Raw genomic sequence first — 55493 nt, 5'->3', positions numbered from 1 at the left:
CACCACCCGGGAGCGCGTCGCCGGTTACCGGGAGGGCCTCGCCGCCGCCGGCCTGGAGTTCGACGCCCGCCTGCTGGTGCCGGGCAACTCCGAGCCGGACGGCGCAGAGCGGGCCACGACCGCCCTGCTCGGCCGCTCCGATCCGCCGACGGCACTGGTCACCGCCGACAACGCGATGACCATCGGCGCTCTGCGCGCGCTGCGCCGGCACGGCCGGTCCGTGCCGGACGACGTCGCCTTGTGCTGCTTCGACGACTTCGCCTGGGCCGACCTGTTCTCCCCGCGGCTGACCGCGATCGCCCGGCCCGGCCGCGAGCTGGGCACCCGTGCCGTCCGGCTCCTCCTGGACCGGCTGGCCGAGCCGGACCGCCCCGCCCGGACGGTCCGGCTGCCGTGCGCCTTCGTGCACCGCACGTCCTGCGGCTGCCCGGAAGATCCGGACCACGCCGGAACGGCCGGTCCCGCCGCACCGTCCACGCTGCCCGAGAAGGGAACCACCTCGTGATCATCGTCGCCGGTGAGGCACTGATCGACCTGGTACCGCAGGGCCCCGGTGCCCTCGCGGAACTGAAGCCCGCGCTCGGCGGCGGCCCCTACAACACCGCCGTGGCCCTCGGCCGGCTGGGCTCCCCCACGGCCTTCTGCTCCCGGACGTCGGACGACGCCTTCGGCGAGGCGCTGCTCGACGGGCTGCGGCGGGCCGGGGTCGACGTGTCCGGGGTGCAGCGGGGACCGGAGCCGACGACCCTCGCCGTGGCCACGGTCGACGCCGCGGGGTCGGCCGCGTACTCCTTCTACGTCGACGGGACCGCCGACCGCCTGTTCACCGCCCCCGCCGCACTTCCCGCCGGTACGCGCGCGGTGTCCTTCGGCACCTGCTCGCTCGTCCTGGAGCCGGGGGCGAGCGCCTACGAGCGGCTGATGCGCACCGCCGCCGGACAGGGGCTGTTCACCGCGCTCGATCCCAACGTCCGGGCGGGGTTGATCCCGGACGCGGCGGCCTACCGCGAGCGCTTCCGGAGCTGGCTGCCCTCGGTCACGCTGCTGAAGCTGTCCGCGGAGGACGCGGCATGGCTCGGCGGCACCCCGCGCGAATGGCTGGCCGCGGGCCCGGCCGCCGTGGTGGTCACGCACGGCGGCGACGGGCTGACCGTGTTCACCCGGGACGGCGGGGAGTGTTCCGTGCCGGGTGAGGAGGTCGACGTCGTGGACACGATCGGCGCCGGTGACACGGTGAACGCGGCACTGCTGCACGGGCTGGCCGTGCGGGACGCGCTGTCGCCGGAGGCACTCGCCGCCCTCGGGACGGAGGGCTGGACACGGCTGCTGCGCTTCGCGGCACGGGCGGCGGCGATCACCTGCTCACGGGCGGGGGCCGAACCGCCGTACGCGGCGGAGCTGGGTGAGCCGGCAGGGCCGTGAGCGGCCTGTCGCGGTTGACTTCCCTGTGCTGTTGACAAGGTGCGGCCGAGCCTGCGGTGTGCGGGGACCTGGGGCACCGCCGGACCGGGTGGACTGACATGAGAACGAGCGGCGCCCCGCGGGAGGTTCCCGCGGGGCGCCGCTTTTTTGACGGAATGTCAGCCGTTTTTCGGGCGGGTCCGACTCAGGCCTTGCGGGCCCGCGTGGCCTTCTTCGCGGGTGCCGCCTTCTTCGTGGCCGTGTCGGCCTTCTTGGCAGCGGTGCCGTCGGCCCTGACCGTCACCGCCTTCTTCGCCGGGGACTTGGCCGCGGCCGTCTTCCGGGTCGTACCGCCGCGCCGCGCCCTCACCGGCTCGGCGTCGCTGATGCGGTCGGCGCCGAGGATCTCCCTGAGGAACTTGCCGGTGTGGCTCTCCGGAACACCGGCGACCTCCTCCGGCGTGCCCTCGGCGACCACCAGGCCACCGCCGGCGCCGCCCTCCGGGCCCATGTCCACGAGCCAGTCGGCGGTCTTGATCACGTCGAGGTTGTGCTCGATGACGATGACCGTGTTGCCCTTGTCGACGAGTCCGCCGAGCACCTTGAGGAGCTTGCTGATGTCCTCGAAGTGCAGACCGGTGGTCGGCTCGTCCAGGACGTAGACCGTACGTCCGGTGGACCGCTTCTGCAGTTCGCTGGCGAGCTTGACGCGCTGCGCCTCACCGCCGGAGAGGGTGGTGGCGGACTGGCCGAGGCGGACGTAGCCGAGACCGACGTCGTTCAGCGTCCTGAGGTGACGGGAGATCGCCGGGACCGCCTCGAAGAAGTGCATGGCCTCCTCGATCGGCATGTTCAGCACCTCGGCGATGGACTTGCCCTTGTAGTGGACCTCCAGGGTCTCCCGGTTGTACCGGGCGCCGTGGCAGACCTCGCACGGGACGTAGACGTCCGGGAGGAAGTTCATCTCGATCTTGATGGTGCCGTCGCCCGCGCAGTTCTCGCAGCGACCGCCCTTGACGTTGAAGGAGAAGCGGCCGGGCAGGTAACCCCGCACCTTCGCCTCGGTCGTCTCGGCGAACAGCTTGCGGATGTGGTCGAAGACACCGGTGTACGTCGCCGGGTTGGACCGCGGGGTGCGGCCGATCGGCGACTGGTCGACGTGCACGACCTTGTCGACCAGGTCGTCTCCGTCGACGCGGGTGTGCCTGCCGGGGACGTTCCGGGCGCCGTTCAGCTCACGGGCCAGGTGCGTGTACAGGATGTCGTTGACCAGGGTCGACTTGCCGGAGCCGGAGACGCCGGTGACCGCCGTGAACACGCCCAGGGGGAAGGACACGTCGATGTCCTGGAGGTTGTTCTCACGGGCGCCGTGCACGGTGAGCTGACGGGACAGGTCGCGGGGGCGCCGCACCTCCGGCAGCGGGATCGCCTTGCGGCCCGAGAGGTACGCGCCGGTCTGCGACTCCGTGTTGTCGAGCAGCTCCTTCAGGGAGCCGCTGTGCACCACCTTGCCGCCGTGCTCGCCCGCGCCGGGGCCGATGTCCACGATCCAGTCGGCGACCTTGATGGTGTCCTCGTCGTGCTCCACGACGATGAGCGTGTTGCCCATGTCGCGCAGGCGGACCAGGGTCTCGATCAGCCGGTGGTTGTCCCGCTGGTGCAGACCGATGGACGGCTCGTCCAGGACGTACAGGACGCCGACGAGACCGGAGCCGATCTGGGTGGCCAGCCGGATGCGCTGGGCCTCACCGCCGGAGAGGGTGCCGGCCGCGCGGTTCAGCGAGAGGTAGTCGAGGCCCACGTCGACCAGGAAGCGCAGCCGCTCGTTGACCTCCTTCAGGACCCGCTCGGCGATCTTCTTGTCGCGGGCGTTGAGCCTCAGCTCGCCCAGGAAGTCCGCGCAGTCGCTGATCGACATCGCGGAGACCTCGGCGATCGACTTCTCCATGATCGTGACCGCGAGGACGATCGGCTTCAGCCGGGTGCCCTGACAGGACGGACAGGGCACCTCGCGCATGTAGCCCTCGAAGCGCTCACGGCTGGCGTCGCTCTCGGCCTCGCTGTGCCGGCGCTTGACGAACGGCACCGCGCCTTCGAAGGGCGTGGTGTACACGCGCTCGCGGCCGTACCGGTTGCGGTAGCGGACCTCGATCTGCGTCTTGTGACCGTGGAGCAGCGCCTTCCTGGCGCGCTGCGGCAGGCCTGCGAAGGGGATGTCGGCGCGGAAGCCGAGCGCGTCCGCGAGGGCGCCGATGAGGCGGCCGAAGTAGTCCTTGGTGTGGCCGTGCGACCAGGGGTGGATGGCACCCTCGTCCAGGGACTTGTCCGGGTCGGGGACGATCAGCTCCGGGTCGACCTCCATGCGGGTGCCGATGCCGGTGCACTCGGGGCAGGCGCCGAAGGGCGAGTTGAAGGAGAAGGAGCGGGGCTCCAGCTCCTCGAAGGACAGGTCGTCGTACGGGCAGTAGAGGTGCTCCGAGAACATGCGCTCGCGCTCGGGGTCGTCCTCGGGCAGGTCCACGAAGTCGAGCACGACCATGCCGCCGGAGAGGCCGAGGGCCGTCTCGACGGAGTCGGTGAGGCGGCGCTTGGCGGAGTCCTTCACCGTGAGGCGGTCCACGACCACCTCGATGGTGTGCTTCTCCTGCTTCTTCAGGACCGGCGGCTCGGACAGCTGGACGGTCTGCCCGTCCACGCGCGCGCGGGAGTAGCCCTTGGTCTGCAGGTCGGCGAAGAGGTCGACGAACTCCCCCTTGCGCTCGCGCACCAGCGGGGACAGCACCTGGAAGCGGCTGCCCTCGGGCAGCTCCAGGACCTTGTCCACGATGGCCTGCGGCGACTGGCGCGAGATCGGACGGCCGCACTCGGGGCAGTGCGGCTTGCCGATGCGCGCGAAGAGCAGCCGCAGGTAGTCGTAGACCTCGGTGATCGTGCCGACCGTCGAGCGTGGGTTGCGCGAGGTCGACTTCTGGTCGATGGAGACCGCCGGGGAGAGGCCCTCGATGAAGTCGACGTCGGGCTTGTCCATCTGGCCGAGGAACTGCCGGGCGTACGAGGAGAGCGACTCCACGTAGCGGCGCTGGCCCTCCGCGAAGATCGTGTCGAAGGCCAGGGAGGACTTGCCCGACCCGGACAGGCCCGTGAAGACGATGAGCGAGTCACGAGGCAGGTCGAGCGAGACATTCTTCAGGTTGTGCTCGCGCGCGCCACGGACGATGAGACGGTCGGCCACGCCGGTCCGCACCTTTCTTGAGAGAAGTGACAGGGGCGGGGCCCCCGTCTTCTCCAGACTAGGGGGAGCCACTGACAACGCCGGTCGGATTTCCCGGTTGCATAACAACCCCAGGCTCTCCAGCATGCCCGACGCCGCCGTCGACGATATAGCACGTGCATTCGATTCGCGGGCGAGGTCGGCCACCTTCACCCGAAGGTGTGGCCCGACTAGGGTCGGCGCCATGATTGATCACGCTCATGACCTGGTCTGTGTACGTGACGCGACGGATCGGCTCCTCACCGCGGTCTCCGGACTGGACAACGCCTCGCTCGCCGAGCCGTCACGGCTCCCGGGCTGGAGCCGCGGGCACGTCCTCGCCCACCTCGCCCGGAACGCCGACGCGCTGGTGAACGTCCTGGAGGGCCGGCCCATGTACGAGAGCGCCGAGGCGCGGGACGCCGACATCGAGCGCGATGCCCCGCGCACCCTGGAGGCCCAGCTCGCCGACGTGCGGGAGAGCGCGGCCCGCTTCCGGGCCGCCGGGGACGGTCCCGCGGACTGGACGCGCACGGTGGAACTGCGCAACGGGATCACGGACACCGCGTCCCGGGTGCCCTTCCGGCGCTGGGTGGAGGTGGAGCTGCACCACGTCGACCTCGGGATCGGGTACGAGCTGGAGGATCTCCCGGCGGAGTTCCTGGAACGGGAGACGGCGTTCCTCACGCAGCGTTTCTCCGGGCACCCCGATATCCCGGCGACCCGCGTGACGGACGGCACGCGCGCGTGGACCACCGGGCGCGCGGCCGACGCCCCCGGCACCACCGTCACCGGCCGGCCGGCGGACCTGGTGGGCTGGCTCGCCGGACGCCGTGACGGGGCGGCGCTGGAGGTGCGGGGCGGAAGCCTGCCCGCGCTGCCCCCGCTGTAGGCGTTCCGCCCGCGCCGTGGCCGGCCCGCCCCGACGCGGTCTGGACGGCCGCCCGTGCCCTCGCCCGGGCGGCCGTCCACCGGGGGCTCGTCCGCTATAGGCTGCCGCCATGACGTACTCCGGAGAGGTCAAGGTCGGCGGACCGGCGGATGTCCACGAGCTGAAAGACCTGATGATCACCAAGATCGCGGTCGGCCCGATGGACAACAACGCCTACCTGCTGCGCTGCCGGGCCACCGACGAGCAGCTCCTGATCGACGCCGCCAGCGAGGCGGAGACGCTCCTCGGCATGATCGGTGACGACGGCATCGCGTCCGTCGTCACCACGCACCGGCACGGTGACCACTGGCAGGCGCTCGCCGAGGTGGTCGCGGGCACGGCCGCGCGCACGTTCGCCGGCCGCGACGACGCCGACGGCATCCCGGTGCCCACCGACGTCCTCGTCGACGACGGCGACGTGATCAGGGTGGGCCGGGTGGAGCTCACCGCGCGCCATCTGGTCGGGCACACGCCCGGTTCGATCGCGCTGGTCTACGACGACCCGCACGGGCACCCGCACGTCTTCACCGGCGACTGCCTCTTCCCGGGCGGGGTCGGCAACACGCGCAAGGACCCGAAGGCGTTCGCCAGCCTGATCCACGACGTGGAGACGAAGATCTTCGCCGTGCTGCCGGACGAGACGTGGGTCTATCCCGGGCACGGCAACGACACGACGCTGGGCGCGGAACGGCCGCATCTGCCGGAGTGGCACGCGCGCGGGTGGTGATCCGGGACGGGGCCCGGCGCGCGTCCGGGTCCCTCCGGTCACACGGCGCGGACCGTGCGGCGCGCCGCGCCGCCGGGACACGGCGCCCGCAGTCGCGCGCGGGGCGGCTCGCACTCCGGCGCACAGGACGTACGCGCGCCCCACGCACGCCCGTCGGGTCCACGCCGGGCGCGCACTTCGCACACGCGTCCGGCGCGCGGTGCCTTCGTACGCGCCCCGTGTGAATCCTTCGCACGCATCAAGTCCCCGTGTGCACTCGCGCGGAACGCCCGTCCGCTGTCAACTGGTAGCGGCCCCGCGCAGGAATGACGGCTCCTGGGCGGCAGGGCCGCCGGTCTCAACCCCGCCCTCGGCCGGCGGCCCGGGTCAGGGCACACGCGCACCGGCCGCGTACGGCGGAGTTCACACCGCCGCAACACCCGTTCCCAGCATGCGGACAACCACCCGCGTGACATGGACAGACTCGGCGTTCGCTGCCACTCTCCCGCCATGCACCCTGCCCCTCGCGCCCCGCGTCGCGCGGTCGCCGTCGCCACCGTAGCCCTGCTCGCCACCGCTGTCGGCTGTGCGCCGCAGCCCGAGGAGAAGGCATCGGCCGCCCCCTCCGGGTCGGCCGGGGCGGACTGCGCCCCGGGCCGGCTCGCCACGAAGGCGTCCGGGAAGCTGACGATCGCCACGGACGAACCGGCGTACGCCCCCTGGTTCGAGGACGACGAGCCCGCCAACGGCAAGGGCTTCGAGTCGGCGGTCGCCTACGCCGTGGCGAAGCGGCTCGGCTACGGCGGCAACGCGGTCGTCTGGCAGAGCGTCCCGTTCAACAAGGCGTTCGCGCCGGGGGTGAAGACCTTCGACCTCGACATCAACCAGGTGTCGATCAGCGCCGAGCGCAGGAACGCCGTGGACTTCTCCTCCGGCTACTACGACGTGCGCCAGGCGGTCGTCGCGCTCAAGGACGGCAAGGCCGCCCGGGCGACGGGCATAGCGGACCTGAGGAAGCTCAAGCTGGGTGCCCAGGTCGGCACCACGAGCCTCGACTACATCACCGACGTCGTGAAGCCGACGCGGCAGGCCGCCGTCTACGCCAAGAACGACCAGGCCAAGTCCGCCCTGAGGAACGGCCAGGTTGACGCCGTCGTCACCGACCTGCCGACCGCCTTCTACATCACCGCGGCCGAGATCACGAACGCCGAGATCGTCGGCCAGTTCGAGAACCAGGGCGGCGCACCCGAGCAGTTCGGGCTCGTGCTGGACAAGGGCAGCGCGCTGACCCCGTGCGTCAGCCGCGCCGTCGACGCCCTGCGCCGGGACGGCACGCTGGCCCGGCTCGAGAAGCGGTGGCTCTCGGACGCCGTCGACGCCCCGGTGCTCAAGTGACGGTCACCAAGGGCGAGCCGGCCCGTGAGGGGGCGGACGGCGCAGCCGTGTCCGGCGACGCCGGTGACGGCTACGTGCCCTCCGAGCGACGTCTGGCGCGCGAGCGCCACAGACGCGCGCGTACCCGCCGGGCCACGGCCGTCGCGGCCATCTCGACCCTCGTCACCGCAGCCGTGCTCGGCCTGGTCGTCGTCGGCGCACCGGGCTGGCCGCGCACCCGGGAGACCTTCTTCGACGCGCACTACGCGCGCGAGGCGTTGCCGAAGGTCCTCGAAGGGCTGTGGCTGAACGTCCGGCTGCTGCTGGTCTGCGGCGCCGCCGTCCTGGTCCTCGGCATGCTCGTCGCCGTCGCGCGGACACTGCGCGGGCCGGTGTTCTTCCCGCTCCGGGCCCTGGCGGCGGCGTACACCGACTTCTTCCGCGGTCTGCCCCTGATCATCAACCTGATGATCGTCGTCCTCGGCGTGCCGGCGCTGCGGCTGCAGGGCGTGACGGTCGATCCGGTGCTGCTCGGCGGTGCGGCGCTGACGCTGACGTACTCGGCGTACGTGGCGGAGGTGTTCCGGGCCGGCATCGAGTCCGTCCATCCCTCGCAGCGCGCGGCCGCGCGCTCCCTGGGTCTCACCAACAGGCAGGCCCTGCGCCACGTCGTCCTGCCGCAGGCGGTGCGCCGGCAGGTGCCGCCCCTGCTCAACGACCTGGTGTCGCTGCAGAAGGACACCGGCCTCGTGTCCATCGGGGGTGGGGTGGACGCCGTACGCGCCGCAGACATCATCGTGGGCCGCAGTCTGAACTACACGCCGTACATCGTCTCGGGGCTGGTGTTCGTGGCGCTGACCATCCCGATGACCCGGCTCACCGACTGGGTGACGGCCCGGATGGACCGGCAGCGGGCCCAGGGCGGGTCCCTGTGAGCGCCCGGGGAGGATCCATGAACACGTCCTGCGGATCGCCGGGGGACGACGTGCCCGTACTGCGGCTGGAATCCGTCCGGAAGAGCTTCGGCGGCTCGGTCGTCCTGCGGAACGTCGATCTGGAGGTCGCGCCGCACACGGTCACCGCCCTGATCGGCGCCTCCGGCTCCGGCAAGTCCACGCTGCTGCGCTGCGCCAACCTCCTGGAGGAGGTCGACGACGGGGCGATCTGGCTGGACGGCGAGGAGATCACCGACCCTCGCGTGGACCAGGACGCGGTACGGCGCCGCATCGGCGTCGTCTTCCAGGCGTACAACCTCTTCCCGCACCTGACCGTGCTCGACAACATCACGCTCGCCCCGCGCCGGGTGCACGGCCTGTCCCGCGCGGACGCCGAGGCACGCGCCCGGGAGCTGCTGGAGCGCCTCGGGCTGGACGGCCGGGCGGACGCCTACCCGGACCGGCTCAGCGGCGGTCAGCAGCAGCGTGTGGCGATCGTGCGGGCCCTCGCGGTACGGCCCCGGCTGTTGCTGCTCGACGAGATCACGGCCGCGCTCGACCCGGAGCTGGTGGGCGAGGTCCTGGAACTGGTCCGCGGCCTGAAGGACGACGGGATGACCATGGTGCTGGCGACGCACGAGATGGGTTTCGCCCGGGACGTCGCCGACCAGGTCTGCTTCCTGGACGGTGGGGTCGTTCTGGAGCGCGGCACCCCCGAGCAGGTCTTCGGCGACCCGCGCGAGGAGCGCACGCGGCGGTTCCTGCGCCGGATCGTGGAGGCGGGCCGGTTGTAGTCCCCCCGCGGCTCACGCCCCGCTCCGCGCCGTCCCGGCCAGCGCCGCGACCCGCTCCACGGCGAACGCGTAGCCCTGCACCCCGCAGCCGGCGATCACGCCGTCGGCGCGCAGCGAGACGTACGAGTGGTGCCGGAAGGACTCGCGCCGGTGGATGTTGGAGATGTGCACCTCCAGCACGGGCATGCCGTCGCAGGTGTTGAGCGCGTCCAGGATGGCGATCGAGGTGTGCGAGTAGGCCCCGGGGTTGATGACGATCCCGCAGTGGCCGAGACGGGCCTCGTGGATCCAGTCGACCAGTTCGCCCTCGTGGTTGGACTGCCGGAAGTCCACGGTGCCGCCGTGCGCGGCCGCCGCCCCGGCGCACAGCTCCGCCACGTCGGCCAGTGTCTCCCGGCCGTAGATCTCGGGCTGGCGCTGGCCGAGCAGGTTCAGGTTGGGCCCGTTGAGGATCATGATCGGGGCGTTGGCCAGGGTGCGGGGCACGGTTCCTCCGGTCCGTTGGACGCGGCACGTCCGCGGCCGCTGTTCGCCCCGGTCTATCACGCCCGCCCGCGCCCTCGGCGGGCCGTGGGCTCCGTCGCGACGGCGTGCACTCCCGTCCCGCGATCACCTCCGTACGCCCCCGTAACCCTTGATCACTGCGGGTAGTTGACGCGACATGCGCGATGCACACGCAGCGACCTCTCCGTCCATGCCGCGGCTCGCCGCCGCGTCGCTCGCCGGGACGGCGATCGAGTTCTACGATTTCTTCGTCTACGGGACCGCCGCGGCTCTGGTCCTGGGGCCGCTGTTCTTCCCGACGTTCTCGCCGTTCGCGGGGACACTGGCGGCGTTCGGGACGTTCGGGGTGGGTTTCGTGGCGAGACCGCTGGGCTCGGTGCTGTTCGGACACCTCGGGGACCGGCGCGGACGGCGTCCGGTGCTCGTCGCCTCGCTGCTGCTCACCGGTGCCTCCACGGTGGCGGTCGGCTGTGTGCCGTCCTTCGGCTCCATCGGGGTGGCGGCGCCCGTGCTGCTGCTCGTCCTGCGCTTCCTGCAGGGGCTGGGACTCGGTGGTGAGTGGGGCGGGGCGGTGCTGCTGACCGCCGAGCACGCGCCCGCCGGCCGGCGCGCCCTGTGGTCGAGCTTCCCGCAGGTGGGTCCGGCCTTCGGGTTCGTCCTGGCCAACGGGGTGGTGCTCGCGCTGTCGGCGGCACTGAGCGAGGCGGAGTTCGCGCGCTGGGGCTGGCGCGTGCCGTTCTGGGCCGCCGGCGTGCTGGCACTGGCCGGTCTGTGGCTGCGCTCCTCGCTCACGGAGAGCCCCCGGTTCCTGGAGATCGACGACCACGCGCGCGTGCCGTTCGTCGAGGTCGTACGGCACCACGGACGGCTGGTGCTGCTGACGGCGGGGGCGCTGTCGGTGGGCTACGCGGTGTTCTACGCGGTGTCGACCTGGTCGCTGGCGTACGCGACGGAACGGCTCGGTGTGAGCCGTACGGTCATGCTGATGTGCGTCATGGGCGCGGTGCTCGTGCAGGGCGCGCTGACGCCCCTCGTGGCGCTGTGCGGTGACCGGTACGGGCGTCGGACCATGTGCCTGACGGGGTGCACCGCCTGCGTCCTGTGGATGATGCCGATGGTCGCGCTGCTGGCGACCGGTGAACCGCTGCTGATGTTCCTCGCCATCCTGGGCGCCCTGCTCGCCTTCATCACCATGTTCGCGGTGATCGCCGCCTACCTGCCGGAGCTGTACGAGCCCCGGGTGCGCTGCACGGGCGCCGCCGTCGGCTACAACCTCGGCGGGGTGATCGGCGGCGCCCTCACCCCGATCGTCGCCACGGCGCTCGCGGAACACGGCGGGCGGGTGCCGTGGGGTGTGGGCGCCTATCTGACGGGCATGGCGCTGCTCAGCCTGGGCTGCTTCGCGCTGCTGCCGGAGACGCGGCCGGCGCCGGTGCCGGCGGGCGAGCCGGTCACCGGCTGATCCGGCACCCTGGGTGGGCCTCCGGCTACGGATTGATCGCCAGTTCCAGGTAGGCCCCGAACAGCACCAGGTGGACGCCGCCCTGCAAGGGGGTCGCCCGGCCCGGCACCACCGTCAGGGAGGCGACCACCACGGTCAGCGCGAGCAGCAGCATGTGGGTCGATCCGAGGCCGAGGACCAGCGGGCCGGTCAGCCAGACGGAGGCGAGCGCCACGGCCGGGATGGTCAGTCCGATGCTGGCCATCGCGGAGCCGAGCGCCAGGTTGAGGCTGGTCTGCACCCGGTCCCGGCGGGCGGAGCGCAGCGCGGCGATCGTCTCCGGCAACAGGACGAGCAGGGCGATGATCACGCCGACCACCGCGTGCGGCAGGCCCGCGGCGGCCACGCCCGACTCGATCGTGGGTGACACGCCTTTGGCCAGGCCGACGACTCCGATCAGGGCCAGCCCGAGCAGGGCGAGGCTGGTCCAGGCAGCCCGCGCGGACGGCGGTGAGGCGTGGCCGTCGCCCGTGATGACCTCGCCCTGCCGGGTGATGGGCAGGAAGTAGTCGCGGTGGCGCACGGTCTGCGTGGTCACGAACAACCCGTACAGGATCAGTGAGGACAGCGCGGCGAAGGTCAGCTGCACGGAGGAGAACTCGGGTCCGGGCTTGCTGGTGGTGAACGTCGGCAGCACCAGGCTGAGCGTCGCCAGCGTGGCCACGGTCGCCAGCGCGGCGCCGGTCCCCTCGGGGTTGAAGACCGCCGTGCCGTGCCGCAGCGAGGCGACGAGCAGGCAGAGCCCCACGATGCCGTTGCAGGTGATCATCACGGCGGCGAACACGGTGTCCCGGGCCAGGGTGGAACCCTTGGCACCGCCGTCGGCCATGAGGGTGACGATCAGGGCCACCTCGATGATCGTGACGGCGATGGCGAGCACCAGGGAGCCGAAGGGCTCACCGACCCGGTGGGCGATCACCTCGGCGTGGTGCACCGCCGACAGGACGGCGCCGGCGAGGACGAGGGTGATCACACCGACGACGACGCCCGGCAGGCTCCGGCCCCAGGTGAGGATCAGCAGGACGACCGCGAGCACCGGCACGAGCGTCGTCCATTGACGGGTGAGCGACCGGAGCCGAGTGATCATGCCGCGATGGTCGCAGAGGCTTACAGGGTTCGCATGTCGTTCTTTCCGGATACCTCTCATCCTTTCCGCTGCGGGGCCCGGTGCCGGTGGGACCGGACCCCCGCGTCGTATCGGGGACAGCGCTCGCAGTCGCTGCGGTCATTGCGCGGTCGGGGGCTTGCGTGGCCGCGCGGTCAAAGGTCGGCCGTGTCCTTCCGGCCGCCGTCGGCGTCCGCCGCCTCGCCTGTCGCCTGCCTGCGGTTGGCGAGCAGGCTGGTGAACGTGGTGACGGCGAGGACCGCGCAGATCACGCCGAGCGAGACGGGGATGCCGATCTCGGGCACCTGCACACCGGACTCGTGCAGGGCGTGCAGCACCAGCTTGACGCCGATGAAGCCGAGGATGATCGACAGCCCGTACGAGAGGTGCACCAGCTTCCTGAGCAGCCCGCCGATGAGGAAGTACAGCTGGCGCAGACCCATCAGGGCGAAGGCGTTGGCGGTGAAGACGATGTACGGGTCCTGGGTGAGTCCGAAGATCGCGGGTATGGAGTCCAGGGCGAACAGCACGTCCGTGGTGCCGATGGCGAGCATCACGACCAGCATCGGGGTCATGACGCGCTTGCCGTTCTGCTGGATCCACAGCTTGGTGCCGTGGTAGCGGTCCGCCACGCCGAACCTGCGCTCCACGGCCTTCAGCAGCTTGTTCTCCTCGTACGCCTCGTCCTCCTCGTCGGCGCGGGCCTCCTGGATGAGCTTCCAGGCGGTCCAGATGAGGAAGGCGCCGAAGAGGTAGAACACCCAGGAGAAGCTGGCGAGGATCGCGGCCCCGGCGGCGATGAAGACGGCGCGCAGGACGAGGGCTATCAGCACGCCGACGAGCAGGACGCGCTGCTGGTACTGGGCGGGCACCGCGAACTTCGCCATGATCAGGACGAAGACGAAGAGGTTGTCGACGCTCAGGGACTTCTCGGTGATGAAGCCGGCGAAGAACTCCCCGGCGGGCTGCCCGCCTCCGAAGACGAGGAGGCCGAGACCGAACAGGCCGGCCAGGGCGACCCAGACGACCGTCCAGATGCCCGCTTCCTTGATCGACACTTCGTGCGGCTTGCGGCCGATGAAGAAATCGACGGCGATCAGGGCCGCGAGGCCCGCGATGGTGAGGCCCCACAGGGCCATGGAGACTTCCACTGCACCTCCGGCATTGCATGACGGCAAACACATCAGCGTTGTCGCTGCCGGAGGTCTCTTCCACCCGGTACGGGCCGGCGCCCCGGGACCTCGAAACGGTCCGTACTGACGGGTGCGCCGCAGTCAGGGAGTACTCCCCTCCGCACGTAAAACGGTACCCAATCGCCAAGGAAAGGTAAAGGGTTTAGTAAAAGAAACTCCAAAACCGCAGCTCAGATCAGCTTTACTCGTGCTTGGGGAGTGCTCTCGCCACCTCCGCGAGCACCTCCCGCAGGATTGGGCTGCCGACCGGGACCAGCGAGGGCTCGAAGGTCCAGGCGTGGCCGATCCACGGGTCGGCGAGATGGTCGGTGGGCACCGGAGTCAGTCGCATCAGCGAACGCCACAGCGGGTCCAGCAACGGACCGTAGGCGGCGGCGTCCTCCCGGTCGGCGACCAGCAGAAGGTGGATGCCGACGGCCGGACCCTCGTCCGCGAGGTAGCGGAGCCGGGTCACCGACCGCTCGTCGAACCCGTGCGGGAAGTCGTTGACGATCAGAAGCTGCCGCGCGGTGTCCACATCCGCCGGCAGGGACCCGGCCGCGCCGCCGCGCACCGCCATCTGCACCAGGTCGACCCGCCGGGTGAGCTGCTCCAGCAACCGCGTGATCCCCGCGGCTCCCGTGGCGGGCGGGGCCGGCAGCACCCCGGCCTGCGTCAGCGGCCGCAGCGCCTGGAAAGCGGCCCCGGCCGGATCGACGACCCGCACGGCGACCTCCCCGGGCGGATGCGTGGCGAGGAGGCGTGCGGCGAGGGCGACCGCCGCCTCGGCGGCCAGGTGCCGCAGGTCGGCGGAGGCCGTCGAGTCGTCCGAGGCCGCTGCCGTCGGGCCGCTGTCGATCCATATGCCGCGCTCCAGCGGCAGCCTGACCAGCAGCGGGATGCGCAGTGCGGGGCTCTCGGGCAGGTGCAGATCGCCGAGCCGCAGCGCCATCGGAGGCTCGGCCGGGGTGCGGTGGACGAGCCAGGCGGGGCTGTCCCAGCGGGCGTAGGCGGGCGGGAGTGCGGGCTCGACCACCTCGGCCTCCGCGGTGAGCTGGGCCAGGTCGCGGTCGAGGGCCGCCCGCGCCCGGTCCGCCAGCAGGGTGCGTCGTGCGTGCGCCGCCTCGCGGGCGGCGTCGCCCGCCGTCCCGAGCCGTTGCCGCGGATCGGCGAGGGCCCGGTCCAGCTCCTTCGCCAGACGGGAGTCGGCGTGCTCGACGGCACCGCGGTATGCCGCGGTGGCGCGGGCCAGGTCCTCGAACATGCCCCAGACCTGGTTGTACAGCCGCTCGTCCATCGACCAGCCGACGGCGTCTCCGGCGACGGGCCGGGCGTGCCGCCCGTCGTCGGCCGAGGGGGCCGGAGCCGGGGGCGGCGACGGAGTCCGGCGGGGGTGCGTGTAGTCGACCGGGCCGCCAGGGTTCGGCGAGCCCGCGCCACCGCCACCGTTCCGCGCGCCCGTGCTCCCGTCACCGTCCGGGTCGCGCGGGCCGAGCCGGTGGGCCGGTTCTTCCGGCCCGGGAACGGAGGCGGTCACGGGGGCGGAGGCGGAGGCGGACACGGCGGGCGGCGCGGAACCCTCCGGAGCCTCGGGAGCGGAGGGGGTCTGCGCGGCGGAGGAAGCGGCGGAGGTGTGCGGAGCCGTAGGCGTCGGACGCCCCGTACCGGACCGGGCCGCCGCGGCCGGGGCCGTGCCCGGGGCCGATTCGGCCGACGGCCCGGCCGCCTGCCGGGACGAATCGCTCGCGGCCGCCTCGTGCATGGCCGCCGCGAGGGCCGCGGGGTCGCACAGTCCCCGGTCGGCGAGCAGCGCGGGCAGACCGTCCGCGTAGCCCTGGCCCATCGCCCGTACTTTCCAGCCGCCCTGCCTGCGGTACAGCTCCAGCGCGACCACGGCCGACTCGGCGTCCAGGCCGGTGAGGGTGTAGCAGGCGATGTCGGTGCCGTCGGAGCCGGTCACCGTGGCGTGCGGGGCCGGGGCGGCCCCGAAGCGGAGCGGCCCCGAGCCTCGGGCCGGCAGGGCGAGGAACACGTCGACGCGGTGCACGGCCGCCGGCAGGGAGGCGAGGTCGACGCGCATACGGTGCTCGGCGGCGGCCTGCCGGGGCACCTCGACGCCGGGCAGGGCGGCGGCGCCGGGATGGACCACCCACTGGTCGCCGGGCACCGTGCCGTACTCGTCGCCCAGTGCGGCACCGGCCAGGACCGGCACTCCGGCGGAGATCCTGATCTCCAGCCGGGCCTCGGACAGCGGATGGTTCTGCCCCCGCACCAGCTCGGCCGCCATCGCCGTCGCCCCCCCTGCGTCGTTCCGTCGTGCGTACGCGCCCGCGGTGAGCGGGCGGTGCGGTCCTACAGGTGCGGGACGATCGCCGGCATCAGGTCCTGGAAGGTGCGGCCGTTGGCCGGGGAGCCGATGGCGGTCATCGTCCAGCCGGAGCCCGCCCGGTGCACCTTGGCCATGATCTGGGCGGTGTACTCGCCGCCTCCGGCCAGGGTGTAGCGGGCGAGTTCCTGGCCGTTGGTCTCGTCCACGAGCCGGCAGAACGCGTTCTGCACCTCCTGGAAGGTCTGGCCGGTGAAGGAGTTCACGGTGAAGACGATCTGGTCGATGTGGACCGGCACGCGCTGGAGGTCGACCAGGATCGCCTCGTCGTCCCCGCCCTGGCCGGCGCCGCCGACGAGGTTGTCACCGGTGTGGCGGACGGAACCGTCGTCGCTCACCAGGTGGCGGAAGAAGACGACGTCCTTGGGCTCACCGCCGGCGAAGAGGACCGCGGAGGCGTCCAGGTCGATCTCGCGGGTGCGGGAGCCGAACAGTCCGCGTCGCTTGGCCGCCTGCCAGCCCAGCCCCATGCGGACCGCGGACAGGGAGCCTCCGTCCTTCTTCTCCAGGCTGATGGCCTGACCCTTGGACAAGTTGACGGACACGGCTGGATCCCCTCTCGACGTTCCCCGGTTGCCGCGCCGAGCCGGTTGCCGTTCGCTGCGCGGTTGTCCCGAACCCTACGCAGGGCCCCCGAACCTGCCGACCCCGGCCCGCGCTTTTGTGTCGTTGTTGCAACACTTGGCGGATATGCCGCGGCCGGCAGGCGGAGGCGATGCCTCAGGCGAGGCCGGCCTCCCTCATCTGGCGCAGCTCCTTCTTCATCTCGGAGACCTCGTCGCGCAGCCGGGCCGCGATCTCGAACTGCAGCTCCGCCGCGGCGGCGCGCATCCGCTCGGTCATCTCCTCGATCTGTCCGGCGAGTTCGGCCGCCGGGCGGTCCGTCGGCACCGCCGCGTCCTTCGCGGCCTTGGCGCTCTTGCCGGCCTTCGCTCCCTTGGCCGCTTTGTCGCCGAGCGACGGTACGGGTGCCTTCGCGCCCTTGCCGTCCTTCGTCTTGCGGTAACCGGAACCGAGGAGCTGCTCGGTGTCGACCTCCTCGCGGGCGATCTGCGCGACGATGTCGTTGATCTTCTTGCGCAGCGGCTGCGGGTCGATCCCGTTCGCCTTGTTGTAGGCGATCTGCTTCTCCCGGCGGCGGTTGGTCTCGTCGATGGCCCGCTCCATCGCCGGAGTGATCTTGTCGGCGTACATGTGGACCTGGCCGGAGACGTTGCGCGCCGCGCGGCCGATCGTCTGGATCAGCGAGGTGCCGGAGCGCAGGAAGCCCTCCTTGTCGGCGTCCAGGATCGCCACCAGGGACACCTCGGGCAGGTCGAGGCCCTCGCGGAGGAGGTTGATGCCGACCAGGACGTCGTACTCGCCGGCACGCAGCTCGCGCAGCAGCTCGACGCGGCGCAGGGTGTCCACGTCGCTGTGCAGGTAGCGCACCTGGATGCCGAGTTCCAGGAAGTAGTCGGTGAGGTCCTCGGCCATCTTCTTGGTGAGGGTGGTGACGAGGACGCGCTCGTCCTTCTCGGTGCGCTTGCGGATCTCGTGCACCAGGTCGTCGATCTGGCCCTCGGTCGGCTTGACCACGACCTCCGGGTCGACCAGGCCGGTGGGACGGATGATCTGCTCGACGACGCCGTCCCCGCGGGACAGCTCGTAGGCGCCCGGGGTCGCCGACAGGTAGACCGTCTGCCCGATGCGCTCCTGGAACTCCTCCCACTTCAGGGGACGGTTGTCCAGGGCGGAGGGCAGGCGGAAGCCGTGGTCCACCAGGGTGCGCTTGCGGGAGGCGTCGCCCTCGTACATGGCGCCGATCTGCGGGACGGTGACGTGCGACTCGTCGATGACGAGCAGGAAGTCGTCCGGGAAGTAGTCCAGCAGCGTGTTGGGCGCGGAGCCGGGCGGGCGGCCGTCGAAGTGCATCGAGTAGTTCTCCACGCCCGAGCAGGTGCCGATCTGGCGGAGCATCTCGATGTCGTACGTGGTGCGCATCCGCAGCCGCTGCGCCTCCAGGAGCTTGCCCTGTTTCTCCAGCTCGGCCAGGCGCTCCCCCAGCTCCTTCTCGATGTCGTTGACGGCCCGCTCCATGCGCTCGGGACCGGCGACGTAGTGCGAGGCGGGGAAGACGTAGAGCTGCCGGTCGTCGCTGATGATCTCGCCGGTGAGCGGGTGGAGCGTGGACAGCGCCTCGATCTCGTCGCCGAACATCTCGATGCGGACGGCCAGCTCCTCGTAGACCGGGAAGATCTCGATGGTGTCGCCGCGGACCCGGAAGGTGCCGCGGGTGAAGGCCAGGTCGTTGCGCGTGTACTGGATGTCGACGAAGCGGCGCAGCAGCTCGTCCCGGTCGATCTCGTCGCCGACCCGCAGGGGGACCATGCGGTCCACGTACTCCTGTGGCGTACCGAGGCCGTAGATGCAGGACACCGAGGCGACCACGACGACGTCACGGCGGGTGAGCAGTGAGTTCGTCGCCGAGTGGCGCAGCCGCTCGACCTCCTCGTTGATCGAGGAGTCCTTCTCGATGTAGGTGTCCGACTGCGGGACGTACGCCTCGGGCTGGTAGTAGTCGTAGTACGACACGAAGTACTCGACCGCGTTGTTCGGGAGGAGCTCGCGGAACTCGTTGGCCAGCTGGGCGGCCAGCGTCTTGTTCGGCGCCATCACGAGCGTGGGGCGCTGGAGCTTCTCGATCATCCACGCGGTGGTGGCGGACTTGCCGGTGCCGGTCGCGCCCAGCAGGACGACGTCCTTCTCGCCGGCCTCGATGCGCTTGGCCAGGTCGGCGATGGCCGTCGGCTGGTCACCGCTGGGCTGGTAGGGGCTGACGACCTCGAGGGGCGCCACCGTGCGTTCGATGTGGGAAACGGGCCGCATGCCATCAACCGTACGACCCCGCACTGACAACGGGTCGCGGTCAGCGGTTCTGCGGGGTGCGCACGCCGTGGTGCTCGGGCCGCCGGGTGGGCCCGCGCCCCTGGTGAGGACCGGGGCGGCGGTCAGCGTGGGGGCCGACGGCGGCGGCCGGGACGCCCGGTTTGTGCTCGACGGGCCGCCAGTCGGGCCGGCCCGCGACCATCAGGGGGTCGAAGACCACGATGACACCGGCGAGGATCAGGAAGGCGAGCGGGCCGATCAGCATGGGAAGGAGGGTGGACGCCTCGGGTACGCCCCCGGCCGCCGGCTGGGTGGGGCCGTCGAGGTGAACCTCGAGGGCGGCCATCCCGGTGTAGTGCATGCCGCTGACCGCGAGCCCCATGACGAGGCTCGCCCCCACGCTCCACGTGAAGCCCCGGACCTGGCCGGCGGCCCACAGGGCGGTGGTGGCCGCCACGACAGCTATGACGACGGAGGTGGTGACGGTGTAGGTGTTGTAGATGAACCGTCCGTGGAAGCGGACGCCCGCCATGCCCAGGTAGTGCATCGAGGCGACGCCCAGACCGGTGATCGTTCCGCCGGTGAAGAGCGGGGCCCCGGTGGCGCCCCGGTAGCCGACGATGAAGATCCCGACGCCGACCATGACGATGGCGAGCGCGAGGCTCGCGTAGGTGATCGGCCCGTCGTAGTGGATCGGCGTCTCCGCGATGCTGAAGCCCGTCATGGCGACGAAGTGCATGGTCCAGATGCCGGACCCGATCGCCGCCGAACCGAGGGCCAGCCAGGCGGGGCGCCGGTAGTGCGTGACCAGCAGGGATCGTGTGGTGCAGCGCAGGCCGAGGGCGCCGCCCAGGCAGGCCATCAGGTAGGCCACCAACGGGGTGACGGCCCCGTAGCTGAATCCGTCGACCGTGCCTTGCATCCGCGGCTGTCCTTCCGCCGTGTCGCGTCCTGGATTAGTTGAACATGCCCCCGTCCCAGGACCGCGCGGGCGGTTCAGGGTGTCGCAGAGAGTATGACCCCCACCGGAACGGTCGAACGACTTTCCGGCAAAGAAACACGTCCTTGTCGCATATGTGAGGCACTGGTGAGCGGTCCTGGCCGACTGCGTACCGTGTGTGCCCGCCGTGCGCCCGTGTGCCGCCGCTCCCGGGCTGTCACGCTGGTGCTGTGAGAATTCTCCGGATGCGAGGAGTGCGCATGTACGTACGCGTGGTCGCCGCCGCGGTCGCCGCGGCCCCGGGGGCGGCCGCGGCCCTGCTGGGCCCCGGCACGGACGCCCGGGCCGGTGAGCACGGCGCGTACACGGTGGTCGCCCACCGGGGCGCCTCCGCCTACGCGCCCGAGAACACGCTGGCCGCCGTCGACAAGGCCGCCGAGCTGGGCTTCTCCTGGGTCGAGAACGATGTCCAGCGCACCAAGGACGGTGAGCTGGTCGTCCTGCACGACGACAGCCTGAAGCGCACCACGAACGTCGAGGACGTCTTCCCGGGCCGGGCGCCGTGGAAGGTGCGGGACTTCACGGCCGCCGAGATCGCCCGGCTGGACGCCGGGAGCTGGTTCTCCTCCGCGTACGCGGGCGCACGCGTACCGACGCTGAAGCAGTACATGCGCCGGGTCGAGCGCGACCACGAGAAGCTGCTCCTGGAGGTCAAGAACCCGGAGCTGTACCCGGGCATCGAGCGGCAGACGCTCAGGCTGCTCGGCAACGAGGGCTGGCTGGACCGCGCGCACCGGGGCCGGCTGATCGTGCAGAGCTTCAGCGTCGCCAGCGTGCGTGCCGTGCACGATCTCAAGCCGGCCGTCACCACCGCCTACCTCGGCAAGCCGCCCGTGGCGCAGCTGAACCGGTTCGCACGCTTCGCGGACCTGGTCAATCCCTCGTACGCCTCGCTCACCAAGGGCTACGTCTCGGCGGTGCACTCCGTCGCCGGGCCGCACGGCCGGCCGCTCAGGGTGTTCGCCTGGACGGTGGACGACGCGGCGACCGCCCGCAAGGTCGCCGGTTACGGGGTCGACGGGGTCATCTCCAACAAGCCGGACACGGTGCGGGCGGCGCTCGGCGCGAACTGAGCCGGGAGGGCGTTGTCAGTGGCGGGCCGTACGGTGGGCCCATGGACAGCCATGGGCGGGATGAGCAGCGGGTCGTGTGGGCCGTGGTCGGCTCGGACATCGGGCCGCTGATGCTGGCGGCGACCCGTGAGGGCCTGGTCAACGTCGTCTTCCACGCTTCGGACACGGTGCGCGACCGGTCGCTGGAACGGCTGGCCGCCCGGCTGGGCGGCCGGCCCGTGGAGGATCCCGACGCGCCGCTGCTGGCGGAGGCGATACGCCAGCTGCGGGCCTACTTCGCGGGCGAACGGCACGACTTCGACCTGCCGTTGGACTGGTCGCTGATCTCCGGCTTCAACCGGCAGGTGCTGCGTGAGCTCGCCTCGGGTGTCCCTTACGGCACCGTGGTGGGGTACGGCGCCCTGGCGGGACGGGTGGGGCAGCCGGGCGGGGCCCAGGCGGTCGGCGCGGCGATGGGCGCCAATCCGCTGCCGGTGGTCGTGCCGTGCCACCGCGTCGTGGAGAGCGACGGCGGCATCGGCGGTTTCGGCGGCGGTCTGGAGACCAAGCGCAAACTGCTCGCCCTGGAGGGCGTGCTGCCCGAGCCGTTGTTCTGACTCCCCGTACCTAGTCGTCGTAGTGCCGGGCCTCGAAGATGTTGCCGTCGGGGTCGCGGAAGTAGAAGCTGCGCGTGGCGTTGCCGCGTGCGCCCGACAGACCCGCGTCGATGCCCGACACGGGGACACCGTGTTCCTCCAGGCGGGAACGCAGGGCGTCGAAGGCGTCGGCGGGCAGCGCGAGGCAGACGTGATTGACCGGGTGGCCCGCGCTGTCGGCCGAGTCGGGCAGCATCCTCATCCGCGGGGCGAAGCTGTGCGGGGCGAGGTCGAGGATGGTCTCCTCGTTGACGCGTATGGACGGGAAGGCCACTTTCCCCTCGGCGTACTCGGCGACCCTGATCGGCTCCAGGCCGACGGCCGTCTCGTAGAAGGCGGCCGCGGCGACCGGATCGGCCACCCACAGGACGACGTGGTCGAAACGCGTGGTGTTCTTCGTCATGGGTCCCAGGCTCGTGGCCTCCTGCCGCGAGGCACAAGTGTTTATCGGCGACCGGTGTCCGCCAGGAATGTGGGAGGGCCGACGGACGGGAGGCGGGCACGTGGTGCTGACGGTGTCGGAAGAGGTCCGGGAGGCGGTCGACGCACGGCGGCCGGTGGTGGCTCTGGAGTCGACGATCATCGCGCACGGCCTGCCCCGCCCGGGCAACCTGGGGGTGGCGCGGGAGCTGGAGACCGCGGTGCGCCGGGAGGGCGCCGTACCGGCGACCGTCGCGGTGCTCGACGGACGGCCCCGGGTCGGCCTGACCGAGGCTGAGCTGGAGCGGGTGGCCGACGAGGACGGCATCCGCAAACTGGGCCACCGCGATCTGCCGCTCGCCCTGGCGGCGGGGGCGAGCGGGGCGACCACGGTGTCGGCGACGGCGCAGTTGGCCGCGCTGGCGGGGATCCGGGTGTTCGCCACCGGCGGGCTGGGCGGTGTGCACCGGGAGTGGACGGTGACCCAGGACGAGTCGGCCGATCTGGGGCTGCTGGCACGGACCCGGATCACCGTGGTGTGCTCGGGTGTGAAGTCGATCCTGGACGTGCCGGCGACGCTCCAGCGGCTGGAGACCCTGGGAGTGGCCGTCGCCGGGTACGGTACGGACCGGTTTCCCGGCTTCTACCTCGCGGACTCGGGGCATCCGGTCGACTGGACGCTGCGGACCCCGGAGCAGGTCGCCGACGTCATGCGGGCCCAGGACGCGCTGGACGCGCCGGATGCGGCACTGGTCGTCGCCCGCCCCGTCGGGGAGGCGGAGCAGCTCGATCCGGAGGTGCACGCGCGCGTGCTCGCCGACGCGCTGCGTGCCTGCGCGCGGCGGGGTGTCACCGGGCAGGCCGTGACGCCGTTCCTGCTGGACCACCTGGTCCGGCACACCGGCGGTGCCTCACTCGACGCCAACCTGGCGGCGGTGCGCGGGAACGTCCGGCTGGCGGGGCGGATCGCCACGGCGTGGGCCCGGGGGTGAGCGCGGGCCGGAACGGAGCGCTGCTGGTCGTCGGGGACGTGGTGACGGACGTGGTCGCCCGGCACCGGGGGCCGCTCGCGGCCGGCACGGACACGGCCGCGGTGATCCGGACGCTTCCGGGCGGCGCGGGCGCCAACGTGGCCTGCTGGGCTGCCCACACGGGCTGCGCGGACGTACGGCTGCTGGGGCGGGTGGGTGCGGACGCCGCCGCGTGGCACGAGCGGGAGCTGGTGGCGGGCGGGGTGCGGCCCCGGCTGGTGGTGGATCCGGAGGCGGCGACCGGGACGGTGATCTGTCTGGTGGACGGGGGCGCGGCGGCCGAACGGACGTTCCTGACGGACAGCGGGGCGTCCCTGCGGCTCGGCCCGGCCGACTGGTCCGACGCGCTGCTCGACGGGGTGGCCCGGCTGCACCTGTCGGGCTATCTGCTGTTCCGGGAGTCGAGCCGGGCGCTCGCCGGGAGGGCACTCGCGGCGGCACGCGCGCGTGGTGTGCCGGTCAGCCTGGACCCGGCCTCGGCCGGATTCCTTTCGGAGCTGGGGGTGGACCGCTTCCTGGCGTTCGCGAAGGGGCTGGACCTGCTGCTGCCGAGCCGGGACGAGGCGTGTCTGCTGACGGGTCTGGCCGATCCGGTGGACGCGGCGGCCGAGCTGAGCCGTGTCGTACCGCTGGTGGTGGCCAAGGCGGGTGCGGACGGGGCGCTGGTGGCCCGCTCCGGTGCGGCGCCGGTGAGGGTGCCGGCCCGGCGGACGGCGCCCCGGGACACCACGGGTGCGGGTGACGCGTTCACCGGTGCCCTCCTCGCCGCGCTGCTCGCGGGCGCTGACCCCCTGGAGGCGACGGCGTGGGGCTGCCGGGCGGGCGCGGAGGCGGTACGGCGGGTGGGCGCCAGGCCACCGCGGCGGGGGGAGGGGAACCGGGAACGCCGCGCGGCCGGGCGCCGTCCTCCTTCGGAGTCGTAGGCTCCCGGGCCCCCGCCGGGCGGCCGGGTGGCCGGGCGGCCGTCCACGATCGGACGGAATTGCACGGGGCGCGGGAGGGCCGGAAGGTTCGGCCCGGTCCGGGGCTAACCCTTGCGTCCCCAGGCCGAGATCAGCGGAGCGGTGGCCAGGTCCATGGCACCGGTCTGGACGTTGGCCAGGTGCTGGTCGACCTCCGCGTCGGTGGCGAGGCCGGCGGCGACGAGCCGGTCGCGGATCTGACGGACCGTGGCCGCCTCAAGGGCCGTACAGGCGGGCGAGGTCACGGGGAAGTAGGCGTCGGCCGCCACCTCGTGCAACCCCGCCTCCCGGAGCAGCCGCGGGAGTCTGCGGCCGTAGGACAGATCGGCGCCGCGCTCGGCGAGCAGCTCGCGGAAGCCCCGGCGCAGCCGGTTGGCGAGCCGCTGCTCGGGGCCGTGTTCGTCGGGGCACAGCAGGGGCTGCAGGGCGGGGTCGGCGTCCTCGATCAGCAGCCGTCCGCCGGGCCGCAGTGCGTCGATCATGTTCCGCAGGGCCCGTTCCCGGTCGGGTACGTGGACGAGGACCAGCCTCGCGTGGACGAGGTCGAAGCCCTCCCCCGGCGGTCCGTCGGCGCCCACGTCGTGCACCCGCACCTCCACCGGCGGGTGGGCCGCGGGGGCGAGCCGCGACGTCTCGATGTCGGTGGCGAGGACCTGCCCGGCCGGTCCCGTTCTCTCCGCGAGCCAGGACACGACGGAGGTGCCGCCGGCCCCGACCTCCCAGCAGCGCCACCCCTGTCCGATACCGAGGTCCTCGATGTGCCGGAAGGTCGTGGGATCGAAGAGGGCGGCGAAGGCGTCGAAGCGGCGGCCCGCCTCGTCCTGCCGGTTGTCAAGGAGGTAACCGTCGGACGACGTCATGCCCCGATCATCCCAGTCGTCCCGGGTGTCCGCCTCGGCCGGTCCTTCGTCCACAGGCGGGAACCAAGCGGAATCCCCCGTTCCCACAGGCTCGCACGCGTTTCACCCGGGGCTGGCAGACTTGCGGGGCAGGAAAGCGCGAGGAGATCCACCGAGGAGATCCAGATGTCCATGGCAGGGAATCTGCGCAGGGTCACGGAGCTGAGCGGGGTCGGCGGTCTGCGCAAGGTGGCGCGGCTGGCCCGGCGCCGACGACGCGTCGACCTGAGCCACCCCGCCAGATCTCCCCTGGGCTCGTCGGTGGTGAACTGCGTGACGTACCAGGACGGTGAGCGCGTGCCCGGGGGCGCGGACCTGGTGGACGCCGTACGGCTGGTGCGCAAGACCGGCGAGGGCTTCGTCTGGCTCGGACTGCACGAACCGACGGACCGTGAGTTCGCGGGTGTCGCCGAGCTGTTCGACCTGCATCCGCTGGCGGTGGAGGACGCGGTCGAGGCCCACCAGCGACCGAAGCTGGAGCACTACGGGGACACGCTCTTCGCGGTGTTCAAGACCGTCTGCTACGTGGAGCACGAGCAACTGACGGCGAACAGCGAGGTGGTGGACACCGGCGAGATCATGGTGTTCGCCGGCGGGGATTTCGTGATCACCGTGCGGCACGGACGGCACGGCTCGCTCGGGCCCCTGCGGGAGGAGCTGGAGACGGACCCGCAGCAGCTCGCCAAGGGGCCCGCGGCGGTCCTGCACGCGATCGCCGACCAGGTGGTCGACGAGTACCTGAACGTCACCGACGCGGTGCAGGCCGACATCGACCAGGTCGAGACGGAGGTGTTCTCGGAGAACGGCGCGCGACTCGACCCGGGTCGCATCTACCAGATGAAGCGTGAACTGCTGGAGCTGAAACGGGCGGTGGTGCCGCTCGCGCGCCCGGTGGAGCACCTGGCCACCCGTCCCCTGCGGGTCGTCGCCCCGGAGATACAGGCCTACTTCCGGGACGTGCTCGACCACCTCATCCGGGCCAAGGAACAGATCGCCGCGTTCGACGAGCTGCTCAACTCCATCCTCCAGGCGCATCTGGCGCAGGTGACCGTCGCACAGAACGAGGACATGCGGAAGATCACCGCCTGGGCCGCGGTGATCGCCGTGCCGACGATGGTGTGCGGGGTGTACGGCATGAACTTCGATCACATGCCCGAGCTGCACCGGCAGTTCGGCTATCCGCTGGTCATGACCGTGATGGCGGCGGCTTGTGCGGCGCTGTACCGAGGTTTCCGGCGCAACGGCTGGCTCTGAACGGCGGGAGGCGGCGCGCTACGGATCAGCCGTTCCAGGCGGGGTGGCGGGGGTCGTCGGCGCGGACCAGGACGTCCGCCACCGCGGCCGGGTCGGTCTCGGCCTCGTAGCGTTCGAAGGCGGGGAGCGTCCAGTGGTCGGCTTCCGGGGTGCGGCGGCGCAGGGCGCCCGTGGAGAGGAGGACGTGCACGCTCAGGTCGAAGGGGAACCAGTGGCGCAGCAGGAGGGGGCCGTGGAGCAGCAGAATTCCGCCGGGCGGGAGTGAGACGTAGGGGCTGCGGGTGGCCCGGTCCGTCACCGGGTCCCACAGGTCGGGCAGGATCCGCCCGCTGCCTCCGGGATCTAGCGGGCCGAAGACCTCGCGCCACAGGGCGCCCGTGTCGAACCAGCCGCCGTAGTACGACTCCGCGTCCCGCCGCCCGTGCTCCAGGCGCAGGGAGGCCGGCCGCAGGAAGCCCTCGGTGCCGACCACGAGCGAGGACCGGCCGCGTACGCGCAGCGCCTCGCCGACACGCGCGGCGAGGTCTCCGGGGCGGGCGGCCGGGGCACCGTCGAAGCCGACGCGCTGCCACTTCCCGCCGTCGGCCGGCTCCGCACCGGCCAGCCGGTCGGCGAGCCGCTCGGCCAGCCGGTCCCAGGTGATCGCTTCGAGTCGCACACGGCCCATGATGCCGGGTGGCCGGGGAGAGCGGCGAGGACGGGCGGAGGTCAGGCGGACGGGCAGGCGAGCGGGCGGGCCGCCTCGACAGCGTCCGTCCCGGCGGCCCCGGCCCTCCCGGCGGCCCCGGCCCTCCCGGCGGCCCCGGCCCTCCCGGTGGCAAGAAGGAAAGAGTGTTCATGCCCGTAAGGCGGCGGAGAGGAGGGGTGCGGAAGTGAGGGTTGCGGAGGGGAAGACGGTGTGGGCGGGCGAGGGAGGCGTGCGCGGCAACGGGGAAGGTACCGCGTATGCCGCTTCCCGCAACTCCCGACTGCCCCGGCCGCATTGTCGCCATCCAGCCGGTGCGGAGGAAGCGGTGCGCGGGCTGTCGGCGGGGGCCGCTGTCGCTGCTGGTCCTGGAGGATGCGGCCCCTCGCTGTCTCGACTGTGCCGACCTGGGGCACCTGGTGTTCCTGCCCCGCGGGGACACGGCCCTGACACGCAGGTCCCGCGAGGAGAGCGCGCTGTCGGTGGTGGTGGTCCGGTTCAACCGGCGCAAGAGCCGTTACGAGCGGCAGGGCGTGCTCGTGGAGGAGGCCGCGCTGGCCCGGGCCGAGGCACGCTGCCTCGCGGACGGAGAGGCGCGGCGCCGGCGGCGGGCTCGGGACGCGCGGCGCAGGGCGGCGGAGGACGAGCGGTTCGCGGCGGCGTTCGCCACCGAGATCCTCCGGTTGTTCCCCGGCTGTCCGGCCGAGCGGGCTCGGGCGATCGCGGGCCACGCGTCGGTTCGGGGCAGCGGACGGGTCGGACGCAGCGCGGCCGGGCGGGCGCTGACCGAAGGAGCGGTGATCTCGGCGGTCGTGGCGGGCGTACGGCACGGGGACACGCCGTACGACGAGCTGCTGATGAGCGGGGTGCCGCGGTACGAGGCACGGCATCGCATCAGACCGGCCGTGGAGAGCGTGCTGCGTGCGTGGCAAGGTGCCGGGGAGGATGCGGGCTGAGGGCGCGGGTGGGGCCGACGGGTGCGAGCGGGGTGTGCGTGGCGCTCGTGCGGTCACGGGTCATCCGCCGTGACCGGGACCGGCGCTGCCCGGGACGGACAGCACTCGGGGGACGGACGGCGCCCGGGACCGGAACGGGAGTGGGGAGAGCGGATCGGGATGAGGACGCGGGACGGCGCGAGGAAGTGGAGCGGGACGGGGGCGCGGGACGACATGGGAGTGCGGGGCGAGAGGGGGGCGTGGGGATGATCGGTGGGCCGTACTTCGTGCTGGTGGTACTGGGGATTCTGGGGACCGGGCTGGTGGCCGGCGTCTTCTGCGCGTTCTCGACGTTCGTGATGCGGGGGCTCGCGTCACTGCCGCCCGCCCAGGGCGTCGCGGCGATGAACGCGATCAACGTCGCGGCCGTGCGGCCGGCCTTCATGACGGCGTTCACCGGATCGGCGGTGCTCAGCGTGCTGATCGCGGTGGTCACCTTCGTCGTGTGGCCGGACGGGGGCACGGTGGAGCTGCTGCTGGGCAGCGCGCTGTATCTGTTCGGGTCGTTCGGGCTGACGATCGTGGCGAACGTGCCCCGCAACGAGCGGCTGGCCCGGCTCACACCCGGGGCTCCGGAGGCCGCCGCGTACTGGCCGACGTACGTGCGTGAGTGGACGTTCTGGAACCACGTCCGCGCCGTCGCCTCGGCCGCGGCAGCCCTCGCCTACATAGTCGCCCTCACCTGATCCCGGGAGCGCGCCCGACCTGCCCTCGGGGAGTCCCCGCGCTCCGGTGGCCCGCCGGGAACTGTCCGCCCTCGGCCACGACGACGCCCGGGCGGCGAACCGCACCCGGCCACGACGACGACCCGGCGGCGAACGGCACCCGGCCACGACGACGACCATGCGACGACCAGGCGACGGCCCGGTGCCGCTCGGAAGCCGCTGCCGGTGAAACCCGCTCGCAAGGCGCTGTCCGCCGCTCTGCGCGGCTGTCGGCGCGGACGTATCGTGGCCGGAAGAGTGTGCCGCCCGAAGACGCACGGCCCTTCGTACATCCGGTGCCTCCGGTGCCCGTACGCGAGGAAGACGCCATGGCCGATCCCAAGGGGTTCATGACCACGCCGCGCCAGGAGTGGCCGCGACGGCCCGTCGAGCAGCGGGTGCGGGACTGGGACGAGGTGTACGTCCCAGGAGCGTTGCTGCCGATCATCAGCAAGCAGGCCGACCGCTGCATGGACTGCGGTGTCCCGTTCTGCCACCAGGCCTGCCCGTTGGGCAATCTCATCCCCGAGTGGAACGACCTCGTCTCGCGGGAGGACTGGCGGGCCGCGAGCGACCGGCTGCACGCCACCAACAATTTCCCGGAGTTCACCGGCAGGCTGTGTCCGGCACCGTGCGAGGCGGGCTGTGTGCTGGCGATCAACCAGCCGGCCGTCACCATCAAGAACGTCGAGTGCGCGATCGCGGACAGGGCGTGGGAGGAGGGGTTCAGCCCGCCCCGGCCGCCCGAGCGGCTGTCCGGGAAGACGGTCGCCGTCGTCGGCTCCGGCCCCGCCGGGCTGGCCGCGGCACAGCAGCTGACGCGGGCCGGGCACACGGTCGCGGTGTACGAGAAGGACGACCGGATCGGCGGGCTGATGCGGTACGGCATCCCCGCGTTCAAGATGGAGAAGCGGCACCTGGAGCGGCGGATCGGGCAGATGCGGGCGGAGGGGACGAGGTTCCGCGCGGCGACGGCGGTCGGCCGGGACGTCTCGGCGGACGCGTTGCGGACCCGGTACGACGCGGTGGTGATCGCGACGGGTGCCACGTCATGGCGGGAACTCCCGGTGCCGGGAAGGGAGTTGCTCGGTATTCACCAGGCGATGGAGTATCTGCCGCTGGCGAACCGGGTGTGCCAGGGCGATTTGGAGGTCTCGCCGCTGTCGGCCGCCGGCAGGCACGTCGTGATCGTCGGCGGCGGGGACACCGGGGCGGACTGCCTCGGCACCGCCGTGCGCGAGGGTGCCGCCTCCGTGACCCAGCTGGACATCTACACGCAGCCGGACGCGGATCGCGACGAGGACAGCGAACCATGGCCGACGTACCCGAAGATCTACCGGCTGTCGGCCGCGCACCAGGAGGCGGGGGAACTGCGGACGGCGCCGGCGGCGGACGCGGACGCGCGGCTGTTCGCGGCGTCCACGCTGCGTTTCACGGGGGACGAGCGCGGGCGGGTGCGGTCGCTGCACCTGGTGGAGGTCGACGAGCGGCGGGTCCCGGTGCCGGAGACCGGGCGCACGCTCCCCGCCGACCTGGTGCTGCTGGCGCTCGGGTTCTCCGGGCCGGTCCGGGAGGACGGGCTGATCGACCAGTTGGGGCTGGCGCTGCGGCCGCGCGGCACGATCGCCCGGGACGACGGCTTCGCGACCAACGTCCCGGGGGTGTTCGCCGCCGGAGACGCGGCGCGCGGGCAGTCGCTCATCGTGTGGGCGATAGCGGAGGGCCGGGCGGTCGCGGCGGCCGTCGACGGCTATCTGACGGGGCGGTCCCGGCTGCCGGCCCCGATCGTGCCCGCGGACCGGCCCATGACGGTCTGACCGGCCGATGACGGTCGACGGACCGATGACGGTCTGACCGGCCGACGGCGGTCGGAGGGCCTGCCCGGTGGACCGCGACCACGACCGCGACCACGACCACGACCGCGGGCGCGGGCGCGGGGAGCCGGCATTTCTTGCCGGCGGTGCCGTCAGGCCGTGCGCTCGTCCGTGCCCGCGACCTTCCCCGTGGCCAGGGCCACCCGGTTCCAGGTGTTGATGGCGAGGACGAGGGCCAGGACCTGGGCCAGTTCCTGCTCCTCGAACTGCGCGGCGGCCTCGGCGTAGACGGTGTCCGGGACGCCGCCGTCGGCTACGAGGGTGACCGCCTCCGTCAGGGCTAGGGCGGCCTGTTCCCTGGGGGTGAAGAAGTGCCGGGCCTCGCGCCAGACGGGGACCATGTGGAGCCGGTCCTCGCTCTCGCCCGCCTTGCGGGCGTCATTGGTGTGCATGTGCAGGCAGTAGGCGCAGTGGTTGAGGTGGGAGGCACGGATCTGGACCAGTTCGACCAGGGCGGGGTCGAGGCCCGCACGGGCGGCGGCGTCGAGCCCGATGATCGCGCGGAAGACCTTCGGCGCGGCCTTCGCGAGGTCCAGGCGGGTGCGGGCGGCCTCGGCGGCGGTGATCCCGGTGGTCGGGTGGAGGGCGGCGGCGGTGTTCGTGTGCGTCGTCATGTCCTCCAACCTAGGCGGCACAAAGACCGGCGGTAGGGTGCACTTCCATGGCGGAATCATGGGTCAATTCTGCGGAGCGGATCGGCGCCGACCTGCATGTGGAGCTGTCGGCACCAGGGGGCCGTCGGGCGGCGCTGACCGGTGCGCTGCGGGAGGCCGTGCGCAGCGGCCGGCTGGCGCCGGGCGCCCGGCTGCCGCCGTACCGGTCGCTCGCCGCGGACCTGGGGGTGGCGCGCAACACGGTGGCCGACGCGTACGCCGAACTGGTCGCGGAGGGCTGGCTGACCGCCCGGCAGGGCTCCGGTACGCGGGTCGCCGAACGGGCCGAGCCGCTGCGGCACGCGGCGCGGACGCCCGTGCGGATGCCGTCGCGCGCGTCTGGTCCCCGGCACGACCTGCGGCAGGGCACACCGGACGCGTCGGCCTTCCCCCGCTCGGCCTGGGCGGCCTCGTACCGCCGGGCGTTGCAGGCGGCGCCGAGCGAGGCGTTCGGGCCTGGCGATCCCGCCGGGCGCATCGAGCTGCGGCTGGCCCTGGCGGAGTACCTGGCACGCGCGCGCGGGGTGCGCACCGAGCCGGACCGGATCGTGATCTGCTCGGGCTTCGCGCACGCCCTGCGGCTCCTCTTCGGCCTGGGCACCCCGGACGGACCGGGCGCGGGCGGGGTGCTGCGCGGCCCGCTGGGGGTGGAGGCGTACGGGCTGGGCTTCCACCGGGACCTGCTCGCGGCGGCCGGGGTGCGCACGGTACCGCTGCCGCTGGACGAGCACGGCGCGCGGATGGACGCGCTCGGGCGGGAGCGGGCCGTGCTGCTGACGCCCGCGCACCAGTTCCCGACCGGCGGCCCGCTGCATCCGGAACGCCGGGCGGCGGTGATCGACTGGGCACGCGCGCGGGGGGCGGTGGTGCTGGAGGACGACTACGACGGCGAGTTCCGCTACGACCGCCGTCCCGTGGGCGCATTGCAGGGCCTCGATCCGGAACGGGTGATCCACGTCGGGTCGGTCAGCAAGAGTCTGTCACCGGCGCTGCGGCTGGGCTGGATGGTCCTGCCGCAGCGGTACGTGGAGCCGGTGCTGGCGGCGAAGGGCGCCCGGGAGGCGTGGGCGAGCGTGCCGGACCAGCTCGCCCTCGCGGACTTCGTCGCCTGCGGGTCGTACGACCGCCATGTGCGGCGGATGCGGCAGCGGTACCGGCGCCGGCGGGACCGGCTCGTGGCCGCGCTCGCCGCACAGGCGCCGCACATCGAGGTGACGGGTGTCGCGGCGGGACTGCACGCGGTGCTGCGGCTGCCGCCCGGCACGGAACGGTCGACGGTGAAGGCCGCCACCTGGCAGGGCGTCGCCCTCGACGGTCTCGCCGGGTTCCGGCACCCGCACAGCCCGATGACGGCCGGGGACGGCCTGGTGGTGGGGTACGCGACGCCGGCCGAACACGCCTACGGGGCGGCGCTGGAGGCGTTGTGCGGGGTACTGCCGCCGGGGTGAGCCCCGGAGGGCGCGCCTGCGCCCCACCGGTCCGCCCGGCCGCGGGTACGGCGCGCGCGGCACCGCCGCGCCGCACCCGCGAGGTACGTCGTCGTCGCGTCCCGTGCCGGGTGGCCCGGTTCGGGACGGCTCAAGTCACGCAACATTAGGGAAGTCGAGCAGAAGACAAAACCGACCACGGCCGCCGCCGCGCCGCCGGTGCGTTCAGGTCAGCAGGAAGTCGGCCTCCCCCGCTTTGGCGCCCCGGATGAAGGCGGTCATCTCGTCCGTGGTGTAGATCAGCGCGGGTCCGTCCGGGTCGGTCGACTGGCGCACCGCTATCCGTCCGTCGGCCAGCTTCATGGCCTCCAGGCAGTTCCCGCCGTTTCCTCCGCTCCAGGGCTTGTGCCACCCCTCGCTGCCCAATTCCCGTGCGGGCATGCCGTTGTAGACGTGTCCGCGCGGCCTGATGCGATCCATTCACAGCTCCTTGCGGAGATCCCGGAGGATCTCCTTCGTGCGTTGTGCAGTGGCGGCCTGCGCCGCCATCCGGTCCATGACCTCCAGGTGGGTCGCCACCTCGGTGCGCGCGTCCAGGTAGACGGCGCCGGTCAGGTACTCGCTGTAGACCATGTCCGGCAGTTCTGACATGGCAAATCGAAACAGCACGAAGGGCCCGTACGTCCCCGGGTGCGGTCCGTTGGCGAACGGGGCGACCTGGAGCGTCACATGGGCCGACTCCGTGGCCTCGAGCAACTTGTCGAGCTGCGCGCGCATCACCTCCGGGCCGCCGACCGTGCGGCGCAGCGCGGTCTCGTCCATCACCGCCCAGAAGCGGGGGGCGTCGGCACGGGTGAGCAGGTCCTGGCGCTGCATGCGCAGCGCGACGTGCCGCTCGATGTCCTCCGGGCTCGTCTGCCCGACGGCGCCGGAGCGCAGCACCGCGCGCGCGTAGTCCTCGGTCTGCAGCAGGCCGGGGACGAAGTGCGGCTCGTAGGAGCGGATGAGGGCGGCCGCACCCTCCAGACTGACGTACATCGAGAACCAGTTCGGCAGGATGTCGTGGAATCGCTGCCACCAGCCGGGCCGGTTCGCCTCCTCGGCCAGCCGGACGAAAAGCTCGGCCTCGTCGTCGGGGACGCCGTACGCCTTCAGCAGCAGTTGCAGGTACGGGATTTTGAGGGCGACCTCGGCCGTCTCCATGCGACGGACGGTGGCGGGAGCCACATGGAGGACCCGGGCGGCCTCCTCGCGCTTCAGTCCGGCACGTTCCCGCAGGTCCAGCAGGCGCCGGCCGAGGACCACCTGGCCCACCGTCGGCGCGGAACGCGGCTCGCTCACGCTCCCACCTCCACCGTAGGCCTCCACAGAACGTTTCCTGACAGCCCTACGGCGCCATTCGAAGATTCATTCGAAGACCGGGGCGGATCTCCGACACTCCAATTGGCGCCGCGCGAGGTGCTGTTGTCAGCAGTGTGCCACGGCCTCTCACCGCGTCATACAGCACTCTGCAATTTTCAGAGTGACTCTTGCCAAGTGTCTTCGGCGGGGCGATAGTGGCAGGCGTGATTCCGTCCGCGCCTTTAGGAACAGACGCCGCCGCAGACCGCTCCGGTCCCGGCGCCGATCGGGGTCCCATCGCGCGAGCCGGTTCGGGCGTGGGTGAGGGAGCGGCCCCCCGTGAGGGCGTCCCCGACCGCAGGTTCCGCTTCGAGCTGGCCGCCCATCCCGGTTCCGTCGCCCGGGCGAGACGCCTGACGTACGCCCGGCTGTCGCACTGGTCGGTCGGCGCGGACACCTGCGACAACGCGGCGCTGCTCATATCGGAGCTGGTCACCAACGCGATCGTGCACACCGCGAGCAGCCGGGTCGTGTGCGAGCTGCACGACCACGACGACATGGTGCGCATAGCCGTCCGGGACGAGGGCTGTGCTCCCGGCGAACCCCACCCGTCACCGCAGCGACCCGACGAGGAGCACGGGAGGGGGTTGCTCCTCGTCGACGCGCTGTGCCGGGCCTGGGGTGCCCAGGAGTACGGCTCCGGCCTGCTGGTCTGGGCCGAGCTGCCCCGCCAGGCCGGCCCCGGCCGGGACACCGCCGAGGCGCGCGGCGATCTCGGCTGGGGGGCCCGGCCGAAGCCGGGCCCCCCGGACGATCCCGACGAGGAGCCGTCGGCCGAGGCGAGCGGGCGGATGCCCGAGCGGCCCCGGCCGGCGGAGCCGGGGCGGCGACGGGACACCGGGGACCGCACGGACGAGGCGGAGACCCGCGCGGGCGGGCACGGCGCCGAGGGCCGGTGGGGCGAGCGGCCCGACGACCGGTCCGGGCAGGTGGCGGCGGGCCGGTACGCACCCGGCGCGCCGGAGCACCACCGGCACCCCGGCACCGGTGAGCCCCCGCGCCGGACGCCCGAGCAGCACCGGCACGAGGTGACGGACCAGCACCGGCACCCCGCCCACCCGGACCAGCACCCGCACGGCACGCGTCCCGAGCAGCACCCGCACGCCGACCGTCCGGACCAGCACCGGCACGCGGCACCGGAGCCGGGCGCCCACCCCGTGCCGGAGCAGTACCGGCACGGGGAGCGCCGGTGACCGGCGGCGCCGACGCCGGACGGGCCGCGGGCAACCGCACAGGTACCGGCCGGGCGCCCCGCACCGATCCCGACACCCGCGGCGGCCGCAAGCACGCCGTCGGCCTCGACACCCGACCCGGCCAGGAGCACGCCATCGGTCCGAACATCCGTGCCGGCCAGGAGCACGCCCTCGGCATGAACACCCTCGTGCGGCTCCAGCGCCGGCGTGCGGCCCCGCAGCCGGACCTCCGGCTGCGGCTGCCGGACGGCATGACGGCACCGCTCGGCTGCGACGCCGTGGCCGTGCCCGACCGCCTCGGCCCGCTCATCGTCCCCCGGCTGCCGCGCGTGGGGTGCGTGTACGCCGACGGCTCCCACTGGTGGTGGATCGTGCCGTCGGACTCCGACTACGCCCTGCCCTGGCCGGCCCCGGCCCGGTACGCGGCCGGTGCGCTGGTCACCGGTGCCGCCCGGCTGATCCACCGGCCGGAGGGGACGGTCCCGTACACCCCGCCGATCCCGTTGTACCTGGCCCTGTGCCGGGTGACGGACACGGCTCCGGACTGGTCGCGGGCCGCGTCGGCGTAACGGCCGCCGCGCCCCGCCGCCAACCGCCGCGCACGGCCGCGGCCGCACCCCGGCCGCCGGTGCCGTACACCGGCCACCGCTGCCACACACCGGATGCGGCTGCCACGCGCCGCCCGCCGCACGCCTCCGCCTGCCCTCCCCCGCACCGCCCGGCCGCAGCGCCCAGCCGCACCGCCCGGCCCGGTCCGGGACGGCGCTCCGCTCGCGCACCGCCGCGCGGAGCGTGCTTCCTCCACGCCCCTCGCACGTCTTTTCGCGCCCTGCCGAGCCGCCGTCCCGGCCGCGATAGTGGCCGTTCCGTAGGGGTGCGGGAGGTCACGGTGAGAAAGAGGCGCGGAGCGGCCGAGCCCGTGGTGTCGGAGTCGGAGCGGCTGCTGTTCGGCGGGCCGCTGCGGTACGACATGGGCTGGAACCAGCACGCGGACGCCTTCCTGAGCCTGAGCTTCCGGGCGATGGTCAGGCGGCTCCCCGGCATGCTGGCGTCCAGTCTGCGGCTGGCCCGGCAGGCGGACGCGCGGGCGGCACGGGTGGTGCTGGCCGCCGAGGTGGGCCGGGGCGTCGCCCAGGCGGCGAGCCTGCTGGCCGTGAACAGCGCGCTCGGCAAGCTGCTCAACGGCCCGGACATCGAGCAGCGGCTGCGCTCGGCCGGGCCCGCCCTCGTCGTCATGGCCGTCGTGATGCTGGTCGCCGCGCTGCTGCGGGCCGCCTCGACCTACGCCACCGGGCGGCTGGAGCCCAAGGTGGAGCGGGTGGCGACCGAGCTGTACCTGGAGCGCGCGGCGAACGTCGAGCTGGCCGCGATCGAGGACCACGCCTTCCACAAGCTGCTGGACACCGCCCAGTACGGCGCCCGCTCGGCCCGGCACATGATCGGTTACAGCGCCCGGGTCGTCAACGCGATGATCTCGCTGCTCACCGCCGCGGGCGTGCTCACCGTGCTGCACCCCGCGCTGCTGCCCCTGCTGGCCACCATGACCCTGCCCAGCGCCTGGAGCGCGCTGACCAACGCCCGGCGCCGCTACGCGTCCTTCCACACCTGGGTGCAGCACGCCCGGGCCGGCCAGCTGATCAGCAGTCTGCTCACCGAGCAGGCCGCCGCCCCGGAGATCCGGGTGCACGCGGTGGGCCCGTTCCTGCTGCGCCACTTCCGGTCCATGTCGGAGACCGCGGAGACGGAGCAGGCCCGCCTGTCCCGGCTGGCCGCCCGAACCGGCCTGATCGCGGCCGCCTGGACCGGGCTCGCGACCCTGGCGACGTACGCGACGCTGGGCGCGCTGCTGCTCGGGGGCGCGATGGCGCTGTCCGTGGCCGGTACGGCGGTGATCGCGATCCGTACGGGGGCGGCGAGCCTGGACACGCTCGTGCTGGAGATCAACCAGCTCCACGAGGAAGCCCTGTTCGTGGGGGACCTGCAGCGGATGTACGCCGAGGCGGCCGAGCGCGCCATCCCGGCGGGCGGGGAACCGCTGCCGGAGGACCCGAAGGAGGTCCGCTTCGAGCACGTCACCTTCAGCTATCCGCACGACCCCCGGCCCGGCCCCCCGGACGCGCCCCCGGATGACGCCCGTCCGCGGCGCCCGCGGCCCGCCCTCGACGACGTCACCCTCACCCTCCCCCTGGGCCGGATCATCGCGCTCGTCGGCGAGAACGGCTCGGGCAAGACCACGCTGGTCAAGCTGCTCGCGGGGCTGTACACGCCGGACCGGGGCCGGATCGTGTGGGACGGTGTCGACGCCGCGCGTGCCGACCGGCGGCTGCTCGCCGAGCGCATCGCGATGGTGGCCCAGGACTTCAAGCGCTGGCCGTTCACCGCCCGGGTGAACGTGGCCGTCGGCCGGTCCGACGCGCCGATGACCGAGGAACGCCTGGCCGCGGCCGTCACCGAGGCGGGCGCCGAGGACGTGCTGGCCGACCTGCCGCGCGGTCTGGACACCCTGCTGGCCCGCAACTTCAGTGGCGGTCACGAGCTGTCCGGCGGCCAGTGGCAGCGGCTGGGCATCGCCCGGGCCGCCTACCGGCGCGGGAGCATCCTGATCGTGGACGAGCCGACGGCGGCGCTGGACGCGCGGGCCGAGCTGGAGGTCTTCGAGAAGATCCGGGCACTGGCGGACGGCGGGCAGACGGTCGTGCTGATCACGCACCGGCTGGCGTCGGTCCGGCACGCCGATCTGGTGCACGTGCTGGATCAGGGTCGGCTGGTGGAGTCCGGCACGCCGGACGAGCTGCTGGCCGGTGGTGGGCTCTACGCCGAGCTGTACACGCTCCAGGCGCGGCAGTTCGCGGCGTCGGCGGCGGCACCGGCGACAGCGGGATCGGCGGCGACGCAGGCCCCGGCACCGGCGGCGGCGCGGGGAGCGGCTCCGGATGCGGCGCCCGCGGACCGCAAGGTGCCCGCGCCGAAGCCGGCCTGAGCCGCCCGGCCAGGGTTGCGTGCCGCGGCTCGCGCCCGGCGCCGGACCGGGCTCACTCGGCGGGATCGCCGCCGCGGACGATCACCAGGAACGCGTCCGTCGCGAGATCCATGACCACCTCGACGGGCAGGCCCTCCAACCGCCGCGCGTGCGCGAACTCCTCCGCGGGCCAGGAACCGCGCGGACCACCGGCGGGAAAGCGTTCGAGCACTGTTCGCCCGTTCACCATCTCGCACCTCCAGAAGCGTCGTACGTGTAGGGAGTTAACGCTCTGGAAAGGAGAATTGCCTCGCTCGGTGACCAGACTGAGACCTTGTCGGCACGAGGTCGGCGCGGAGCGTGAGGATCCGTTCACCTTGTGACACGAATCGCACGCTCCGTGTCAGTGATCGTACTCGTCGTGAAGGCGGAGCCGGTCGCTGCCGACGGGGCTGCGGCCGAGCGCGGTCAGGTCGAGCAGCGCGGAGGTCGTCCCCAGCCCTTCCAGCCCGTGGTCGAACACCGAGTAGGTGTGGAAGACCCGGTCGTGGTCGCGCAGGAAGCAGCTCAGGCCCGGGCGTTCGGCCAGGGCGCCGTCCGACGCGACGGTGGCCCCGAGATCGTGGTTGAAGTCGCTGTGCGCCGACGAGTACCAGGGCACCGCCCAGCCCATCCGCGCCTTGAACGGCAGGATGCGGATGAACGGCGCGCGGGAGACGGCCGCGAAGGAGGTGTTCCGGGCGCGCAGGTGGGCGAGGTGGCCCACCTGGTCCAGGAAGGCCGCGCAGCACGGGCAGCCGGTCTCCCACTCGGGCGCGAACATGAAGTGGTGGACGACGAGCTGGGCCCGTCCCTCGAAGAGGTCGAGGAGGGTGGCCTTGCCGTCGCCGCCCTCGAAGACGTACTCCGGGTCGACCTCGACCATGGGCAGCCGACGGCGTTCGGCGACGAGGACCTCCCGCGCCCGCCGGACCGCCTCCTCCTTGCGCAGCAGCTCCTCGCGCGCCGCGCGCCACCGCTCGCGCGAGACGATCTCCGGTAACGACATGGGTCCTCCTGTCCGACGGTCGGTTCGGGGTGGTGACCGCCGGCGGATGCGGAACTCATCGCCGGACACGGAGAAATTTTCGGCCAAGCTCCGACGGCGTGCTTTCGGCCGCGCAGGACCGGGCCGCGGTCGGGCGGGGGCCGGGAGCCGGGCCGGTAGGGCCCCGTCCCGGCCGCTGCCCGGCGGGTCCGCCGCCGACGCTGCCCGGCGCTCCCGTCCTCCGGCAAGCGCGTCGGCGGCCGTGCCCCCGTAGGTCCGCCACCGGCCGCCCCGAACCGGCCTGCTCACATCGGCGCGCCGGACCGGGACGGCACCGGCGGGCACCACGCGGCTACGCGGTGGCCGGCAGCGGCACCCGTACCCCGTGCCCCTCCAGCTCCCGCAGCGACTCCCGCAGCCGGCCGAGGTGCCGGGGGGTGAGCCCGCCGGTGTCGTCGAGGTGCACGGCGCAGGCCGTGGTGGTGTCCACGAGCCGTTCCAGCGCCTCGGCGACGGCGCCGGTGCCCTCGGTGTGCCGGGCGAGGGCGGGCAGTTCGGCGGCGGCGACCACGATGGCGGTGCGGGCCTCGGCGAGGGTCCGGTACGCCTCCCGGCGCAGCGCCCACCGCTCCGCGCGGTCCTCGGACTCGCCGAGCACGTGCAGGAGGTAGGCGTGCGCGGCCCCGTCGGCCACCGCGAGCCGGTCCCGGACCCCGCCGCCCCGACTGCCCGGCATCGGCAGGTGGCCCACCACCAGCACGAGCGCGCACGCGAGCAGCGTCTCGCCGATCCGGCTGACGGATGCCTGCGGCTCGCCGCCGGCCATGACCAGGGCGAGGACGAGCACCGTGGCGACCGCGGTGAGCGCCGCGAAGTGCCGGGTGGCGACCGGGATCAGGGCGCCGCACACCGCGACGAGCGCGATCAGTCCGGCCGGGCGGGGCAGCAGCGCGGCGAAGCCGGCGAACACCACGGCGCCGAACACCGTCCCGGCGGCCCGGCACAGCACCCGCGAGACGAGCGGGCCGAGGTCGGGCTTGACGAGGAAGGCGGCGGTGGCGGGCAGCCAGTACCAGTGGGCGTGCCGCCCGTACCACTGGGTGTGGTGCAGCGCCTGGGCGATGGCGGCGCTGGCGCCGAAGGACAGGGCGACCCGCAGGCCGTACTCGCGGCCGCCGGCGCCGAGCGCGGCGCGCAGCGCGTGCCGTACGCCGCGGCGGCGGCCGAGCAGCCCGCGGTGGGCGCCCTCGCCGCGGTCGAACGCCTCGGCGGCGTGCAGCAGCGCGTCGTCCAGGGCGCGCACGGCGGGGGCCACGGCGGCCGCGTCCCGCCCGCGGAGCCGGCCGTGCGGGAGGTGCGGCGCGGGCAGCGGGCCGGTGCCGGTGTCACCGCGGACGGCCGCGGCGAGCCGCCGGGGCCCTTCCGCGGCCCGCGCCGGCACGGGCTCCCCCACCCAGTACAGGGCGGTGGCGGCCTCGGCGAGGGGCAGCGCGGCCGCGAACCGGGCGTGCAGACGGCGCTCGGCGGCGGAGCCCGGGTACGAGCGCAGCCGGGGCCCCGCGAGGGCGTCCTGGGCATGGTCGAGGGCGGCCGTCAGCGCGGCCCGCCGGGCGGTGGCCTCCCCTGCGCCCACGGAGCCGACGAGCGCGGCGATCGCCTCGTACACGTCGGCGACCGCCTTCCGCTCCCCGTCGAACCGGAAGTCGCCGGCGAGCGAACCGGGGGTGGGCAGGACGAGCCGCAGCACCAGCAGCCAGCCGGCGCCGGCCAGGAACGCCAGGGCCCGCTGCCAGCCGCTCTCGGCCGTGGGCGTCCCGGCCCCGACGGCCGCGGCGACGAGCAACTGGGTGCCGGCGGCGGAGGCGACGGGCCCGACGGCACTGACAGCGCCCGCGGCCAGCCCGACCGCGGTGAGCGCCAGGGTCAGGGGTACCGCGGCCAGGCCCTGTGCGGCGTACGCCCCGACGAGCAGGCCGAGCGTCCCGGCCAGCGCGGGGACCCCGAGCCGGTGCACGGAGGCCCGTCGGCTGCCGGGCCGGTCGTTGATGCCGACGAGCATCGCCCCGATGGCGGCGAGCGCGCCGTCCCCCCGCTGTCCGATGAGCACCCCGGCGAGGAGCAGCGGCCCGGCGGCGAGCGCGCCCCGGCACACCGCGCTCCAGGGCACGGGACCGCGCTGGGCGCGGAAGGCGTGGGTGAGCCAGAGGGGTGCGGCGGGCCGGGACACGGGGCTCCTGTTCGTTCGAGGGCAGGGGTGGGCCTTCGGACGACGGTGGCCGGTGGAGGTGTCTCCACGGTAGACCGGATTACCCACGCGAACGGGTCGATCACGTTTCAGCCAGGTGACAGATGCCACGGCGGCCAATTTCTTTACGAACGCAATACCCCGACCGAGTCGGCGGGGGTGTGACCCGTACGGCACCCGCGCCTCCCGCTCCGCCTCACGGGGGTGAGGGGCGCGTCGGCTCCAGCGCCGCGGTGACGACGGCCACGGCTCCGGCCACGGCCGCGGCGAGGGCGCCGGGCTCCGCGCGCAGGGCTCCCAGCACCGCGTCGATCCCGCGCAGCCCGGCCCGCTCCAGCAGCCGTTTCTCGTTCGTCACCCATTCCCCGCGGGCCGCGAGGACGGCGTGGGCGCACTGGGCGGCGGCCGTGGCGATGGCGCCGGCGGTCTCGGTGAGCCGGCCGTGCGGGGCGTGGTGTGCCTCGGCGTAGGAGAGGGTGGCGCGGGCGGTGCCGGACCAGCGGTCGGCGGCGGTGCGGCGCAGGCGCGGCGGGTACCCGGCCGGGCGCGGGAGCTCGCCCCGCAGCACCCGGTTCAGGGCCAGTTCGGCGACGACCAGGTAGCTGGGGATGCCGGCCAGGTGGAACAGCAGCGGCTCCACCCGGAAGCGGCCCTGCCGCGCCTCCGCCAGTTCGTGCGCGACGACGTCCAGGTCCCGGTAGTGCACGTCCACCCGGCGCCCGTCGACGGTGAGCCAGGCACCGCCGTTGAAGACGCCCCCGCCCCAGCCGCCGATCTCGGAGACCTCGCCCGGCCAGCCGAGGGCGCGCAGGTCGGCGGGGTCGAAGGGGCCGCGGTAGTAGACGGCCAGGTCCCAGTCGCTGTCCGGGCGGTGGGTTCCCTGGGCGCGCGAGCCGCCGAGGGCCACGGCCCGGACGCCCGGGAGGGCGGCGAGGCGGTCGGCGGTGGCGGCGAGGAAGGCGGCGTCGGAGGACTCGGGCATGCCCCCAGCCTGACGCAGGCACCCCTCCGTCCGCCGCTGGATTTCCGGCGGACCGCCACGGCTCGGGCCCGGGATATTCGGATGCGTGCGGACCGGGAAAGGCCGATCATCTGAAGGCTGTACGCCGTCCCCGACCGACAGCCACGTACCGTCCCGGTCCCGGCCGCGCACCGTCCCGGTCCCGGCCGCGCACCGTCCCCGACCGGTGGCCGTGCGCTGTCCCCGGGCGGTGGCCGTGCGCCGCACCGGCTGCCGGCCGCGTGCCGTTCCCGGCCGGTGACGACGTCCGGCGTTCCGTACGGCGAAGCCGAGGCCGAAGCCGTACGGCGTCCTCGCGAGACACCTTCCGCCGACCCCGCAGGAGCCGCACTCATGATCCAGCGCGTCACCTCCCCCGCGCTCTTCCCCCCGCCCACCTACTCCCACGCCTCCGTCGTCGAGGCCGGCGCGAAGCTCGCGTTCCTCGCCGGGGCGGTGCCGCTCACGGCCGAGGGCGAGCTGGTGGGGCCGGGTGACCCCGTGCGCCAGGCCGAGCAGGTGATCGCCAATCTCCGCGAGCAACTGCGCGCCGTCGGCTCCGGCCTGGAGCACGTGGTCGTGACGGAGGTGTACGTGGTCGCCGACGAGCCCGCGGCCCTCTCCGCGGTGTGGAAGGTGGTCGAGGCGTCGGGCCTGAGCCGGGGGCCGCACTCGGCCACCCTGCTCGGGGTCTCCTGCCTCGGGTACACCGGGCAGTTGGTGGAGATCACGGCGACGGCGGTCGTCCCTGAGGAGACGGAGCGGCGAGCGGCGGCGGACGCGGTCGTGCTGCGCCGGGCGGGGGCCGCGGACGCCGACGGCGCCGCCGGCGTCTGGCTGCGGTCCTACGCCACCGCCCTGCCCACGGTCGTCCGGGCCCACTCGGACGACGAGGTGCGGGCGCACTTCCGGGACGTGGTCGTGCCGCTGCGCGAGACCTGGGTCGCCGACGCGGGCGAGGAGATCGTCGGCGTGATGGTGCTGGACGACGACGAGCTGTCCCAGCTCTACCTCGCCCCCGAGTGGCGCGGCCGGGGCCTCGGCGACCGTTTCGTCGCCCTGGCCAAGGAACGCAGCCCGCGGGGTCTCAGCCTGTGGACCTTCCAGTTCAACGCCCCCGCTCACCGCTTCTACGAACGGCACGGTTTCGTCGCCGCCGAGTACACGGACGGCGGCGGCAACGAGGAGCGGGAGCCCGACGTCCGGTACGAGTGGCGGCCGTGACCACCGCGCGCCGATGACCGCCGCGCGCAGGTGACCGCAGCGCGCAGGCGACCGGCGGGGCCCGGGGAGGCCGGCGGTGGTGGAGCGGCCCGTGTCCTTGCGGGCCGGTGTCCCTGGTGCCCGTGCGCTACGGCAGTCCGGCCGCGTCCGCCGCCGCGCGCAGCACCTCGCGCAGCATGCCGGTGGTGAGCCGGCCGGTGAAGGTGTTGCGCTGGCTGACGTGGAAGCAGCCGAAGAGGTCCAGGTCGTCGAGCGCGACCCGGGTGCCGTGGGCGAAGGCCGGGCGGGGGCGGGGCACGGTCCAGCCCGCCTCGGCGAACGCGGGCAGGGCCGCCTGCCAGCCGAAGGCACCGAGGACGACCGCGGCCCTCAGCGTCGGCCGGAGCAGCGTCAGCTCCTGGACGAGCCAGGGACGGCAGGTGTCGCGCTCCCCCGGGGTCGGCTTGTTGGCGGGCGGGGCACAGTGCACGGGCGCCGTGACCCGCACCCCGTGCAGTTCGAGACCGTCGTCGGCGCTGACGGAGGTGGGCTGCGAGGCGAGCCCCACGTCGTACAGCGCCTGGTAGAGCACGTCTCCGGAACGGTCCCCGGTGAACATGCGGCCGGTGCGGTTGCCGCCGTGCGCGGCCGGGGCCAGCCCGATGATCGCCAGCCGGGCGTCGTCCGGGCCGAAGCCGGGCACCGGCCGCCCCCAGTACGTCCAGTCGGCGAACGCGGCCCGCTTCGTGCGGGCCGCCTCCTCACGCCACTCGACCAGCCGGGGACAGGCACGGCAGTCGGCGACGCGCCGGTCCAGCCGGGCGAGGGCGCTGCTGTCGTCCATACCGTCACCGTATGCCCGGGACGGCGAGGTGAACGCGTAGCCCTCCGCACACCGGACGGGCGCCCCGCCGCGGCGGCCCGGCGCGGCCCGTGTGGCGGCCGGTGCGGGCGGCGGGACGCGGGCCGTCGCCCCCGGCCGGTGCCGGGCGCCGCGAAAACGCTTCGAGCCCGGCCGCCTCCCGGCGTTAGGGTCGGGTCATGGCTTCCGAGGATGCGGACGAGAACGTGGACCGTGGGACCGGCGCGGAGACCGGCGCGCCGGGCGGACCGGACCCCGTCACCGCCGGGCAGCCGCCCGACCCCAGGACCGCCGCGGCGGTGGCCGCCGCCGAGGCCGCGGGCCTCGGCGCCGGTGAGACCGTCCGCGTCGACAGCTGGATCTGGGCCGTCCGCCTGGTCAAGACCCGCTCCCTCGGCGCCGCCGCCTGCCGGGGCGGGCACCTGCACCTGAACGGCGAGCGGGTCAAGCCCGCCCACTCCGTGCGCGTCGGCGACGAGGTACGGCTGCGGCACGAGGGCCGCGAGCGGGTCGTGATCGTCAAGCGGCTGATCCGCAAGCGGGTCGGCGCGCCCGTGGCCGTCCAGTGCTACGTCGACAACTCCCCTCCGCCGCCGCCCCGCGAGGCCGTCGCCCCCGCCGGTCTCCGCGACCGCGGGGCGGGCCGCCCCACCAAGCGGGACCGCCGCGAACTCGAACGCCTGCGCACCCTCGGCGGGCCGGGCGGCTTCGCCGGCCTGGGCGGCGCCCCCGCCGGGTTCGCCGGGCCCGGTGGCCCGGGTGGCCCCGGCACGACGGGCGGCCGTGGCGGGACCGGCGGCTCGGGCCGTGGCGCGGCCGGGGGCCGTGGCGGACGCCGGGGCTCCGGAGCCGCCGGGGGACGCGGCGGCCCGGGTGGTCCCGCAGGGTCGACCGGCTCGGGTGGTGCGGACGCCTCCGGTGGCTCGGGAGGCCGCCCCCGCGGGCGGTGACGCGCTGCCTCGGGCGGCGCCCACCCCGCACCGCCCGCCAGAGGCGGCGACGTACGGCTCAGCAGAAGGCACAGGCCGCGCTCGCCCGGACGACCGAAGCCGACGCCGGCCCGGCCGGTGCCGTTCGACCGCTGTCGTGCGAGCCGTAACGTACGGCCGCTGTCGTACGAGCCGTGCCGTACCGCCGCCGTATACCGGGCCGTGCCGTCCGGGCGGTGCCGGCCGCGGGGCGTCACCGCCGGCGCAGCAGCCGCAGCAGGTCCGCGTTGCGCGCCCAGCGGGCCCACGCGATCAGGACCAGCGGAACCAGCAGAATCAGCGGCGTCGCCGCGTTCTGGCCGTCGAACGCGGTGAGCTGGACGATGAACGCCCCCACCATGAGGGCGCCGAGGGCGGCGGCCCCGACGGACTGCAGCACCGGGATCAAAAGCGCCACCGCTCCGGCGAGTTCGAGCGCGCCGATGGTGTACATCGCGCCGCTGCCCCAGCCGATCCGGTCGAAGGACTCGACGGCCGTCGGGTGCGCGATGAGCTTGGGCAGGGAGCTGGCGAGTGCGTAGAACAGGGCGAGCAGCACCTGCACGGCCCGCAGGGCGACCAGGGCGCCGCGCGCCCGGCCCGAGCGGTGACCGGGGACGGCCCCGGAGGTGAGGGTGCTCGAACCGGCGGGGGCGGTGGTCTCTGCCATGAGGTCTCCTGGTGAAGCGGTCCTGATTGCTTTCACCGAGGTAGACCGGGTGGGAGCCGGGAACTCATCGCCCGCGTGGGACGAGTTTCCGGCGGTCCGGCCACCCCTCTCCCGGGTACCCGTGCCCCGTCACGCCACCGGCACCGCCCTCACCCACGTCCCGTCCGGTGTCAGATACGCGTCCACCTCCAGCCCCGCTTCCGCCAGCGCCGACTCGAACTGCTCCTTCGTCAGCGGTCTGGCGCGGAACGTCTGGGTCCAGACCGCGTCCGGGAACACGTACTCCGCGCGGACCGAGTTCACCCCGTCCCCGGCCGGTTCCACCGCCGCGATGCGTACGGTGAAGCCGCTCGGGTCGGCCCGCTCCCTGGGCACGTCGGTGTGGTAGTCCGGGCCCTCCCGCTGGATGAGCACGCAGCCGCCCTCCGCCACATGCCGGACGCAGGTGCGCAGCAGCCCCCTGCGCACCTCCTCGTCACCGCTGTGCACCAGGAACGACGCCAGCATCACCACGTCGAACCTCTCGCCGAGGTCGAGGCTCTCGATGGGGCTGCATATCGTACGCGCGCCGCCGACCCGGGCCAGCATGTCGGCGGACTCGTCCACCGCCGTGACCGTGAAACCGCGTTCCAGCAGCGGGCGGGTCACCCTCCCCACTCCGCTGCCCAGCTCCAGGATGTGCGCCCCGGCCGGTACCGCCGCGGCGACGATGTCCGGCTCGTCGCCCACCGGCAGCCGTGCGTACAGCTCGACCGCGCAGCCGTCCGGGGTGATGGCTCCCGGTCCCGTGCCCTCGTGGCCCTCGCGCATCTCGATTCTCATGCCCGCACAACGGCCCGCCCCCGCACGCCCGTTCCCCTCCTCCCCCGATTCACCCGTTCGAGCTATTCAGGGCGGATCGGGAACCATCCGTGCGCGCGGGCCGGGCCGTGTCCGCCGGGCCCGGCGCCGTCCGGGGGCCGGGCCGTGACCGCTCGCACCGGTGCACGGTCCGCCGGGGCGGACGGCGGCGGTGGGTGTCCCGGCCGGCGTTGGTGCGGGGCGCCGCCGAAGAGTACGTTGCAGACAGGAGTGGTGGTCCGATGCGCACAGGCAGTGAACCGTCGACCGCGCGCAGTGCTCTGCGGGCGCGGTTCTGGCTGAGCGTGTGGGGTCTGGCGTGGGCGGTCTTCGGCACGGCCGCCTTCGCACTGGCCGGGCGCCCGGGCTGGGCGGCCGCGTGCGGTGTGCTGTGGCTGGTGGTCACCGTCGACATGGCCGTGATCCTGCGGCACATCCGGCAGGGTCCGCACTACCAGCCGGGCCGTGACGTACCGCCGTACCGGCCGCCGGACGAGGGGCCGGGGCGTCCCGGACCGCGGGGGAACCGCCGGCCGAGCGCACCGCCGTATCCCCGGCCGCCCAGGCACCGGCATCCGTGAGCGGGCCCGCGCGGGCGGGACACCACGGCTCCGCGCCGGCCCGTCGGCGGCGCCCCGCCGCGTCAGTCGTCGAAGCGGGCGGCCTTCAGGAACTCCGGCTTGGGGTCCAGTGCGGCGGCCAGCCGGAAGTGGCGCTTGGCCTGGTCGGGGCGGCCCTGGCGCTCGTAGGTGCGGGCCAGGGCGAAGTGCGCGAACGCGTTGTCGGGCTCACGCTCCAGCACGATGGTGAACTCCAGCTCCGCGGGCCGCAGTTGGGCGGCGGCGAAGAAGGCACGCGCACGCAGGAGCCGCGCGGCGGTGTTCTCGGGGTGCGCGGCGATGACCGTGTCGAGCAGTTTCACCGCGCCCCGGGGATCCCGCGCGTTGAGCAGTTGCTCGGCGGCACGGAAGTCGATGACATGCGTCTCCGGAGTACGTCCGGTGGAACCGCTGGTCTCGGGCACGGCTGATTCCTTCCCTTGCTGCACGGGTTCAACGCCCCGCGCGGGACGGCTATTCCGTGGCCCGGCCCGTCTCCGCGGCCGGCTGCCCCGCCCGGCGTGCGAGCTCCGCCCACACCTCGTCGACCCGCTCGCGCAGCGCGTCCAGGGGGACGTCGTTGTCGATGACGAGGTCGGCGATCTCCCGGCGCTGCTCGCGCGTCGCCTGCGCGGCCATGCGCGCGCGTGCGTCCTCCTCCGTCATCCCGCGCAGCCGTACCAGCCGGTCGAGCTGGGTCCCGGGGCTCGCGTCCACGACGATCACGACGTCGTAGAGGGAGGCGAGACCGTTCTCGGTGAGGAGGGGGACGTCGTGGACCACGACGGCGTCGGCGGCCGCCGCGCTCTCCAGCTCGCGTGACCGGGCGCCCACCAGGGGGTGCACGATCGAGTTGAGGACGGCGAGCTTCTCGGGGTCGGCGAAGACGATCGAGCCGAGGCGGGGGCGGTCCAGGCTGCCGTCGGCGGTGAGGACGTCCGTCCCGAAGGCGTCCACTACGGCCGCGAGGCCCGGCGTGCCGGGTGCCACGACCTCGCGCGCGATGCGGTCCGCGTCGATCAGCACGGCTCCGTGCTCCACGAGCAGCCGGGACACCTCGCTCTTGCCGGCTCCGATACCGCCGGTCAGGCCCACTGTCAGCATGGGCGGAAGCTTAGGCCCTGCCGTCGCGGCCCCGCCGACGGCCCTGCGGGGGTCCGTCCGCGGGCGCCCCGGACACCGGCGGGCCCGCGGGGAGCCGCAGCCCCGTGGTCAGCGGCCCCCCGCGGGTGTCTAGGGGGTGTCGCCCTCGCGCTCCGCCAGGAACCGCTCGAACTCCAGCCCGATCTCGTCCGCGGAGGGGATCTCCACCGGCTCGGCCAGCATGTTGCCGCGCGTCTCGGCGCCCGCCGCGGCGTCGTACTGGTGCTCCAGGCCCTGCACCAGCGCGGTCAGCTCCTCGTCACCCTCGCGGATCTGCCGGTCGATCTCGTTCTGGGTGCGGTGCGCGTCCGTGCGCAGGGAGTGGGCCACGCCGGGCAGCACCAGGCCGGTGGCGGCCGTGACGGCCTCAAGGACGGTCAGGGCGGCGTCCGGGTACGCGGAACGGGCGATGTAGTGCGGGACGTGCGCGGCGACGCCGAGGACGTCGTGCCCGGCCTCGACGAGGCGGTACTCGATCAGGGACTCGGCGCTGCCCGGGACCTGCGCCTCCTCGAAGGGGCTGCGGTGGCCGGGGACGAGGTCGGTGCGGTTGCCGTGCGGGGTCAGGCCCACCGGGCGGGTGTGCGGGACGCCCATGGGGATGCCGTGGAAGTTCACGGAGAGGCGGACGCCGAGCCGTTCCACGATCTGGCGCACCGCCGCCGCGAACCGTTCCCACTCCACGTCCGGTTCGGGCCCGGTCAGCAGCAGGAACGGGGCTCCGGTGGTGTCCTGGACGAGGTGGACCTCGATCGCCGGGACCTCGTACTCGGTCCAGCGGTCCCGCTTGAAGGTCAGCAGGGGCCGGCGGGCCCGGTAGTCCACGAGCCGGTCGTGGTCGAACCGGGCCACGACCTGGTGGGGCAGCGAGTCGAGCAGCCGCTCGGCGATCTGGTCGCCGGTCTCGCCCGCGTCGATGTACCCGTCGAAGTGGTAGAGCATGACAAGACCGGCCGACTCCTGGGCGAGTGCCATGTCGACCACGGCGAGGCCCTTCGGCTCCCATGCGTACAAACCCTGCGGATCAAGCACTGTGACCGCCCCTCCTCGTATTCGTCTGCGACAACACCGCCCGGCACGCGGGCATTCCCGCGCCCCACCGCCGATCCGCGGCCCCGGCAGGGGCCGTCTTGACGTCCCGTCACCTGGTCCGTACCTTCACGACCGTCGACGCTCCTGGTCACGCCGGCGGTCCACGGCGGGGCGAGCGCCGGGAAGTGCCCGCGAGAAGTGCCCGTACCCCGCCCTGAGGTCCGTACGACAGGAGAGCGCTCATGCGCGTCCGCACGCCGTTCGTCCCGCTGCTCGCCATGGCCCTCGGCACCGGCGGCCTGCTGCTGACCGCCACCGGCCCGGCCGCGGCCGCGGCCGCCACCACGATCGAGGTGACGACGGCGGCCCAGCTGAAGACCGCGCTCGCCGCCGCCGGGCCCGGCGACACGATCCACCTGGCGGACGGCACCTACACCGGCAACTTCAAGGCGGCCAGGGCCGCCACGGCGTCCGCCCGCATCACGCTCACCGGCTCCCCCCGCGCCGTGCTCACCACCGGCGGCGGTTACGGGCTGCACCTGAACGGCGCCTCCTACTGGACGGTCAGCGGGGTGACCGTGACCGGCGGGCAGAAGGGCATCGTGATCGACGCGGCCCGGGGCGTCGTCCTGGACGGCGTCACGGTGCACGGCCTGGACATGGAGGGCGTGCACTTCCGCGACTCCAGCACGGACGGCGTGATCAGGAACTCGACCATCTACGACACCGGGAACGACGGCCGGGGCATGGGCGAGGGCGTCTACGTGGGCACCGCGAACACGCTCACCGACCGCAGCGACCGCGTCCTGATCCTGGCCAACACGATCGGCCCGGATGTCGGCGGCGAGAACGTCGACGTCAAGGAAGGCACGACGGGGACGCAGATCATCGGCAACACCTTCGACGGCAGCGGCCTGACCGGCGCCAACTACGACGACTCGTGGGTCGACGTGAAGGGCAACGACGTCCTCGTCCAGGACAACACCGGCATCCGGACCAGCAACGACGGCTACCAGACCCACAGCCAGCAGCCCGGCTGGGGCTGCGGCACGGTCTTCAAGGGCAACAAGTCGACGCTCACGGGGGCCGGCGGTCCCACCCGGCTCGCCGTCGACGTCACCAACGACAGCGCGGACTGCCGTACGACGGTCTTCGGCAGCAACACGGTGACGGGCGGGAAGGGCCTGACCAACATCCCGGTCACCCCCTGACCGGCCGTGCGGCGATCGATCGGGAGCCCGGGGAACCACCCGGCGGGCCGGACCGCCCGCCCCGGAGGCCGGCCGGGACGACGCAGAAGGGCCGCACCCCGAAAGGTACGGCCCCTCAGCACTAAGGGCTAAGCCTCAGCGACTGCGTTCAGCTCTGACCACCGGCGAGCTTCTCGCGCAGCGCGGCCAGCGCCTCGTCCGAGGCCAGGGCACCGGAGGTGTCCGCACCCTCGGAGGAGTACGAACCGCCACCCGACGCGGCCGGAGCGGCAGCCTCGCCGCCCTCGGCGGCAGCGGCGGCGTCGGCCTCGCGGGACTTGATGACCTGCTGCTGGTGCTGCTCGAAGCGGGTCTGCGCCTCGGCGTACTGGCGCTCCCACTCCTCACGCTGCTTCTCGTAGCCCTCGAGCCAGTCGTTGGTCTCGGGGTCGAAGCCCTCGGGGTAGATGTAGTTGCCCTGGTCGTCGTAGGACGCGGCCATGCCGTACAGGGTCGGGTCGAACTCGACCACCGACGGGTCGGCGCCGAAGGACTCGTTGGCCTGCTTCAGCGAGAGGCTGATGCGGCGACGCTCGAGGTCGATGTCGATGACCTTGACGAAGATCTCGTCGTTGACCTGGACGACCTGCTCCGGGATCTCCACGTGGCGCTCGGCCAGCTCGGAGATGTGGACCAGACCCTCGATGCCCTCGTCCACGCGGACGAACGCACCGAACGGAACCAGCTTCGTGACCTTGCCGGGCACGACCTGGCCGATCTGGTGGGTGCGGGCGAACTGCTGCCACGGGTCTTCCTGGGTCGCCTTCAGCGACAGGGAGACGCGCTCGCGGTCCATGTCCACGTCGAGAACCTCGACGGTGACCTCCTGGCCGACCTCGACGACCTCGGACGGGTGGTCGATGTGCTTCCAGGACAGCTCGGAAACGTGGACCAGACCGTCGACGCCACCCAGGTCCACGAAGGCACCGAAGTTGACGATCGAGGAGACGACGCCGGAGCGCACCTGACCCTTCTGGAGGGTGGTGAGGAACGTCTGGCGGACCTCGGACTGGGTCTGCTCCAGCCAGGCACGGCGGGACAGGACCACGTTGTTGCGGTTCTTGTCCAGCTCGATGATCTTGGCCTCGAGCTCCTTGCCGACGTACGGCTGGAGGTCGCGGACACGGCGCATCTCGACCAGGGAGGCCGGGAGGAAGCCGCGGAGGCCGATGTCGAGGATGAGACCACCCTTGACGACCTCGATGACGGTACCGGTAACGATGCCGTCCTCTTCCTTGATCTTCTCGATGGTGCCCCAGGCACGCTCGTACTGAGCGCGCTTCTTCGAGAGGATCAGGCGGCCTTCCTTGTCCTCCTTCTGGAGGACCAGGGCCTCGATCTCGTCACCGACGGCGACGACCTCGTTGGGGTCGACGTCGTGCTTGATCGAGAGCTCGCGGCTCGGGATGACACCTTCGGTCTTGTAACCGATGTCGAGCAGGACCTCGTCCCGGTCGACCTTCACGATGACGCCGTCGACGATGTCGCCGTCGTTGAAGTACTTGATCGTCTCGTCGATCGCGGCGAGGAAGGCTTCCTCGTTACCGATGTCGTTGACCGCAACCTGCGGGGTGGTGGCGGTGGTCTCGGTGCTGCTCGTCATGTGGGAAAGGGCTCCGGTACGGACATTGAAGTCGTAGGTACTGCTTACGCCAGGAGCCCGTTTCGCTCTGCAGAAGCCGGACAGCCAAGGAAGCGCCACCATTCATGGACACCGGGTGCCCGGTGGCGCCTCGAGAACCGAGGGGACATACAACAGATGCGAGCACAGCCTGCTACGTCTGAGGTGCGCAGGCTCGCAGCGCAACTTGTAGCATACGGGGGCAGCCGGGCAGGGTCAATGCGCGAAGGCGCACACCCGGGGCGGATCGCCGCATACCCGGCAGAAGATTCACCCCGACAGGTCACATGGACCCGCGGGACGCCTTCCGCGCACACCCCCGGGCGGGTTGCACGGAAGAGTACGACGAGGGAGCCGATCATCCAAGAGCCGGAAGCGTACGACCCGGAGCGGTCCGCGGAGTTCGAGCCCGAGGCCACGCGGCGTGACGCGGACGTCACGGAGAGCGGGCGGGCCAACCGGGGCTGGTGGGACCGCAACGCGGACGAGTACCAGATCGAGCACGGCACGTTCCTCGGCGACGACCGCTTCGTGTGGGGCCCGGAGGGCCTGGACGAGGTGGAGGCCGAGCTGCTCGGACCGCCGGAGGAACTGAAGGACAAGGACGTCCTGGAGATCGGCGCGGGCGCGGCGCAGTGCGCCCGCTGGCTGGCCGCCCAGGGCGCGCGTCCGGTGGCCCTGGACCTCTCCCACCGCCAGCTCCAGCACGCGCTGCGGATCGGCGGGGCGTTCCCGCTGGTCTGCGCGGACGCCGTCGCGCTGCCCTTCGCGGACGGCTCCTTCGACCTGGCGTGCTCCGCGTACGGGGCGCTGCCCTTCGTTGCCGACCCCCGGCTGGTGCTGCGCGAGGTGCGCCGGGTGCTGCGGCCGGGCGGACGGTTCGTGTTCTCGGTGACGCACCCGGTCCGCTGGGCGTTCCCGGACGAGCCGGGGCCCGAGGGCCTGTCGGTGTCCTCCTCGTACTTCGACCGCACGCCCTACGTGGAGCAGGACGAGCGGGGCGGCGCGGTGTACGTGGAGCACCACCGGACGCTGGGCGACCGGGTGCGGGACATCGTGGCCTGCGGTTTCCGGCTGGTGGACCTGGTCGAGCCGGAGTGGCCGGCCTGGAACACCTCGGAGTGGGGCGGCTGGTCGCCCCTGCGCGGGAACCTGATCCCCGGCACGGCGATCTTCGTGTGCGAGCGGGACTGACGGTCCGTTCCGCCGCCCGCACGCGCGCGTGGCCGCCGGGGAGCCCGCCACGCGCGCGTGAGGGGGCTCCCCGGCGCCGTACGACACTGGGGGTGTGATCCGCTACGACGCCCTGGACGCGCTGCCCGTGCGCTCCGCCCTGCCCGCCCTGACCGACGCGCTGGAGCACGGCGGCACCGCCGTCCTCGTGGCGCCGCCCGGCACCGGCAAGACGACGCTGGTGCCGCTGGTGCTCGCGGGGCTGGCCGGGGGCGGTCCCGCGCGGCGGGTGGTGGTGGCCGAGCCGCGGCGGATCGCGGCCCGGGCGGCGGCGCGGCGCATGGCGTGGCTGCTGGGCGAGGCGCCGGGCCGCAGCGTCGGGTTCACGGTGCGCGGCGAGCGGGCCGTGGGGCGGCACACGCGCGTGGAGGTCGTGACGACCGGTGTCCTGCTCCAGCGGCTCCAGCGCGACCAGGAGCTGGCCGGGGTGGACGCCGTCGTGCTCGACGAGTGCCACGAGCGGCACCTGGACGCCGACACGGCGGCGGCCTTCCTGTGGGACGTGCGGCAGGCGCTGCGGCCGGAGCTGCGGCTGGTGGCCGCGTCGGCGACCACGGACGCCGAGGGGTGGTCGCGGCTGCTCGGCGGCGCGCCGGTGGTCGAGGCGGCGGGGGTGGCGCATCCGGTGGAGGTGGTGTGGGCTCCCCCGGCCCGTCCGGTACGGCCCCCGCACGGGATGCGGGTGGATCCCGCGCTGCTGGAGCACGTGGCGTCGGTGGTGCGGCGGGCGCTGGCCGAGCGGGACGGGGACGTGCTGTGCTTCCTGCCCGGGGTGGGCGAGATCGCGCGCGTGGCGGGCCGGCTGGGCGGTCTGGGGAACGTCGAGGTGCTCCAGGTGCACGGCCGGGCGCCGGCCGCGGTGCAGGACGCGGTGCTGACGGCCGGGCGGGGGCGCCGGGTGGTGCTGACGACGTCGGTGGCCGAGTCGTCGCTGACCGTTCCGGGGGTGCGGGTGGTGGTCGACTCCGGGCTGGCGCGGGAGCCGCGGGTGGACCACGCGCGCGGGCTGAGCGGGCTGACCACCGTGCGGGCGTCGCGGGCGGCCGGGCGCCAGCGCGCGGGGCGGGCCGGGCGCGAGGCGCCGGGGACGGTGTACCGGTGCTGGACGGAGGTCGAGGACGGCCGGCTGCCGGCTTTCCCCGCGCCGGAGATCCGGGTGGCGGACCTGACCGCGTTCGCGCTCCAGGCGGCCTGCTGGGGCGATCCGGACGCCTCCGGGCTCGCGCTGCTGGATCCGCCGCCGGGCGGGGCGATGGCGGCGGCGCGGGAGGTGCTGTCGGCCGTGGGGGCGGTGGACTCCGCCGGTCGGGCCACGGAGACCGGTGCGCGGCTGGCCCGGCTGGGGGTGCACCCGCGGCTGGGCCGGGCGCTGCTGGAGACGGGCGGCGCGGGGGCGGAGGTGGTCGCGCTGCTCTCCGAGGAGGTGCCGCGGGACCACGGGGACGATCTCGCGGGCGCCCTGCGCCGTGCGCGGCGCGGGGGCGACGCCTACGGCGCGCGGTGGGCCGCGGAGGTGCGGCGGCTGCGGGCCGTCTCGGCCGAGTCCGCCCCGCCTGCCGCCGGGCGGCACGGGCGCGGGACGGTGGCCTCCGCGGGGACGGGCGCGGGTCCGGGGACCGGTGGTCGGGACGGGCGAGGGGTCGTGGTCTCCGCCGAGACGGGTGCGAGGGCCGGCGGTTCGCACCGGCGCGGGGCCGTGGTCTCCGCC

At 73.4% G+C, this 55493-nt stretch carries 50 protein-coding genes and 2 pseudogenes (1 of these 52 running past the window's edge); 27 read left to right on the top strand and 25 right to left on the bottom strand.

Features of this window, described 5'->3' with window-relative positions:
• Both ACZ4K2_RS29595 and ACZ4K2_RS29590 read left to right on the top strand, forming a co-directional pair.
• A protein-coding gene (locus ACZ4K2_RS29595; protein WP_467469671.1) for a LacI family DNA-binding transcriptional regulator crosses the window boundary here: on the top strand, positions 1-505 show its final stretch. Its footprint begins 623 nt before the window's first position; the window shows 505 of its 1128 coding nt (coding positions 624-1128); its start codon lies off the left edge, out of view; the stop codon is at positions 503-505.
• Positions 502-1422 (top strand): carbohydrate kinase family protein, encoded by a 921-nt coding sequence (locus ACZ4K2_RS29590; protein WP_467469669.1) that lies wholly within the window; start codon positions 502-504, stop codon positions 1420-1422. The genes ACZ4K2_RS29595 and ACZ4K2_RS29590 overlap by 4 nt, the downstream gene beginning before the upstream one ends.
• Positions 1423-1606: 184 nt before the next feature.
• Here ACZ4K2_RS29590 and uvrA read toward each other — a convergent pair whose 3' ends face one another.
• Complete coding sequence (uvrA, locus tag ACZ4K2_RS29585; protein ID WP_467469667.1) at positions 1607-4633, bottom strand: excinuclease ABC subunit UvrA; 3027 nt, start codon at positions 4631-4633, stop codon at positions 1607-1609.
• 223 nt (positions 4634-4856) lie between these two features.
• On the opposite strand from uvrA, the gene ACZ4K2_RS29580 reads away from it, so the two are divergent.
• The 5 genes from ACZ4K2_RS29580 (at position 4857) to ACZ4K2_RS29560 (ending at position 9391) form a co-directional block, all read left to right on the top strand.
• Positions 4857-5543 carry a maleylpyruvate isomerase family mycothiol-dependent enzyme gene (locus ACZ4K2_RS29580; RefSeq protein WP_467469665.1) on the top strand — a complete coding sequence of 229 codons (687 nt, stop codon included), beginning with the start codon at positions 4857-4859 and terminating at the stop codon, positions 5541-5543.
• Between the two features lie 109 nt (positions 5544-5652).
• Positions 5653-6309, top strand: coding sequence for an MBL fold metallo-hydrolase (locus tag ACZ4K2_RS29575; protein ID WP_467469663.1), 657 nt, complete (start codon positions 5653-5655; stop codon positions 6307-6309).
• Positions 6310-6798: 489 nt separating this feature from the next.
• Positions 6799-7683 carry an ABC transporter substrate-binding protein gene (locus ACZ4K2_RS29570; RefSeq protein ID WP_467469661.1) on the top strand — a complete coding sequence of 295 codons (885 nt, stop codon included), beginning with the start codon at positions 6799-6801 and terminating at the stop codon, positions 7681-7683.
• Entirely contained in the window at positions 7680-8597 is a 918-nt protein-coding gene (locus tag ACZ4K2_RS29565; RefSeq protein ID WP_467469659.1) for an amino acid ABC transporter permease, read from the top strand. Before ACZ4K2_RS29570 ends, ACZ4K2_RS29565 begins: the two co-directional genes overlap by 4 nt.
• Positions 8598-8614: 17 nt before the next feature.
• Entirely contained in the window at positions 8615-9391 is a 777-nt protein-coding gene (locus ACZ4K2_RS29560; protein WP_467469657.1) for an amino acid ABC transporter ATP-binding protein, read from the top strand.
• Between the two features lie 12 nt (positions 9392-9403).
• Here ACZ4K2_RS29560 and aroQ read toward each other — a convergent pair whose 3' ends face one another.
• A complete protein-coding gene (gene aroQ, locus ACZ4K2_RS29555; protein WP_467469655.1) occupies positions 9404-9877 on the bottom strand; it encodes a type II 3-dehydroquinate dehydratase in 474 nt (157 codons plus the stop codon).
• Positions 9878-10085: 208 nt separating this feature from the next.
• Between aroQ and ACZ4K2_RS29550 the strand changes: the two genes are divergently transcribed.
• Entirely contained in the window at positions 10086-11357 is a 1272-nt protein-coding gene (locus ACZ4K2_RS29550; RefSeq protein ID WP_467469736.1) for an MFS transporter, read from the top strand.
• A 25-nt stretch (positions 11358-11382) separates the two neighbouring features.
• Here ACZ4K2_RS29550 and ACZ4K2_RS29545 read toward each other — a convergent pair whose 3' ends face one another.
• From ACZ4K2_RS29545 to ACZ4K2_RS29520, 6 genes are all read right to left on the bottom strand, one after another.
• The gene (locus ACZ4K2_RS29545) at positions 11383-12483 is read right to left on the bottom strand and encodes a calcium:cation antiporter (protein ID WP_467469653.1); all 1101 of its coding nucleotides are present in this window, start codon (positions 12481-12483) and stop codon (positions 11383-11385) included.
• 173 nt (positions 12484-12656) lie between these two features.
• Entirely contained in the window at positions 12657-13640 is a 984-nt protein-coding gene (locus ACZ4K2_RS29540) for a TerC family protein (protein WP_467469651.1), read from the bottom strand.
• 235 nt (positions 13641-13875) lie between these two features.
• A complete protein-coding gene (locus tag ACZ4K2_RS29535; RefSeq protein WP_467469649.1) occupies positions 13876-15960 on the bottom strand; it encodes a TerD family protein in 2085 nt (694 codons plus the stop codon).
• A gap of 65 nt (positions 15961-16025) precedes the next feature.
• Positions 16026-16604, bottom strand: a complete 579-nt coding sequence (locus ACZ4K2_RS29530; RefSeq protein WP_467469647.1) for a TerD family protein — start codon at positions 16602-16604, stop codon at positions 16026-16028.
• Between the two features lie 175 nt (positions 16605-16779).
• The gene (gene uvrB, locus ACZ4K2_RS29525) at positions 16780-18927 is read right to left on the bottom strand and encodes an excinuclease ABC subunit UvrB (protein WP_467469646.1); all 2148 of its coding nucleotides are present in this window, start codon (positions 18925-18927) and stop codon (positions 16780-16782) included.
• Positions 18928-18967: 40 nt separating this feature from the next.
• A complete protein-coding gene (locus ACZ4K2_RS29520) occupies positions 18968-19849 on the bottom strand; it encodes an MHYT domain-containing protein (protein ID WP_467469644.1) in 882 nt (293 codons plus the stop codon).
• A gap of 278 nt (positions 19850-20127) precedes the next feature.
• On the opposite strand from ACZ4K2_RS29520, the gene ACZ4K2_RS29515 reads away from it, so the two are divergent.
• Both ACZ4K2_RS29515 and ACZ4K2_RS29510 read left to right on the top strand, forming a co-directional pair.
• On the top strand, positions 20128-21000 hold the full coding sequence (locus ACZ4K2_RS29515; RefSeq protein WP_467469642.1) for a glycerophosphodiester phosphodiesterase: 873 nt from the start codon (positions 20128-20130) through the stop codon (positions 20998-21000).
• Positions 21001-21041: 41 nt separating this feature from the next.
• Positions 21042-21596, top strand: a complete 555-nt coding sequence (locus ACZ4K2_RS29510; RefSeq protein ID WP_467469640.1) for a methylated-DNA--[protein]-cysteine S-methyltransferase — start codon at positions 21042-21044, stop codon at positions 21594-21596.
• Positions 21597-21606: 10 nt separating this feature from the next.
• On the opposite strand, the gene ACZ4K2_RS29505 is transcribed toward ACZ4K2_RS29510, so the two are convergent.
• On the bottom strand, positions 21607-22038 hold the full coding sequence (locus tag ACZ4K2_RS29505; RefSeq protein ID WP_467469638.1) for a VOC family protein: 432 nt from the start codon (positions 22036-22038) through the stop codon (positions 21607-21609).
• Between the two features lie 100 nt (positions 22039-22138).
• On the opposite strand from ACZ4K2_RS29505, the gene ACZ4K2_RS29500 reads away from it, so the two are divergent.
• Positions 22139-23047 (top strand): pseudouridine-5'-phosphate glycosidase, encoded by a 909-nt coding sequence (locus tag ACZ4K2_RS29500; RefSeq protein ID WP_467469636.1) that lies wholly within the window; start codon positions 22139-22141, stop codon positions 23045-23047.
• On the top strand, positions 23032-24009 hold the full coding sequence (locus tag ACZ4K2_RS29495; RefSeq protein WP_467469634.1) for a carbohydrate kinase family protein: 978 nt from the start codon (positions 23032-23034) through the stop codon (positions 24007-24009). The genes ACZ4K2_RS29500 and ACZ4K2_RS29495 overlap by 16 nt, the downstream gene beginning before the upstream one ends.
• A gap of 104 nt (positions 24010-24113) precedes the next feature.
• Here the strand turns inward: ACZ4K2_RS29495 and ACZ4K2_RS29490 are convergent, their stop codons facing one another.
• A complete protein-coding gene (locus tag ACZ4K2_RS29490) occupies positions 24114-24908 on the bottom strand; it encodes a class I SAM-dependent methyltransferase (RefSeq protein ID WP_467469632.1) in 795 nt (264 codons plus the stop codon).
• A gap of 165 nt (positions 24909-25073) precedes the next feature.
• Here ACZ4K2_RS29490 and corA point away from each other — a divergent pair, with 165 nt between their 5' ends.
• Entirely contained in the window at positions 25074-26201 is a 1128-nt protein-coding gene (gene corA, locus ACZ4K2_RS29485) for a magnesium/cobalt transporter CorA (RefSeq protein WP_467469630.1), read from the top strand.
• A 25-nt stretch (positions 26202-26226) separates the two neighbouring features.
• Here the strand turns inward: corA and ACZ4K2_RS29480 are convergent, their stop codons facing one another.
• Positions 26227-26868 carry a nucleoside/nucleotide kinase family protein gene (locus tag ACZ4K2_RS29480; protein WP_467469628.1) on the bottom strand — a complete coding sequence of 214 codons (642 nt, stop codon included), beginning with the start codon at positions 26866-26868 and terminating at the stop codon, positions 26227-26229.
• Positions 26869-27146: 278 nt separating this feature from the next.
• Here ACZ4K2_RS29480 and ACZ4K2_RS29475 point away from each other — a divergent pair, with 278 nt between their 5' ends.
• The 3 genes from ACZ4K2_RS29475 (at position 27147) to ACZ4K2_RS29465 (ending at position 30402) form a co-directional block, all read left to right on the top strand.
• The gene (locus tag ACZ4K2_RS29475; protein ID WP_467469626.1) at positions 27147-27842 is read left to right on the top strand and encodes a DUF2293 domain-containing protein; all 696 of its coding nucleotides are present in this window, start codon (positions 27147-27149) and stop codon (positions 27840-27842) included.
• Positions 27843-28087: 245 nt separating this feature from the next.
• The gene (locus ACZ4K2_RS29470; RefSeq protein ID WP_467469624.1) at positions 28088-28567 is read left to right on the top strand and encodes an anthrone oxygenase family protein; all 480 of its coding nucleotides are present in this window, start codon (positions 28088-28090) and stop codon (positions 28565-28567) included.
• Between the two features lie 347 nt (positions 28568-28914).
• A complete protein-coding gene (locus ACZ4K2_RS29465; protein WP_467469622.1) occupies positions 28915-30402 on the top strand; it encodes a glutamate synthase subunit beta in 1488 nt (495 codons plus the stop codon).
• Between the two features lie 149 nt (positions 30403-30551).
• On the opposite strand, the gene ACZ4K2_RS29460 is transcribed toward ACZ4K2_RS29465, so the two are convergent.
• A complete protein-coding gene (locus tag ACZ4K2_RS29460) occupies positions 30552-31073 on the bottom strand; it encodes a carboxymuconolactone decarboxylase family protein (RefSeq protein ID WP_467469620.1) in 522 nt (173 codons plus the stop codon).
• A gap of 47 nt (positions 31074-31120) precedes the next feature.
• On the opposite strand from ACZ4K2_RS29460, the gene pdxR reads away from it, so the two are divergent.
• A complete protein-coding gene (gene pdxR, locus ACZ4K2_RS29455) occupies positions 31121-32560 on the top strand; it encodes a MocR-like pyridoxine biosynthesis transcription factor PdxR (RefSeq protein ID WP_467469618.1) in 1440 nt (479 codons plus the stop codon).
• Positions 32561-32764: 204 nt separating this feature from the next.
• Here the strand turns inward: pdxR and ACZ4K2_RS29450 are convergent, their stop codons facing one another.
• Together ACZ4K2_RS29450 and ACZ4K2_RS29445 are read right to left on the bottom strand one after the other, a co-directional pair.
• Positions 32765-33019 (bottom strand): DUF397 domain-containing protein, encoded by a 255-nt coding sequence (locus ACZ4K2_RS29450; RefSeq protein WP_467469616.1) that lies wholly within the window; start codon positions 33017-33019, stop codon positions 32765-32767.
• Positions 33020-33880: a helix-turn-helix domain-containing protein gene (locus ACZ4K2_RS29445; RefSeq protein ID WP_467469614.1), complete on the bottom strand. Its 861-nt coding sequence runs from the start codon at positions 33878-33880 to the stop codon at positions 33020-33022.
• A 215-nt stretch (positions 33881-34095) separates the two neighbouring features.
• On the opposite strand from ACZ4K2_RS29445, the pseudogene ACZ4K2_RS29440 reads away from it, so the two are divergent.
• The 3 genes and pseudogenes from ACZ4K2_RS29440 to ACZ4K2_RS29430 form a co-directional block, all read left to right on the top strand.
• Positions 34096-34818, top strand: a pseudogene (locus tag ACZ4K2_RS29440) (ATP-binding protein); the annotation flags it as partial.
• Between the two features lie 491 nt (positions 34819-35309).
• Positions 35310-35702 carry a hypothetical protein gene (locus ACZ4K2_RS29435; RefSeq protein WP_467469734.1) on the top strand — a complete coding sequence of 131 codons (393 nt, stop codon included), beginning with the start codon at positions 35310-35312 and terminating at the stop codon, positions 35700-35702.
• A gap of 320 nt (positions 35703-36022) precedes the next feature.
• Positions 36023-38113 (top strand): ABC transporter ATP-binding protein, encoded by a 2091-nt coding sequence (locus ACZ4K2_RS29430; RefSeq protein WP_467469612.1) that lies wholly within the window; start codon positions 36023-36025, stop codon positions 38111-38113.
• A gap of 52 nt (positions 38114-38165) precedes the next feature.
• Here ACZ4K2_RS29430 and ACZ4K2_RS29425 read toward each other — a convergent pair whose 3' ends face one another.
• The 4 genes from ACZ4K2_RS29425 to ACZ4K2_RS29410 all read right to left on the bottom strand — a co-directional run bounded on the left by ACZ4K2_RS29425 (position 38166) and on the right by ACZ4K2_RS29410 (position 42346).
• Positions 38166-38342 (bottom strand): hypothetical protein, encoded by a 177-nt coding sequence (locus ACZ4K2_RS29425; protein ID WP_467769982.1) that lies wholly within the window; start codon positions 38340-38342, stop codon positions 38166-38168.
• Positions 38343-38495: 153 nt separating this feature from the next.
• Positions 38496-39140, bottom strand: coding sequence for a DUF899 domain-containing protein (locus tag ACZ4K2_RS29420; RefSeq protein WP_467469610.1), 645 nt, complete (start codon positions 39138-39140; stop codon positions 38496-38498).
• Between the two features lie 331 nt (positions 39141-39471).
• Positions 39472-41346 (bottom strand): FUSC family protein, encoded by a 1875-nt coding sequence (locus ACZ4K2_RS29415; RefSeq protein ID WP_467469608.1) that lies wholly within the window; start codon positions 41344-41346, stop codon positions 39472-39474.
• Between the two features lie 214 nt (positions 41347-41560).
• Positions 41561-42346 (bottom strand): nucleotidyltransferase family protein, encoded by a 786-nt coding sequence (locus ACZ4K2_RS29410; RefSeq protein ID WP_467469606.1) that lies wholly within the window; start codon positions 42344-42346, stop codon positions 41561-41563.
• A 372-nt stretch (positions 42347-42718) separates the two neighbouring features.
• Between ACZ4K2_RS29410 and ACZ4K2_RS29405 the strand changes: the two are divergent.
• Positions 42719-43117, top strand: a pseudogene (locus tag ACZ4K2_RS29405) (RidA family protein); the annotation flags it as partial.
• Positions 43091-43588 (top strand): GNAT family N-acetyltransferase, encoded by a 498-nt coding sequence (locus tag ACZ4K2_RS29400; RefSeq protein ID WP_467469732.1) that lies wholly within the window; start codon positions 43091-43093, stop codon positions 43586-43588. The pseudogene ACZ4K2_RS29405 and the gene ACZ4K2_RS29400, both read left to right, overlap by 27 nt.
• Positions 43589-43715: 127 nt before the next feature.
• Here the strand turns inward: ACZ4K2_RS29400 and ACZ4K2_RS29395 are convergent, their stop codons facing one another.
• The gene (locus ACZ4K2_RS29395) at positions 43716-44411 is read right to left on the bottom strand and encodes a uracil-DNA glycosylase (protein WP_467469604.1); all 696 of its coding nucleotides are present in this window, start codon (positions 44409-44411) and stop codon (positions 43716-43718) included.
• A gap of 197 nt (positions 44412-44608) precedes the next feature.
• On the opposite strand from ACZ4K2_RS29395, the gene ACZ4K2_RS29390 reads away from it, so the two are divergent.
• A complete protein-coding gene (locus ACZ4K2_RS29390) occupies positions 44609-45379 on the top strand; it encodes an RNA-binding S4 domain-containing protein (RefSeq protein WP_467469602.1) in 771 nt (256 codons plus the stop codon).
• 232 nt (positions 45380-45611) lie between these two features.
• On the opposite strand, the gene ACZ4K2_RS29385 is transcribed toward ACZ4K2_RS29390, so the two are convergent.
• Together ACZ4K2_RS29385 and ACZ4K2_RS29380 are read right to left on the bottom strand one after the other, a co-directional pair.
• Positions 45612-46067 carry a DoxX family protein gene (locus ACZ4K2_RS29385; protein WP_467469600.1) on the bottom strand — a complete coding sequence of 152 codons (456 nt, stop codon included), beginning with the start codon at positions 46065-46067 and terminating at the stop codon, positions 45612-45614.
• A 129-nt stretch (positions 46068-46196) separates the two neighbouring features.
• Positions 46197-46889 (bottom strand): class I SAM-dependent methyltransferase, encoded by a 693-nt coding sequence (locus ACZ4K2_RS29380; protein WP_467469598.1) that lies wholly within the window; start codon positions 46887-46889, stop codon positions 46197-46199.
• 260 nt (positions 46890-47149) lie between these two features.
• Between ACZ4K2_RS29380 and ACZ4K2_RS29375 the strand changes: the two genes are divergently transcribed.
• Complete coding sequence (locus tag ACZ4K2_RS29375; RefSeq protein WP_467469596.1) at positions 47150-47488, top strand: DUF6343 family protein; 339 nt, start codon at positions 47150-47152, stop codon at positions 47486-47488.
• Between the two features lie 62 nt (positions 47489-47550).
• Here the strand turns inward: ACZ4K2_RS29375 and ACZ4K2_RS29370 are convergent, their stop codons facing one another.
• From ACZ4K2_RS29370 to ACZ4K2_RS29360, 3 genes are all read right to left on the bottom strand, one after another.
• Positions 47551-47931, bottom strand: coding sequence for a tetratricopeptide repeat protein (locus ACZ4K2_RS29370; RefSeq protein ID WP_467469594.1), 381 nt, complete (start codon positions 47929-47931; stop codon positions 47551-47553).
• A 49-nt stretch (positions 47932-47980) separates the two neighbouring features.
• A complete protein-coding gene (coaE, locus tag ACZ4K2_RS29365; protein WP_467469592.1) occupies positions 47981-48610 on the bottom strand; it encodes a dephospho-CoA kinase in 630 nt (209 codons plus the stop codon).
• A gap of 129 nt (positions 48611-48739) precedes the next feature.
• Positions 48740-49681 (bottom strand): PAC2 family protein, encoded by a 942-nt coding sequence (locus ACZ4K2_RS29360; protein ID WP_467469590.1) that lies wholly within the window; start codon positions 49679-49681, stop codon positions 48740-48742.
• A 242-nt stretch (positions 49682-49923) separates the two neighbouring features.
• Here ACZ4K2_RS29360 and ACZ4K2_RS29355 point away from each other — a divergent pair, with 242 nt between their 5' ends.
• Complete coding sequence (locus tag ACZ4K2_RS29355) at positions 49924-50892, top strand: right-handed parallel beta-helix repeat-containing protein (protein WP_467469588.1); 969 nt, start codon at positions 49924-49926, stop codon at positions 50890-50892.
• 148 nt (positions 50893-51040) lie between these two features.
• Here ACZ4K2_RS29355 and rpsA read toward each other — a convergent pair whose 3' ends face one another.
• Positions 51041-52534 carry a 30S ribosomal protein S1 gene (rpsA, locus tag ACZ4K2_RS29350; protein ID WP_467469586.1) on the bottom strand — a complete coding sequence of 498 codons (1494 nt, stop codon included), beginning with the start codon at positions 52532-52534 and terminating at the stop codon, positions 51041-51043.
• A 237-nt stretch (positions 52535-52771) separates the two neighbouring features.
• On the opposite strand from rpsA, the gene ACZ4K2_RS29345 reads away from it, so the two are divergent.
• Both ACZ4K2_RS29345 and ACZ4K2_RS29340 read left to right on the top strand, forming a co-directional pair.
• The gene (locus ACZ4K2_RS29345) at positions 52772-53746 is read left to right on the top strand and encodes a class I SAM-dependent methyltransferase (protein WP_467469584.1); all 975 of its coding nucleotides are present in this window, start codon (positions 52772-52774) and stop codon (positions 53744-53746) included.
• 94 nt (positions 53747-53840) lie between these two features.
• The coding region (locus ACZ4K2_RS29340; RefSeq protein WP_467469582.1) for a helicase-related protein at positions 53841-55493 on the top strand (1653 nt) is incomplete at its 3' end.

It is taken from the genome of Streptomyces sp. NPDC025833, assembly GCF_055558055.1.
Note: the sequence above shows the minus strand (reverse complement) of the source record. Positions and strands in the feature narration are given on the sequence as shown.

Coding starts and splice junctions, on each gene's coding strand:
- ACZ4K2_RS29460 (WP_467469620.1), bottom strand. CDS start 31,073: ATGACGACGCACACGAACACCGCCGCCGCCCTCCACCCGACCACCGGG.
- ACZ4K2_RS29355 (WP_467469588.1), top strand. CDS start 49,924: ATGCGCGTCCGCACGCCGTTCGTCCCGCTGCTCGCCATGGCCCTCGGC.
- ACZ4K2_RS29470 (WP_467469624.1), top strand. CDS start 28,088: ATGATCGGTGGGCCGTACTTCGTGCTGGTGGTACTGGGGATTCTGGGG.
- ACZ4K2_RS29520 (WP_467469644.1), bottom strand. CDS start 19,849: ATGCAAGGCACGGTCGACGGATTCAGCTACGGGGCCGTCACCCCGTTG.
- ACZ4K2_RS29390 (WP_467469602.1), top strand. CDS start 44,609: ATGGCTTCCGAGGATGCGGACGAGAACGTGGACCGTGGGACCGGCGCG.
- uvrB (WP_467469646.1), bottom strand. CDS start 18,927: ATGCGGCCCGTTTCCCACATCGAACGCACGGTGGCGCCCCTCGAGGTC.
- ACZ4K2_RS29345 (WP_467469584.1), top strand. CDS start 52,772: ATGCGCGAAGGCGCACACCCGGGGCGGATCGCCGCATACCCGGCAGAA.
- ACZ4K2_RS29380 (WP_467469598.1), bottom strand. CDS start 46,889: ATGAGAATCGAGATGCGCGAGGGCCACGAGGGCACGGGACCGGGAGCC.
- ACZ4K2_RS29550 (WP_467469736.1), top strand. CDS start 10,086: ATGCCGCGGCTCGCCGCCGCGTCGCTCGCCGGGACGGCGATCGAGTTC.
- corA (WP_467469630.1), top strand. CDS start 25,074: ATGTCCATGGCAGGGAATCTGCGCAGGGTCACGGAGCTGAGCGGGGTC.
- ACZ4K2_RS29570 (WP_467469661.1), top strand. CDS start 6,799: ATGCACCCTGCCCCTCGCGCCCCGCGTCGCGCGGTCGCCGTCGCCACC.
- ACZ4K2_RS29505 (WP_467469638.1), bottom strand. CDS start 22,038: ATGACGAAGAACACCACGCGTTTCGACCACGTCGTCCTGTGGGTGGCC.
- ACZ4K2_RS29475 (WP_467469626.1), top strand. CDS start 27,147: ATGCCGCTTCCCGCAACTCCCGACTGCCCCGGCCGCATTGTCGCCATC.
- rpsA (WP_467469586.1), bottom strand. CDS start 52,534: ATGACGAGCAGCACCGAGACCACCGCCACCACCCCGCAGGTTGCGGTC.
- ACZ4K2_RS29560 (WP_467469657.1), top strand. CDS start 8,615: ATGAACACGTCCTGCGGATCGCCGGGGGACGACGTGCCCGTACTGCGG.
- ACZ4K2_RS29435 (WP_467469734.1), top strand. CDS start 35,310: ATGAACACCCTCGTGCGGCTCCAGCGCCGGCGTGCGGCCCCGCAGCCG.
- ACZ4K2_RS29515 (WP_467469642.1), top strand. CDS start 20,128: ATGTACGTACGCGTGGTCGCCGCCGCGGTCGCCGCGGCCCCGGGGGCG.
- ACZ4K2_RS29420 (WP_467469610.1), bottom strand. CDS start 39,140: ATGTCGTTACCGGAGATCGTCTCGCGCGAGCGGTGGCGCGCGGCGCGC.
- ACZ4K2_RS29545 (WP_467469653.1), bottom strand. CDS start 12,483: ATGATCACTCGGCTCCGGTCGCTCACCCGTCAATGGACGACGCTCGTG.
- ACZ4K2_RS29465 (WP_467469622.1), top strand. CDS start 28,915: ATGGCCGATCCCAAGGGGTTCATGACCACGCCGCGCCAGGAGTGGCCG.
- pdxR (WP_467469618.1), top strand. CDS start 31,121: ATGGCGGAATCATGGGTCAATTCTGCGGAGCGGATCGGCGCCGACCTG.
- ACZ4K2_RS29535 (WP_467469649.1), bottom strand. CDS start 15,960: ATGGCGGCCGAGCTGGTGCGGGGGCAGAACCATCCGCTGTCCGAGGCC.
- ACZ4K2_RS29490 (WP_467469632.1), bottom strand. CDS start 24,908: ATGACGTCGTCCGACGGTTACCTCCTTGACAACCGGCAGGACGAGGCG.
- ACZ4K2_RS29410 (WP_467469606.1), bottom strand. CDS start 42,346: ATGCCCGAGTCCTCCGACGCCGCCTTCCTCGCCGCCACCGCCGACCGC.
- coaE (WP_467469592.1), bottom strand. CDS start 48,610: ATGCTGACAGTGGGCCTGACCGGCGGTATCGGAGCCGGCAAGAGCGAG.
- ACZ4K2_RS29385 (WP_467469600.1), bottom strand. CDS start 46,067: ATGGCAGAGACCACCGCCCCCGCCGGTTCGAGCACCCTCACCTCCGGG.
- ACZ4K2_RS29450 (WP_467469616.1), bottom strand. CDS start 33,019: ATGGATCGCATCAGGCCGCGCGGACACGTCTACAACGGCATGCCCGCA.
- ACZ4K2_RS29540 (WP_467469651.1), bottom strand. CDS start 13,640: ATGGCCCTGTGGGGCCTCACCATCGCGGGCCTCGCGGCCCTGATCGCC.
- ACZ4K2_RS29480 (WP_467469628.1), bottom strand. CDS start 26,868: ATGGGCCGTGTGCGACTCGAAGCGATCACCTGGGACCGGCTGGCCGAG.
- ACZ4K2_RS29375 (WP_467469596.1), top strand. CDS start 47,150: ATGCGCACAGGCAGTGAACCGTCGACCGCGCGCAGTGCTCTGCGGGCG.
- ACZ4K2_RS29395 (WP_467469604.1), bottom strand. CDS start 44,411: ATGGACGACAGCAGCGCCCTCGCCCGGCTGGACCGGCGCGTCGCCGAC.
- ACZ4K2_RS29575 (WP_467469663.1), top strand. CDS start 5,653: ATGACGTACTCCGGAGAGGTCAAGGTCGGCGGACCGGCGGATGTCCAC.
- ACZ4K2_RS29580 (WP_467469665.1), top strand. CDS start 4,857: ATGATTGATCACGCTCATGACCTGGTCTGTGTACGTGACGCGACGGAT.
- ACZ4K2_RS29425 (WP_467769982.1), bottom strand. CDS start 38,342: ATGGTGAACGGGCGAACAGTGCTCGAACGCTTTCCCGCCGGTGGTCCG.
- ACZ4K2_RS29510 (WP_467469640.1), top strand. CDS start 21,042: ATGGACAGCCATGGGCGGGATGAGCAGCGGGTCGTGTGGGCCGTGGTC.